Below are 57,215 nucleotides of genomic sequence, written 5' to 3'. Positions count from 1 at the left end.
CGCCTTGCGCAAGGCCGGTTCGCCACGCAGGTCGCTATAGTGCACCAGTCCATCGCGCAATGCCTTGACGGTCGCGTCCTTGATGTGGGCCGGCGTGTCATGGAAGGGCCGACCAAGCTCAAGATGAATGAGATCGACGCCATTGGCAGCCATCGCAGCCGCTTTTTCGAACATGCCGAAGCTTTTGGCCGAGGTTTGCGATATCCGCCGTGCAAAGCGTGTCATGAAAGTCCCATCCTTTTATCAATTCCGCTGCGCTACCGATCCGCGCTGTCACCGTCCTAGCTCAATTTGAGCATTTGATCAAATATTTTTCTTTGAGTGTCAGAAACGCGAGCGAACGCCAGAGTGCCAGCACTTTGGCAGGCCGTTCCCATAGGTTCACTACAGACATTTCGACCATTTTCTCTGCCGAGAAATACGTGCACGCCGACCTCTCAAGCAAAATCCGTTCTTGCCAAGCCCAAACAGACCTGATCATTTGATATCTTCAAAGGGCTCAAGCAAGTTCGGCCGGCCACCGTACCGAACAAGGAGATGATGCATTGGCGCTGGATGAAGGATTTGGACCGGTTGCGGGTCGGGTAACGATTCAGGACGGCGTCTATCTCCAGTTGCGCGAGGCACTGCTGACCGGCAGGTTTGATCCCGGCCAGGTATTGACGATCGCCTCGCTGTCACAATCCTTTGACACCAGTCACATGCCGGTGCGCGAAGCACTTCGCCGGCTCGCCGCGGAGAATGCGCTGGAAGTCGCGCGCAATGGCTCCGCCCGCGTGCCACCCGTCAGCGTCTCGCGATTGGACGATCTTTGCCGTGCCCGCGCTGCCATCGAGGGCCTTGCGACCGAGATATCAGCGCAATTGATCAGCCCCGACGATATCGATGTGCTGGAAACGATCGTCGCCGAGCACGAGGCCTGCGCCCAGGCGGGCCAGGTCTTCGCGATGCTCGACAAGAACCGCGAGTTTCATTACTTTGTCTACAAAGCCTCGAGATCAGAGGTCCTGACCCAGTTGATCGACACGCTTTGGTTGCGATACGGCCCCTATATGCGCATGCTGTCGGCCTATGTCGAACCGCGAATGACCAGCGAGGACTTCATGTCCTACACCATGCGTCATCGCAGAATCATCGCCGCAATGCGCCAGCGCGATGCCGGGCGGGCGCGGGAGGAAATGGTTTCCGACATCCGCGATACTCAGGACCTGCTACGCAAGTTGATTGCGCAATAGAAGCAAACCGCCCCTGAATGATTGCTGAGCAACAAGCAGAAGCGCGCTTGAACGCCTGAAAACCCAGCCATCCCGCCCTTGAAGGGGCGAAAAATACAATTATGCGAATCTCTCCATGGGGCTAATTGACGGCACCGCGATATTGTGATCTTTTGATCAAAATACTTGAGGTTTGAAATGTCCGGCTATTTTCTCTACCACTCCATCGGGACGTTCCCCGGCAAGGCCGAGCGGATGTGCGATGCGCTCGCCCGCTTTTCCACGGTATGGTCGGCGGAAGATGACGGACAGTGGCCGGCAGCGCTCGGCTTACGCCAGAACTTCATCGATGCGTGGCGAGGCATCATCGATGCGCCGGTGGGATCGCTGACTACCTCGGAAAATGTCACGCAGGCGCTGTATAGCCTGATCGGCGCCCTGCCGGAGGATCGCCTGCGCGGCAAGCGGCTGCTCGTTGCCGCCGATTGCTTCCCCAGCCTGCACTTCCTGCTCGCCGGCATTGCAGATCGCTTCGGCTTCACGCTCGACACCGTCCCGCTGCGTCCCGGCGAAAGCTGGGTCCGTGACGACGATTTCATCGCCCATTGGAAGGAAGATGTCGGCCTCGCACTGCTGACCTTCGTCTCCTCGACCACCTCGCACCGCGTCAACGTCGATCGTCTTGCAGCGCATGGCCGCGCGATGGGATCGATCGTCGGCGTGGATATCACCCAGGGCGTCGGCGTCCTGCCCTTCTCCATCAATACGAACCATGCCGATTTCGTCGTCTCGACTTCGTTGAAGTGGCTGTGCGGCACATCAGGCGCCGGCATCCTCTATGTCCGCCCCGATTTGCTGGCGACATGCCGCCCCGAATTGCGCGGCTGGTTCAGCCAGGAAAATCCGTTCTCTTGGGATCTCGACAAGTTCTCCTATGCCGGCGATATCAGACGTTTCGATCATGGCACGCCGGCCGTTCTGGCATCGGTCGCCTCGCTGCCCGGCATCGAGTGGGTGATGGAGCGTGGCATCGAAGCCGTTCGTGCCAACAATCTCGCGTCCGCTCATGCCATTATCGGCCGCGCCCAGAGCAACGGTTGGGCTATCGTCTCGCCGGTGAATGATGCCGAGCGCGGCGGCAGTGTGATGCTGACGCTGCCCGACACGGTCAGTCCCCCGGCCGTGGTGGCGGAACTCAGGACCCAGAAGCTTTACTGCGATGCGCGCGGCACCACGATGCGGCTCTCGCCCGGCGTCGTGACCTCGGCCGACGCCGTCGACACTCTGTTCAATGCGCTGGAGCGCATTGTGCCGGCAAGGAACGTGCGAACAGGTTGAAAGCAAAGGCTTCGGCACCGCACGCTTTGAATATTCAACACCAAGAAGGCTAGAAAAGAGAGGAACCATGTTTACAAAAATCGCAATTCTCGCAGCCGCAGCGTTGTCGCTGATGGTCTCGTCGGCAGGTGCCGAAGGCAAAATCGTGGTTGGCGCCTATGCCGCCAACCCGCCATGGGAATACAAGAACGAGGCCGGCACGTTCGAAGGCTTCGAAGTCGAAGTCGCCGCCGAAGTCGCCAAGCGTCTCGGCATGGATGTCGATTTTCAACCGCTCGGCTTCCAGGCTCTGTTCGCAGCCACGGCTTCCGGCCGCATCGATTTCGCCATCTCGTCGATCTCGATCAACAACGAACGCCTGAAGAGCCAGTCCTTCACGCAAGCCTATTATGACAGCGACGGCACGATCGTCGGCAAGGCCGATTCCACCGTCAAGACGCTCGAAGACCTCAAGGGCAAGGTGATCGGCGTTGTCGCCGCCACGACCGGCGAAGCCTGGGCCAAGGAAAATGCCGACAAATACGGCATTGCCGAAGTCAAGAGCTATGCCGCTCAGCAGGACCTGCTGCTCGACGTGCAGAACGGCCGTATCGAAGGTGGCGCCGGTGAACTCGCCGGCTTCCAGTACGCCATCACCAAGATCCCCGCCCTGAAGATCCTGGTCCGTATCCCGACCGGCGAGCGCTTCGCGATGATGGCCAAGAAGGATCTGCCGATCCTCGCCAAGGTCAACGATACGATCTCGGAAATGAAGAAGGATGGCACGATGGCTGCCATCCACAAGAAGTGGTTTGGCGTCGAGCCGGATGCCGGCACCAGCACCGTCACGCCGATGCCGATCCCCACCGCTCAGTAATAACTCAGGGCCGCGGCGCGCATGTGCCGCGGCCCTCTTCCTTTTGAACGACCCGGCCTTATCTGCCGAACAACCAGGCAACACCCATGGAACTGATCAATACATTCTTTAACTGGGACATCCTTGTTCGGTCATTTCCGATCCTGATGCGCGGGCTTGGCAACACCTTGCTCCTCGGCTGCGTCAGCATCGTGATCGGCAGCATTGCCGGCCTGTTTCTCTGTTTCGTCCGGCTCTATGCGCCGCGGCCGCTGCAACTGCTGGCGATCGCCTATATCGATGTTTTCCGCGCGCTACCGATCCTGGTGGTGCTGATCCTGATCTATTACGCCCTGCCCTTCGTCGGCATTTCGCTGTCCTCCTTCACATCAGCCACGCTCGCACTGTCGATGGTGCTCGCAGCGTTTACGGCCGAAGTCTGCCGCGCCGGCATCGAGAACGTGCCCAAGGGCCAGTTCGAAGCCGCAGCCAGCCTCGGCCTGCCCTTCTGGTCGGCCATGCGCAAGATCATCCTGCCGCAGGCCGTCAAGGTGATGATCCCGCCTTTGACGAGCAACAGCATCTCGACCTTCAAGGACACCGCGCTTGCATCGGTCGTGGCGATGCCCGACCTCCTGAAGCAGGCCAACGATACCCAGGCGCTGATGGGCAATCCGACTCCGCTGATTGGCGCGGCCATCATCTACTTCATCTTCCTTTGGCCGATGGTTCGCCTGGTCGGCTATCTCGAAAAGCGCAGTGCGACCGCCAAGACGGCGCGTTGAAGCTCCTATCCGAACTGGTTTGAACATGACAGATCTATCCATCGCCCAGGCTTCCGACCGCCCGGCAATCATGATGCGCGACATCAACAAATGGTACGGCCAGTATCATGCGTTGCGCGATGTCAACCTGACGGTAGCCGCCGGCGAACGCATCGTCATCTGCGGTCCATCGGGCTCGGGCAAATCCACCACCATCCGCTGCATCAACCAGCTCGAAAAGCATGAAAGCGGCTCGATCACCGTCAATGGCATTGAGCTCGAAGGCAAGGGCAAGCGGCTGGACGAAATCCGCCGCGAAGTCGGCATGGTGTTTCAGCACTTCAACCTGTTTCCGCATCTGACGATCCTGGAAAACTGCACCATCGCGCCGATGACCGTGAAGGGAACATCCCGCAGGCAAGCCGAGGAAATTGCCCGCCACTATCTCGAGCGCGTCCGCATCGGCAATCTCGGCGATCGCTATCCGTCGCAACTCTCCGGCGGCCAGCAGCAGCGCGCGGCGATTTCGCGTTCGCTCTGCATGCAGCCCAAGGTGATGCTGTTTGACGAGCCGACATCGGCGCTTGACCCGGAAACGGTTGGCGAAGTGCTCGACACGATGATCTCGCTGGCCGAAGATGGGATGACCATGCTGGTCGTCACCCATGAGATGGGCTTTGCCCGCAAGGTCGCCGATCGCGTCATCTTCATGGATCATGGCGTCATTTGCGAAGAAGCAAAGCCGGAGGCGTTCTTCACATCTCCGAGCAGCGAGCGGGCCGCAGCCTTCCTGAGCCAGATCATGCACTGACATCGGCGCCTTCGGGGGGTCTGTCCAACATTTCAATTTCGCCTGAGGCCTATCATGAACATCACGACATCGCCCTCCGCCGCACAGCTGGCCACATCCTTCCCGGTTGACGTCGTCCGTTCAAAGTTCCCGGCACTGTCGCTGCCCAACGCCCCGGTGTTCCTCGACAATGGTGCCGGCGCTCAGGTGCCGCAGGGCGTGCTCGATGCCGTCAGCCACCATATGCTTCATCGAATGGTACAGCGTGGCGCCCGTTATAGGGCCAGCCGCGAAGTCGACCAGGCAGTGGCCGACGCCCGCGCAAGCGTGGCACTGTTGGTGAACGCCTATGATCCCGCCGAGATCTCGTTCGGCATGAACGCCACTTCGTTCATTCGGTTGGTGAGCCTTGGCATTGCCAAGACCATGGGCGACAGGCCGGAAATCGTTATCACTGATATGGACCACGACGCCAACATCTCGACGTGGCTGGCGCTGGAAGCGCAAGGCGTCAAATGCGTCTGGTGGCGCATGCGTGACGATGGCAACCTGCATATCGATGACCTGCGTCCGCTACTGTCCAGCCGCACGCGGCTGGTCGCTTGCACGGTGGCATCCCATTCCATCGGTTCGCTCGTCGATGTCACTACGGTGGCAAAGCTTGCGCATGCAGTCGGCGCCGAGGTGTTTCTCGACAGTGTCCACTATGGCCCACATGGGCTGATCGACGTGCAGGCCTGGGATTGCGACTATCTGGTCTGCTCGGGCTACAAGAATTTCTCGCCGCATATGGGCTTTCTCTGGGGCCGTTTCGACCTGCTCAAGGCGCTGCCGACCTTCAAGGAAGACTTCATTCCCGACGAGCCGCCGCACAAGATCGAGGTCGGCACCTTCACCTATGAGAACGCTGTCGGCATGGGCGCCGCCGTGTCCTACCTGGAATCCCTCGGCCGCAACTTTGCAACTACCGGCGGAGCGTCGCGACGCGACGATCTCGTCGCCGGCATGACGGCGATCCGCGCCTATGAGACGACGCTGTCGCGCCAATTGCTTGATGTTCTCAAATCCTGCAACGCGACCATCTATGGCGTCTCCGACGAGGCCCGGCTCGCAGAACGCGTACCGACCTTCTGCTTCAACATTCCAAATCGCAGCCCGGCTCTCGTCGCCCAGACGATGGCAGATGCCGGCATCGCGATCCGCGACGGCCACATGTATGCGCCGCGCCTGATGGCCCGGCTTGGGCTGGCCATGAATAGCGGTGCCGTGCGTGCCTCGCTCGTCCATTACAACACATCGGACGAGATCAAGCACTTCGCCGAAATCCTCACCGGGATCGCAGAATAATCCGCAAAGCACGATCCTCGCAGCCGTCGCTTTGACCGGGCGACGGCGTTCGCAAATGCATATAGCGGTTTACACCTGCACTCGGTGGGGACTATAGTCGCCCTGCCCACCACCACACATATCCCATGACATTCCAGGAGTTTTCCATGTTTTCGTGCACCGGTTATGCGGCACAGGAAGCCACCGCGCCTCTTGCTCCTTTCAGCTTTTCCCGCCGGGACACCGGCCCCACCGACATCCGCATCGAGATCCTGTTCTGCGGTGTCTGCCATTCCGATCTGCACACCGCGCGCAACGAATGGCATCATACCGTCTATCCGAATGTGCCGGGCCATGAGATCGTTGGCATCGTCGCCGAGGTCGGCGGCTCGGTCACCAAGTACAAGGTCGGCGATCGCGTCGGCGTCGGCTGCATGGTCGATTCCTGCCGCCATTGCGACAGCTGCGCCGAAGGTCTCGAGCAATACTGCGAGAACGAAAACACCGGCACTTACAACAGCCCCGACAAGGATTTCGGCCACACCTTCGGCGGCTATTCCTCTCATATCGTCGTTGAGCAGGATTTCGTGCTGCGGATTCCCGACAACCTTGACCTGGCCGCTGCCGCGCCGCTGCTTTGCGCCGGTATCACCACGTTTTCGCCACTCCGCCATTGGAATGCCGGTCCCGGCAAGCGTGTCGGCATCGCCGGCATCGGTGGTCTCGGCCATATGGGCGTCAAGCTTGCCCATGCAATGGGCGCGCATGTCACGGTGATCACAACTTCAGAGTCCAAGGTCGCTGATGCCAAGGCACTCGGCGCCGACGAGGTCATCCTGTCGACCAATCCAGACGATATGGCCAAGCACGCCAACAGCCTCGACCTGATCATCGACTGCATTTCCGCCGACCACTCCGTCGACTATTATGCCAGCCTGATCAAGCGCGACGGTGCATTGGTTCTCGTCGGCGCGCCGGAAAAGCCGCTGTCGGTTGCAGCTTTCACCCTGCTTGCCAAGCGCCGCAGCTTTGCGGGCTCCGGCATCGGTGGCATTGCCGAAACCCAGGAGATGCTCGACTTCTGCGGCAAGCATAATGTGCTTTCGGATATCGAAATGATCCCGATGCAGAAGATCAACGACGCCTATGAGCGGATGCTCAAGGGCGATGTGAAGTACCGCTTCGTCATCGACATGGCGACGCTGAAAGCGGCCTGATACGCAGGTGACATCCATCGCATCGAAATAATGCTAACATGCGGCAGTCCGGTGGATTGCCGCATGTGACATGCGATCGATGGAGTGGGAAAAATGCAAGACGATCGAATGGAGCGGTTCAAGCAGGTCTTGAAGGACATCGCTAAACTGCGCACCCGGATCGACAAGATGAAGTCCGGACACCTTGCTGTCCATGCCGGCGCTGAAGATGTCACCCCGTCGGCTACCGCCGAAGACGAGGCCACAATCAGGCTGCTGATCGAAATCGTCGACGGGTTCTACGCCGACCTGAAAGTCTATGCCGGCGACCTCATCATCGATGAAGGAACGCGACCGGAAGACCTCAACGCCAGCAATGACGACTGAACGGCGATCGGGGTTATTTCTTTGCACCATCAACCGCTTGCAACGCCGCCCGCAACCCGGGCGGCTTTTTCTTTTCATGAAAATGTCTTTGTTCTTCGAATAAAGTTCAGCCTATAAACGTAGAACATTTTGCGGCAGTCGATTGCCTGAAGTCTCCGAGGAGAGATGGGCGACCGGCTGGAACAGTGTGCGGGGGGAATTGCACCAATGGTCCATATTCCTGAAACGTCGATGCGATCGGAGCCCGTTCCGAGGCTGCAACTTCTTGTCTTTCACCACAGATACGATCTTTCAAGCCGTCGCCGGCCCACGCCGACGTCGCTCTTTGCCTGACACGAATAATTAGCATTCATCGGCCCAGCCGCTATCGGGAGTTACCACGTCCATGCGCGCACTTATCCGATCCACTCTTCTTCTCGCCGGTCTCTTGCTCCCCGCCCTTGCGGCTCCCGCTTTGGCGCAGGAGTCACAGAAGACCGTGGTGACCGTCAAGGACGCCGACTATTTCGGCTTTGATCTTCGCACCGTCCAGAACGTCACGCTCGACCAATGCGGCCAGACCTGCAAGGACGACGATGCCTGCAAGGCCTTCACCTACAACACCAAGGCCAAGTGGTGCTTCCTGAAATCCGATTTCAACACCATGAACCCGTTCCCCAGTGCGGTGGCCGGCAAGATCGTCATGGAAGTGGCCGAGCGTGACATCGGCGCGCCCGACAGCCTCGATTTCCTGACCCAGCAGCAGGTGAACGACGCCAGAACCATGCGTGAGGGGCTCGCAGTGGACCCGGGCATGCAAGGTCTCGGCGTCGACGCCATTATCGCCCTGGCTGGACGCGATGCCCTGGCGGGCAATGTCGATCGGGCCATGGTAGACCTGAAGTCGGCGCTGGCGATCGATCCCGACAATATCGACCTGTGGATCCGGATGTCGGAGATGGGCGGCCGGGTCGCCAACAATTACGACATCAACAATCAGGGCCTGCAGGCCGCCGTCAACGCTTATCAGCTCACCCGCACAAAGTCCGTGCGCGCCCAGACTCTGGTGACGATGGCGAAAGCGCTGGAATATACTCAGAACTATCGCGCCGCCATCAATGCGTACAAGGCCGGCCTGAAGCTCGTCGAGAACCCGACCATCCAGGCAGCTTACGAGGATCTGCGCGTCCGCCAGGGTTTCCGGGTGATCGGCAACACAGTCAATTCCGATAGTGCTACCCCGAGCGCCTGCGTTCAGTTCTCCGAACCGCTGGTCAAGTCCGGCGTCGACTACACCTCCTTCGTCACGCTGGACGGCGCAGCACCCAAGGCACTCGAAGCCAAGGGCAGCGAAATCTGCGTCGAAGGCCTCGTCCACGGCAGCCGCTACAAGCTGGCTCTGCGCCAAAACCTGCCGTCGTCCGTCAATGAACCCCTGCTCGCCCAGGTCGATCTCGACCTTTACGTCAAGGATCGGGGCCCGACGGTGCGCTTCACCGGCGACAGCTTCGTGCTGCCGAGCACCGCTCGCCGCGGCATCCCGATCGTCTCGATCAACTCCGACAGCGCCCAGCTGAAACTCTACCGCATCGGCGACCGCGCCATCGCATCCTTCCTGACCAGCTCGCAGTTCCTCACCCAGCTCGATGGCTATCGCGCCAGCCAGATCGAGGAAGAACAGGGCGAGATGATCTGGCAGGGCTCGATCGACATCAAGAACGAGCTCAACAAGGACGTCGTCACCAGCTTCCCCGTCGACGAGGCCCTGCCGAAGCGCAAGCCCGGCGTCTATGTGCTGACGGCGGAATCGACCCAGGCCAACGGCAATTATTGGGATAGCAAGGCGACGCAATGGTTCGTCGTCTCCGATATCGGCATCTCCACCTATGCCGGCACCGATGGATTGAACGTGTTCGTCCGCTCGCTGGCCTCCGCCAAGCCGTTGCCGAACGTCACCCTGCAATTGCTCGCCAAGAACAATGAAATCCTCGGCACCGCGACCACGGATGCCAACGGCCGCGCCGTGATACCCGCCGGCCTGATGCGCGGCACGGCAGCGCTGACGCCGGCCGTTCTCACCGCACAGAACGGCGCCAGCGACTACGTCTTCCTCGACATGACCCGCGCCGGCTTCGACCTCTCCGATCGCGGCGTCACCGGACGTGCAGCACCGGGCGCGATCGACGTTCTCACCTGGACCGAACGCGGTATCTACCGTGCTGGCGAAACCGTGCACATTGCGGCACTCGCCCGCGATATCGCAGGACAGGCAATCGAGAAACTGCCGCTGACCTTCGTCTTTACTCGTCCCGATGGCGTCGAGGACCGCCGTGTCGTCACCAATGGCGGCGATCTCGGTGGCTCGACGTTGGATCTGCCGCTGATGGCCAATGCCATGCACGGCTCCTGGACGATGAATGTCTATACCGATCCAAAACAACCGACGCTTGCGACGAAAACCTTCCTGGTCGAGGACTTCGTGCCCGACCGGATCGAATTCGACATGGTGGCCAAGGACAAGGACATCAAGCCAGGCATTCCAGCCAGCATCGAGATCGACGGTCGCTTCCTTTATGGAGCACCCGCTGCCGGCCTCGAGCTCGAAGGCGACGTTGCCCTGAAGCCGACCCGCACCCGCGCCGAATTCAAAGGCTACCAGTTCGGCCTCGCCGACGAGGAAGCGCAGGAAGAAACCCGCGTGCCGCTCGACAACCTCGACGCACTGGATGATCAGGGCAAATCGACGATTGCTGTCAACCTGCCCGAACTGCCGTCCACAACGCAGTTCCTCGAGGCCAAGGTCGTCGTCCGCCTCAAGGAGGCTGGCGGCCGGGCCGTCGAGCGCGATCTCGTGCTGCCGGTCAATTCCGGCAACGAGATGATCGGCATCAAGCCGGAATTCGAAGGCGACCTGCAGGAAAATTCGATTGCCAAGTTCCACCTCATCGCGCTTGATGCCGAGGGCAAGAAGGAAGCCATGACCGGCCTGCGCTGGAAGCTGGTCAGCGTCGAGCGTAATTACCAATGGTATCGCGACGGCTCCTCCTGGCGCTATGAGCCGATCGTCACCACCAAGGATGTCGACAGTGGCGTCGTTGATGTGACCACAGGTGGCGCGACCGTTCAGGCCGCCGTCTCATGGGGTCGCTACCGCCTCGAAGTCGAATCCACCGCCAATGACGGCCCGACCTCCAGCGTCGAATTCGATGCCGGCTGGTATGTCGCTGCTGCCTCGACCGAAACGCCGGATGGGCTGGAAATCGCCCTCGACAAGGAAAACTACAAGGTCGGCGAAACGGCCAAACTCAAGATCTCGCCGCGCTTTGCTGGTGAGGCCCTGATCAATGTCGGCACCGAAAGCGTCATCACCACGCTCAATGCCAGCGTTGCCAAGGAAGGCGCGGTCATCGACATTCCGGTCACCAAGGAGTGGGGTGCGGGCGCTTATGTCACCGCAACGCTTTTCCGTCCGGGCGATGCACAGGAAAGCCGGCTGCCGATGCGCTCCATCGGCATCAAGTGGCTTGCCGTCGATCCCGGCGACAACAAGCTCGCCATGCAGTTGACCGTGCCGGAAAAGACCCTGCCCCGCCAGCCGCTCGACATCGAGCTTGCCGTACAGGGCGCGGGCGCCAATGAGGAAGCCTATATCACGGTCGCGGCCGTCGATGTCGGCATCCTCAATCTGACCCGCTATGAACCCGCCGATCCCGATGGCTGGTATTTCGGCCAGCGTCAGCTGGGTCTCGAAATCCGCGACCTCTATGGCCGCCTGATCGACGGCTCGCTGGGCGCAACCGGACGCCTGCGCAATGGTGGTGACGGTGCTGAGCAACCGCTACAGGGCAACCCGCCGACGGAAAAGCTTGTGGCCTTCTTCTCGGGTCCCGTGAAACTCGATGCACAGGGTAAGGCGAAGGTCAGCTTCGATATCCCGCAGTTCAACGGCACGGCTCGCGTCATGGCGGTCGGCTGGACGAAGACGGGCGTCGGCCATGCGGTCAAGGATGTGGTGGTCCGCGACCCCATCGTCGTCACCACCAGCTTGCCGAAATTCCTCGCGCCGAATGACACTGCCGAGCTCCGGCTGGACATTACCAATACCGATGCGCCAGCGGGCGACTATACGCTCACGCTGACGTCCAGCGACAATGTCGTCATCGACGCCAGCGCCGCCAGCAAACCGCTGCATCTCGACGCCGGCGGCAAGACCTCGCTGACGGTGCCGATCAAGGGCGGCTTGCCGGGCGACGGCATGATCAACATCACGCTCAACGGCGCTAACGCCTTTGCCATCACCCAGGTCGCCAATATCAACGTGCGGCCATCCACCCTGCCGATGACCGAGCGGCGGCTGGTGCGGCTTGATCCGGGTCGCAGCCTGCTTGTCGACAGCCAGCTGATGGCCAATTCGATTATGCAGGGTGCCTCGATCAGCGTGAACCTGACGCGCAACGCCGCCTTCGATATCCCGGCATTGCTGATGACGCTCGATCGCTACCCCTATGGCTGCGCCGAGCAGACAACCAGTCGCGCGCTGCCGCTGCTCTATCTCTCCGAGCTGAACGCGCTGTCCGGCTTGCCGGATGACGGTGAAGTCAAGAAGCGGGTGCAGGAAGCGATCTACCGCGTCCTCTCCTACCAGTCCTCGTCCGGCAGCTTCGGCCTGTGGGCACCGGGTTCGGGTGATTTCTGGCTCGACGCCTACGTCACCGACTTCCTGACCCGCGCCCGCGAGCAGAAATACGACGTGCCGGAACCGGCCATGGTGGCGGCGCTGACCAATCTCGAAAACCAGCTCGGTTATGACAACAATGTCTCCGAGCGCGGCAACGAGATGGGTTATGCGCTCTATGTGCTGGCGCGCAATCGCCGGGCCGCGATCAGCGACCTCCGCTACTACGCCGACACCATGCTCGATCAGTTCCCCACCGAACTGTCGCGCGCCCATATCGCTGCATCGCTTGCGCTCTATGGCGACCACGAGCGTTCGGAACGGATATTCGCCAATGCGGCACGCCAGTCCGGCCTGCTCGTCAATGTCAGCTGGGCACGTTCCGACTATGGTTCGGCGCTTCGCGACGATGCGGCGATCCTGGCACTGGCTGCCGAAAGCAATCCGAAATCGGCGATCATTCCCGAACTCTCCAACCTTGTTGCCAAGGAATGGGAACGCACGACATGGCTCTCGACCCAGGAACAAACCTGGATGATCCTGGCCGCCCGTGCGCTGAAATCGAGCGACCAGGACATCAAGGTCTCGGTCAACGACGAACTGAAGACCGGTGGCTACCAGACGCGGATGACCGGCGAGGAACTGCTTGCCAGGCCGATCAATCTCATCAACCAGGCCAACGACCCGGTGACCGCCGTGATCACCACGGTCGCCTCTCCCAAGGATCCGTTGACCGCTGGCGGTGACGGCTTCGACATCTCCCGCGCCTACTACACGCTGGATGGCGAAGAGGCCAATGTCAGCGAGGTCAAGCAGAACGAGCGTTATGTCGTGGTTCTGAAGGTCACGCAGAAAAACGAGTGGGCCAGCCGCCTGATGATCACCGATCTTCTGCCGGCCGGCTTCGAGATCGACAATCCCGGACTGGTCAACAGCGCCGATATGTCGAATTTCGATTGGCTGCCGGAACAGGAAGCCGCCCATCTCGAATTCCGCTACGACCGCTTCATGGCGGCGCTCGACCAGACCGGCAGCGGCGAGATGACCCTTGCTTACGTCGTTCGCGCCGTAAACCCCGGCGTCTATGACCATCCGGCAGCAAGCGTCGAGGATATGTACCGGCCGCAATTCTCGGCCCGTACCGCGACTGGCAAGATGACGGTCGAGAAGTAAAATGAGACTTGGTCGCGCACTCGCAGGTTTCACAGTGGTTCAGGCAGCACTTGCTGCCGGGATCACCTGGGGCTTGCATGCGCTCGACCAGGCCTATCCGCCGCCGCTCGACAAGGCGGCGGTCGCTTCCCGCGAAGTGCTCGACGCGGATGGCGAGTTGTTGCGCGCCTTCACCACCCCGGACGGCAAATGGAGGCTCAAGATCAAGGCCGCCGACGTCGACCCGCAATTTCTCAAGATGCTGGTCGCCTATGAGGACCAGCGCTTCAACGAACATCACGGTATCGACCTGATCGCGCTCGGCCGCGCCAGCCTGCAACTCGTCACCCACGGCCGCATCGTCTCAGGCGCCTCGACGCTGTCGATGCAGGTGGCGCGCCTCATCGAGCCGCGCCAGGACCGTTCTATGACGGCCAAGCTGCTGCAGATGGCGCGCGCAGTGCAGATCGAGCGTCGGCTTTCAAAGGCTGAGATTCTCGACCTCTACCTCAACCTTGCGCCCTATGGCGGCAATCTCGAGGGCATCCGCTCGGCCAGCCTCGCCTATTTCGGCAAGGAGCCGCGCCGGCTGTCGGTCGGCCAGGCAGCACTCCTGGTCGCCTTGCCGCAATTGCCGGAAAAGCGTCGGCCGGACCGCTATCATAAGGCAGCCGAAGCGGCGCGCAGCCGGGTGCTTGCCCGTCTGGCCGTATCGACCGTCATCGGTGAGGGCGAAGCAGGGCGCGCCGAACTGACACCGATCCCCGACAAACGCCGGGCGCTGCCGTCGCTTGCCGCCCACCTCGCCGAAGCAGCTCTTCGCAAGGCGCCCAAGGAAGTCACCCACCACACGACGTTGAAACGCGACATCCAGCGCGGGCTCGAAGAGGTCGCCTCCGAGGCCGCCGCCAAGCTCGGACCGAAGCTGTCGATCGCCATGGTCATGGCCGATGCCAGGACCGGCGAGATCGTCGCCGAGGTCGGCTCGGCCAACTATTTCGATACCTCGCGCCGCGGCTGGATCGACATGACGCGCATATTGCGGTCCCCCGGCTCGACGTTGAAACCGTTCATCTACGGCCTCGCTTTCGAGGAAGGCATGATCGCCCAGCAGACGTTGATCGAGGACCGGCCGGCCGACTTCTTCGGCTATCGCCCGCGCAATTTCGACATGACCTACCAGGGCGACGTCACCATCCGGCAAGCATTGCAGATGAGCCTCAACGTGCCAGCCGTGCGACTGCTGGATACCGTCGGGCCGTCGCGGCTGCTGGTGCGCTTCCGCCGCGCCGACGTCCGGCCGACCCTGCCGCCCAACGAAACGCCGGGCCTGGCGATCGGCCTTGGCGGCGTCGGCATCACCCTGCACGATCTCGTCCAGCTCTATGCCGGGCTTGCCAATCGCGGCAAGCCGGTAAAGCTCGGCGACGGCATCTACGACCAACCATCGGTCATCGACGGCGAGCCGATCCTTGAGTCCGGTGCGGCCTGGCAGGTCTCCGACATTCTCTCCGGCATGCGCCCGCCGCTCGGCGCCGTCGATCGCGGCATCGCCTACAAGACCGGCACCAGCTACGGCTACCGCGATGCGTGGACGGTGGGTTTTGACGGCCGCTATGTCCTCGGCGTCTGGGTCGGCCGCGCCGACAATGGTGCGATCCCCGGCCTCAGCGGCTTCATCTCGGCAGCCCCCATCCTGTTCGAGGCCTTTGCGCGATCCGGCGTCGCCTTTACCGCATTGCCCTCTGCACCAGCCGGCGCGCTGCGGCTGGACGAGGCGCAACTGCCAGCCAGCCTCAAGCGCTTTGCATTGACCCGATCGGGCCTGATCTCGATGAGCGCCCGCGAGCCTGCGCCGCAGATCGTCTATCCGCCGGAAGGCGCACAGGTCGAACTCGGGCTTCAGACAGCCGACGTCATGCCCCTGTCGCTGAAGCTGCAGGGCGGCCGACCACCTTTCCGCTGGCTCGCCAATGGCAAGCCGATGCTGGAGACCACCCGCAAGCGAAACTACCAGTGGCAGCCGGACGGCAGCGGCTATTCGACCCTGACGGTGATCGACGCCGCGGGCCGCGCGGCCAGCGTGCGAGTTTTTCTGAAATAGTCCTCAACGGATTTGCAGAACGGCTCCCTTGCAAGAAGTCAGCTGGAATTCTGATATAAAAACTTTCAACCCGCAAGCTACAGGTTTTCCTGCACATACATCTCGAAGGGAATGAATGTCTGACCCGGCACGCTGGCGGCGCCGTGCTCGACCGCGCCGATCATCAGGGTGACAAGCTCGCGACTGAGATTCTTGAGTGGGGTGGAAATCGCCATCAGGATAGCGCCATCGGCCAATGCTGCGCGTGACTCGGGCGTCAGCTCGGTTACCACCACATGCAGGTCCCGATCACGCTTGGCATCGCGGATCGCGCCGATCGCACCTTCCATGCCACCGCCAGTGATATAGAGGCCAGTGAGGTCCGGATGGCGGCTGAGCAACTCGGCCACCGCGTCATAGGTCGACTGACGCGCTTCGAGATCGACCAGCGTATTCAGCACTTCGAATTCGGGTGCGTTCTCGCGAAAATAGGAGCGAAAGCCGATCTCGCGAAGCTCGTGCCCCTGCAAGCGATAACTGCCAACGAAAACAGCAACTTTGCCCGGCCGCCGCGCGATTTTGGCGATCATCCATGCCGCAGTGCGCCCCGCCTTGCGATTATTGACGCCGATATAGCCCTCGCGGATGCCTGGTGCGAAATCGCTGAGCATCGAGAAGACCGGAATATTGCGGGCCTTGAGCTCCGCCACCGCAATTGCCAGCATCGGATAGTCCGGTGCGGCGATCGCCACGGCATGATTGCGGTTGCTGACCGTGCGCAGCGTTTCAAGGATTTGTGCCGGATTATCGTCCTGGACGAACTCGATCTGCGCCGTCGCCTGGACGCCGGGCGCGGCATTCACCGCATGCTCGAGCTCGGTCGCCAGCGACTGGAAAAAATGGTTCTTCGGCTTCGGCAGGATAAAGCCCAGCCGATATTGCTGGACGCCCTCCGCGGGATGGCTGAGTTGGGCAAGACCGTGAAAGCCGATGCGGGAGGCTGCCTCGTAGACCCGGCGGCTGGTTTCCTCGCGCACCTTATAGCGGCCGTTGATCACGCGATCGACGGTTGCAACACTGACGCCGGCGGCTTTCGCGAGATCTGCAATGGTTGGTCTTGATGCCATTTTTTCCTCCGCGTGATAAAAATAATATCATGACGAAAGAGAAAATTGCAAGGAAATGAGAGTTTGCTTCACGATCTCGCAGCAGGCCGGAAGTCACTTTTGTCGTCGCCATGCATGTACTCTGTGAAGAGCCTCCCTGATACTGCGAAAAATCACCCGGCGATCTGGAGTGCTCCGTCAAACGACTTGAATTCGTGCACCGTCGATGAGCTTCAGTACGAAATCAATCTTGTGGATGACCGTTTCCGATAGCACGAACGGATAGAAATCCGGCTGGCCGAGGCTGCGGTTGACACTGTTGATCGCCACCGTCAGCGGCACCCAGCCCGCGATGACCTGAGCGATATCGGCGGACTTGTAATAGTCAAATCCGTGAGCCTCGACAGGCTCCGAAATATTGTCGTCTGGCCGCAGATCGGGCCGGATGCCGAACTCGCGCGCCGTCTCCAATCCATCGATCATGTGGAAGCAGTGGGCCCATGTCTCGGCAAAATCCTCCCAAGGGTGTGACGAGGCATAGGGGCTGATGAAATTGAACTGCCAGTCCAGTGGCGCACCATTCTGATAGTGCCGTTGCAATGCGGCGGCGTAGTCCTCATCCGGATCACCGAAGACGGCTTTGAAGTCCTCGATCCTGCCCTGCTCGCGGATCAGCAGATCCCAATAGAAGTGGCCGATCTCGTGGCGGAAATGGCCGATCAGTGTTCGATAGGGCTCGCCCATCGCCTTACGGCGAATTTCGCGCTCAGCATCATCGGCCTCCGCTGTGTTGATCGATATCAGCCCGTCGGCATGACCGGTCAAAACGTTATCGATCGTGCCGTCCGGTTCTTCGCGATCGGCGAGGAACTCGAAGGCCAGCCCGGTGTCGGGATGATCGCGACGCGATGGTATCGGCAGGCCGAACCGGGTGAGCGAATAGAATAGATGCTTCTTCGCCTGCTCGATCTTCTGCCAGCGTTGGCGATTGTCGGGGACCGAGAGATCCGGGATCGTAAGATTGTAGCGACATGCAAGGCAGAAAGTCTCACCGAGCCCAGTCAACACCAGCCAGTTGCAGGCAGCTTCGGCGGCATTCTGGCAGAAGAAATAGGACTTTCCGGGGTCGACGAGCGCCTGCATCTGGTCTCCCTCAATCGCCAGCGCCGACATCGTAAAGAGATCACTGATGTAGCCGACGCGAAAACCGCAGCTCAGGCAGACATCGTTACGGAAATGGATGGTGTTGCCGCAATTCTGGCACTGGAACAATTTCATCAATGAGCCCTGGGTTTTCGGCCACAAAGCTGACCGCATCGACAATGCATTGTGCATGAATACAGAGAGGAGGAGCCATGTCGACCAGGCCGGATACCGATAGCCTGCACGAAAGGCCCCAATTTCATGTGTTCAACGCGAAAAGCCGATGCGAGGTTCCGGCCGGCGATCGGCGAAATCTATTCGGTCTCGGTGGCGGGCAGCTCATGGAGCCAATCGAGCCACGGCAGCGCCGACCGATGCCAGATCTGCCGCTTCGGCGAAAGCTGCCGCCGCTGGCTGATGCTGCCGAGCCGGATGCCCCAAGTCTTGGCATCCTCTCCGTCACCGGTGGTGAATAGCGGCGAGCCGCACTCCGGACAGAAATATTGCAGCCTCGGCCGGCCGTTGTCGCCGAACTTGCGGTAGAGCTTCGGCTGATGGCCTGTCAGATGCACATTCTCGGCAGGCGTGATCACCGTGACCCGAAACGCCGAGCCCGTCAGTTGCTGGCAATCGGTGCAATGGCATATCGACACATCTTTGGGATCGATCTCGGCCTCGTACGTGACATGGCCGCAATGACAATGACCGTCGATATGCATCGCATCGTCTCCTATCCGTAATGCGCCTCATGAATGGGTGCCACGGCGGGCCGTCCGCGAACGGCAGCAGCAAGCGAGGCAATCTTCGGGCAATGAGCGGAGAGCCAGCCTGGTTCCATCCAGGAGGCCAGCATCCATAGATAAATGTCGGCCATCGTCATCGCGCTGCCGAACAGATACGGGCCTGCGCCGATCGCGTCTTCGAGGATCTCATATTGCCGCTTCACATAAGCGTCGGCACAGGTCTGCACAGCCTCGGCACCGGCTTCGTCGCCCGAGTAGCGAAGAGAATACGCCTTGCGCAACTCGCCTTCATAGATGTTGACGGCCATGAAGATCAGCCAGCGATCGTGCTGTGCACGCGCCGAGCTTCCGGGCGCCGGAGCCAATCCGGTATCCGGAAACGCATCGGCCAGATGCAGCAGCATCGCCGAACCTTCGGTCATCACTGAGCCGTCGGGCAGCTCCATCGCCGGAACCTGCTGGCGCGGATTGATCGCGCGGTATTCGTCCGTCAGATGCTTGCCGTCGCCGGTGTTGATGACCGCGACAGAGTATTTGGCGCCCACTTCCGCCAGCGCCGCTTCCACCGAAGCGCTGCCGGAGCCCGGCGATCCATACAGTTTGTACATGCGCTTATCCCCTGGGCGATCGCCCCTTACTTAGAACCTTCGGAACATCCGGACGCGCCTTATGCAGCATCCAGATCGCATAGCTTTGCAGGCAGCCCAGGACCAGCGGCCCGATGGCCTTGCCGATATCGAGCTGATAGATGGCGATCCACATATCGGCGAACTGGATGATCGCGGCCAGGATACCGAGCACGATCAGCATGCGCGCATAGCGCTTCCAGATGACGAAAAACACGAACAGCGCCAGAGCGAATGTCCGCGCGGCGGCATAAAGCGCAAACAGGAACGAGGCATCATTCGGCACCGCTCCTGCCGGAAGAATGGAGGCCGGGCTGACGAGCCCCGCAATTGCAAAACCCGATTGCACCAGGACATTCAGTCCTGTCACCGCGGATGCAAACATCAACGCGTGCTTAAATTTCATTCTCGTCCCTCCCCGATGAACGTGCTCAAGAGATCGGAAAAACGAACTGAATTCAAGAGGCTGGGATTGCGAATGGGGGAAACAAGATGCGGAAAATATCGAGTTGTCATCTTTGCCTCACCAAAAGTCTCGCAAATACTTAAGTGCACACTTGACTATTTGCTGGCGACAGATTACTAAAGTCCATGCTTAAGCATCAAAACATCGATGCCGTTCTCAAGGCGCTGGCGGAACCCACCCGGCGGCAAATCCTGGAGCGGCTCGCAGATGGTCCGTCAGGCGTCAGCGCGCTTGCCGAACCTTTCGATATGTCGCTCGCGGCTATTGTCCAGCACCTGCAGGTCCTGGAGGAATGCGGGCTGATCAAGACGGAAAAGATCGGCCGGGTGCGCACCTGCCGGATCGAACCCGGCGGCCTCGCCGGCCTGTCGCAATGGATTGCCGATCGCAAGACACCGGCGGAACGACGCCTCGACCGGCTCGGCGATCTGCTGAACGAAATGGACCCGGAAAACTAGCGCCGCCTCAATGCGGCATGAAAGGAAACGATATGACCGAGACAATTCTCTATCATTCAAGCTTCACCATCGAGCGCCACTATCCCGCCTCGCCGGCCAAGGTCTTCGCCTGCTTCGCACAGGAAGAGAAGCTGCGCCGATGGCTGGTGGAAGGCGAAGGCTGGACGGTCGACGCCTTCCGGCATGATTTCACCGTCGGCGGCAAGGATCACTCGGCCTTCCGCTGGCAGAACGGCCCGCAGATCACCAATGACGGCGTCTATCACGAAATCGTCGAGAACGAGCGGATCATCACCTCCTACAGCATGGCCATGGAAGGCAAGACCTTCTCCGTATCGCTCCTGACCCAGACTTTCGAGGCCAGGGACGGCGGCACGCTGCTGACCCAGACCGAACAGGGCACCTATTTCAACGATCCCAATGCCGCCAAGGGCCGCGAGGAAGGTTTCCGCGGGCTGTTGGACAGTCTGGGGCAGGAAGTGGCGCGGGGCTAAAAGCAAGTCCCCTCCCTTTTGGGGAGGGGCTAAGACGCGGCACCGCATTGTCAACCACGCAGCCGCGTAACCCGCCGGATCAGCAGGAAGCAGATCGGCAAGCTAAGCCCTCCCCCTTGTGGGGGTCCGAAGGACGGGTAGAGACGAGTGGCTCTACCCCGCAAGTTGGGGAGGGGAATTTTGCTTAATGCTCGGCCTTGATGAACGTGCCGTTCTGCAGTTCCCGCATCGGTGCCCATCCGAGGATAATCCATCAGTCGTGCACTCTTTTCGTCGATCCGATCATAATACCTCTCGGCAGCACTCGGGTTGACCAAGCCCAGTTCCACGTAAATTTCCAGAAGATCGGCGCGTGCCTGTGGCGACCAAAGCAGCCTAGCGGCCATTCGGCTTTGCCTCGGTCAGCCTCTGGCGTGCCTCACGTCGCAGCTCTTCGAAATCGAGTTCAGTGGCCTCTCCACTGACTTTGCCTTCGTTCCACAGTTCTCGAAGCCTCAGAACATCGCTACGTCGAAGTTCACGCTTCTCCTGCCAGCCACGCACTGCTTCCCGCACGATTTCACTGGTCGTTGCATACTCGCCTGCATCGACCGCCTCGCGTAGCAATGCGACCTGCTGACTGGTGAGGGCAACACTAATTTTCTCGACATTCGACACGGCTGCGATCCCTTTATATTGGTAGCAATATTTACCACCAATTCACGAGAGCATCAAGATCGCCCCTCCAGGCACCCCTTCAGCCTTTGTTAACCATGTCGGGGGATGATCACCTATTCGACAATCACGTCGCTGCGTTCGCTAGGACTGATCATGTGCCGTTGGGCCGCCTATCGCGGAAATGCATTGTTTATCGAGGATATCGTTTCTTCGCCAACCCACTCGCTGATCGAGCAGTCGCACTCCGCCATCGAGGCCCGCACGCCCACCAACGGCGACGGCTTCGGCCTGGCCTGGTATGGCGAACGCGAAATTCCCGGCCTCTATCGTGACATCCTGCCGGCCTGGTCGGACTGCAATCTCAAAAGCCTTGCGAGCCAGATCCGGTCGCCATTGTTTCTGGCCCATGTCCGCGCCGCCACCTCGGGTGGCACGCGTCGCGACAATTGCCACCCCTTCGTCCACGGCCGCTGGTCGTTCATGCACAATGGCCAGATCGATCATTTTAACCGCCTGCGCCGGCCGCTCGAAACCATGCTACCGGACGATCTCTACGCGGCGCGCACCGGCACGACGGATTCCGAACTGATCTTCCTGCTGGCGCTGCATTTCGGGCTGGAGCACGCACCGCTGATCGCCTTCCGCGAGGCAATCTCCTTCATCGAACGGCTGGCGATGCACCTTGGCGTCGAGGCACGCGTGCGATTTACGTCAGCCTTCTCGGATGGCGACAAGCTTTATGCGGTCCGCTACGCGACCGACGAGAACGCGCCGACGCTCTATGCCTCGACGATGGGGCTCGAGGGCGGCTATTGCCTGGTGTCGGAGCCGCTCGATGGCAACCGCCAGAGCTGGATGAGCATCCCCGACGGCAGCGCCGTCGTCATCGGCGCCGACGGGTTGGAGGTCTCGGTGTTCGAGACTGGAACGCCGGCAATGGTACCACGCTCGAGAATGGCGGCTGCGGAGTAGCAGTCCCACATACTCCCCTCATGCCCGTGCCTTGTGTCGGGCATCCAACGGCGTCGCGTCTGCGACGCGAAGGACTCTTTTCGCGCGAAAGACTTCGTGCGGCTGGATCATCGGGACAAGCCCGACAATGACGGAGGTTACTGGAACTTCCCCACAATCAACCCCACCAACCTCTCCGCCACCTCGTCCTTGGCCATATCAGGCCAGTGCTCCACGCCGTCGCGACTGATGATCGCAACGCGGTTGCGGGCGCCTCCCATGATGCCGGTCTCCGGCGACACGTCGTTAGCGACGATGAAATCCGCGCCCTTGCGCTCCAGCTTGGCGCGTCCATTGGCTTCGACATCATTGGTTTCGGCGGCGAAGCCGACCACCAGGGTCGGGCGCTTTTCATGATGTCCCACTGTTCTCAGGATATCCGGGTTTTCGGTCAGCGCCAGCGAAGGCGTCGAGCCATCCGCCTGCTTCTTGATCTTCTCGCCGGATGTGGACGCCACCCGCCAGTCGGCAACCGCCGCGACCATCACTGCAATATCGGCCGGAAGCGCTGCAAGCACCGCGTCGCGCATCTCTTCCGCCCGCTCGACATGGATGGTCTTCACGCCCCTGGGATCGGTAAGTGCAACCGGCCCGGAGACCAGGATCACATCAGCGCCTGCCTTGGCCAGCGCCGCGGCGATCGCGTGCCCCTGCGTGCCCGATGAGCGGTTGGCGATATAGCGCACCGGGTCGATGGGCTCGTGCGTCGGGCCCGACGTGACGATCGCCTTTTTGCCGGCCAGCGGCTTCGGCGAGGTGTCCAGCAAGGCTTCGACCTCGGCGACGATGTCCAAAGGCTCGGCCATCCGGCCGGTGCCCGCTTCACCGCCCTCGGCCATTTCGCCGCTCATCGGCCCGATGAAATGCGCCCCGTCGATCAGCAATTGCGAGGCATTGCGGCTGACAGCCGGGTTCGACCACATCTTCGGGTTCATCGCCGGCGCCAGCAGCACGGGCCGTTCGGTGGCGAGCAGGATGGTCGAGGCGAGATCATTGGCGAGGCCATTGGCCATCTTGCCCATCAGGTCGGCGGTGGCCGGTGCGACGAGCACGAGATCGCAATCGCGCGCCATTCTGATATGGCCAACATCGACTTCGTCGTCGCGCGAAAACAGGTCGACATGCACCTTGTGGGCTGCAAGTGCACCGACGGCGAGTTGGGTGACAAACTCTTCGGCCGCCTTGGTCATCACCGGAATGACCACTGCGCCCCGCTCCCGCAAACGGCGGATCAGGTCGAGGCTCTTATAGGCTGCAATTCCGCCCGCAACGATCAGCAGAATGCGTTTGTCTTTCAAGGTCATGAGGCAGCCCGCGATAATTCATCTCGCCTCAAAATAGTGGAGCGGAGGCCCGACGGCAATGCACCATAAGCCACCAATCGTCCTGCCTTCGAAATGCGTTAATTTGCCGCCAAGTCTTCACAAACCGCACCAAATACTCCAAATGTTTGCCAACCGAACAAACCGCATAGAGGTCCGCATGACTGCCGAAATCGACTCCGCCATCGACATGGGTAAGCTCGAGAAACTCGCCGAGGTCGCCGTCAAGGTCGGTCTCGACCTGCAGAAGGGCCAGGACCTGGTGATTACCGCGCCGCTGGCTGCCGCCCCCCTCGCCCGCTTCATCACCAAGCACGCCTATCTCGCCGGCGGTGGCCTGGTGACGACCTTCTACAGTGACGAAGTCGCGACGCTGATGCGCTATGCCCATGCCAGCGACGACAATTTCGACAAGGCATCCGGCTGGCTCTATGACGGCATGGCCAAGGCCTATGCCAATGGTTCGGCACGGCTGGCCATCGCCGGCGACAATCCGATGCTGCTTGCCAACGAGGACCCGACCAAGGTGGCGCGCGCCAACCGGGCGCTGTCGACGGCCTACAAGCCGGCGCTCGAGCATATCTCCAATTTCAACGTCAACTGGAACATCGTCGCCTACCCCAATCCGTCCTGGGCCAGGCAGGTGTTTCCGGAGGATTCCGAAGCGGTCGCGGTCAAGAAGCTCGCAGACGCAATCTTCGCCGCCTCTCGCGTCGACCTCGCCGATCCGGTCGCCGCCTGGAAGAACCACAATGCGGAACTATCGCGTCGGGCCAAATGGCTGAACGAGCAGAATTTCGATTCCCTGCATTTCCGCGGCCCCGGCACCGATCTCGCGGTGGGTCTCGCCGACGACCACGAATGGCATGGCGGCGCGACGCGCTCGAAGAACGGCGTGCTCTGCAATCCCAATATCCCGACCGAAGAAGTCTTCACCACGCCGCATGCGCATAAGGTCAGCGGCTTCGTGTCCTCGACCAAGCCGCTCAGCCACCAGGGCACGTTGATCGACAACATCCAGGTTCGCTTCGAAGGTGGCCGGATTGTCGAAGCCAAGGCGTCGAAGGGCGAAGCCGTGCTGAAGAAGGTGCTGGAAACTGACGAAGGCGCCAGCCGTCTCGGCGAAGTGGCGATCGTTCCGCATTCCTCGCCGATCTCCGCTTCCGGCCTGCTGTTCTACAACACGCTGTTTGACGAGAATGCCGCCTGCCACATCGCGCTCGGCCAGTGCTATTCCAAGTGCTTCGTCAACGGCGCCAATCTCACCCAGGACGAGATCGCCGCCAAGGGTGGCAATACCAGCCTCATCCATATCGACTGGATGATCGGTTCCGGCGAAGTCGATATCGACGGCATCACCCACGACGGCAGCCGCGTACCGGTGCTGCGCAAGGGCGAATGGGCCTGATATAGGCCTTTTGCCCTGACCTCAGATATCGAGGTCCACCCATAGGGCGGCGTGATCGGACGCCGCCTGCACGGGTTTTACCAGCGTCGGATAGACGTCCCACTTCTTTGGCCGAACGCCGGGCCACATACCGGTGCGGATCACCCCGCCCGCCTGCACCTTGCCGTAGAGGTCCGGTGACAGGAACAGGTAGTCGATCTTGTTGGCGGCCGTACAGCCTCCGTAGGTGCCGGGAAAACCTCCGTTGTCGAAATTCGGATGGTCGTAGGCGTCCTGCAGCAGGCCGCTGGTGACAAGCGGCTGCAGCGGCGGACTCGTCGGCGTATCGTTGAGGTCGCCGATAACGGCGACGTATTTTATGCCACGATCCAGAAGCGCCTTGACGATGGCAGCGACCCGCGTCGCCTGCGCCAGGCGCTTGGCATTGGAAGTCGCCGGTGAACCGAATCCCTTGCTCTTGAAGTGATTGACCAGCACATAGAGGTCGTTGCCATTCTTGGTGCGGATTTCATATTCCGGACAATCGCGGGAAAAGACGAATTCGCCGTTGGCCTGCTTGTCGTCGACGTGGCTCGCCATGCGGATGATGGGGAAATCCGACTTGGTGAGGATACCAACATCGATGCCGCGCGTGTCGTTGCCGTCGATGACCATGACGTGATCGTGAGGTGCGCCGCCAACCGCGCTGATGATGTCCTTGTTGAACTGCGACAGGACAGGCCGGCTTTCTGCTTCCACGACCCCCAGCACATCGGCCTTGAGGTCGGATATGACCCGCGCGGTATTCAGCATGGATTCGTGATTGACCGGCGCTTCCTTGAGCTCGAGCGAGCCGACCCAGTCCGCGCGCCCGTCGGCAAGAATCTCGATGCCGCCAGCCGTCGGCCGCTTGAGCAACTCACCGCGATTGCGCCGCAGGATGACGAACGGACTCTCATCGCTTCTTTGGAGGCCCAGATCGATCAGCAATTGTGCGAGCGCGGCCTTGTCGGTGGCGCTGTAGACCTGTTGCCCAAGGATCTTGTTGGCCGCTGCGAAGTTTTCGAGCGTGGTGCGACCATCCTGCCAATCATCAAGCATCATCACCTTGGCACGGTCGAACAGGTTCTCAACATTATAGGATGCAAGTCTCATCTGCCCCTCCAACGATCGATTGCCGCAGGGACAAAATAGCACGCATTTATTGCAGTTTTAAGTCCTCTCAACCGCCCAGATCTGGGACGGCGGCGAACGTCGTGCCTGCACCCGCTGGCTGAGCCAGGTGCTGCCGAGCACGACGACGATGCCGGCGACCTGCAAGACTCCGAGATCCTGCCCCAGCAGCGCCCAGCCGAGAATGACGGCGACCATCGGGCTCAGGAAGCCCAGAGTCGAGACCGCGGATGGCTCGATGCGCGCCAGTCCGCGGAACCAGAGAATGTAGGTCAGCGCGCCACCGACAAGTCCAAGCCACAGGAAGCCCACAACATTTGCTGAGGTCAGCGACGGCAGCGACGGTTCCAGCATCAGCGCCACCGGCAGCAGCAGGATACCACCCGCCGTCAACTGCCATGCGGTAAAGGTCAACGGCGAGACCGGCGGTTGCCATTTGCGGCTCAGCACCGTGCCGAAGGCCATCGAAACCGCGCCCGCTAGACCTGCTGCAATACCGATCGGGTCGAGCGCCGCCTTTGGCGTCAGCACCAGAAGCGCCACGCCGATGAGTCCCGCAATTCCGGCTACGATCGACAATGTCTTGATTGGCGACGCCAGCAGCACCCGCGACAGGCCAATGACGATCAACGGCTGCACGGCACCGACGGTTGCCGCCACCCCGCCCGGCAGGCGATAGGCCGAGACGAACAACATCGCCCAGAAGAAGGAGAAGTTCAAAGCACCCAGCAGGAACGACCGCCACCACCATTGCCCGGACGGCAATTGCCGCACGACCAGCAACAGCAGCAGGCCCGCCGGCAAAGCCCGCAACATCGCGACCGTCAGCGGATAGCCCTGCGGCAGCAATTGCGTGGTGACGATGTAGGTGCTGCCCCACACGGCAGGGGCAATGGCGGTGAGCAATATGTCAGACAGGCGGGCCATCGGATGCATCCTCAAATTATCTTGACATCAAGATATTCCATTTTATCTTGACGTCAAGATAATTTTTGCCATAGTGAGGATATGGATCACGTCGACAAAATTCTCACCCAGTGGAACCGCGAACGACCCGACCTTGATGTCGGCCCGATGGGCCTGTTCGGGCGTATCACCAGGCTGCGTGGCCATCTCGGCCGTGAGGTCGAGGCAGAGCTCGCCAGGCATGGCCTCTCAAGCTCGAGCTTCGATGTGCTGGCGACCTTGCGCCGCTCCGGCCCGCCCTATCGGCTATCACCCGGCGAGCTGATCGCAACGACCATGGTGACCTCGGGCACCATGACCAACCGCATCGACCAGCTGGAAAAGGCTGGTCTCGTCGAGCGCACCACCAATCCCGACGACCGCCGCGGCATGATCATCGCCCTGACGGACAAGGGCTTTGCCGTCGTCGATGCGGCCGTGACCGCCCATGTCGCTAATCAGCACCGGCTGGTCGAAGCGTTGAGTGAGGAGGAGCGGAAGGTGCTGGATGGACTGCTGGCGAAGTTCCTTAGTAGTTTTGAGTGACTATAGACGTCCCACCGCCCGCCGAACCTTTTCCAGAAATTTCAGCCGTTTCTCTTGCGTCGTCTCGTCCATGCTGTGCAGCGACATCATGCGGAAATTGACACGGCGGCAACAGAATTTCGCCACCCCTCGCTTGAGGATTCGCTTCACGGGATTGTTCATGTAGAACTGCACAACCCACCACGGAGAACCGGTCGACGTTATCGCCCAGAAATACCTGATGTTGTCGAGAGTGGGAAACAGCTTTCCACTATCCGGTTCGACACCATAAGCGAAGCCGGGAACGAATATGCGGTCGAAAAAGCCCTTCAGGATAGCGGGCAAATTAAACCACCATTGCGGAAACACAAGAATGAGTCCGTCTGCAGCCTTGAGGCGCGCGATCACCGGGTCGACCGCCGAGGAGTCGTATGTTTCCTCCACAAGGCTCGCCCGTTCCGCCGCCGTCAGGCGAGGATCGAAGTTCTCCGCATAAAGATCGAGCAGGTCGGCGCTGTGGCCCTTGGCCTCTAACGCAGCCACCACTGTCCTCGCAACCGAAGCCGCAAAGCTTTCGTTGATTGGGTGTGCGAGAACGACGAGAAACTTCAAAACAGGGTTCCTTGCCCGGATGTGCCTGAAGAAGCAGGCGCCTTGGAGAGATTTTTCTTCCTCACCGGCTGCGGCGCATCGCTTTCGCCAGCGACAGCCCCGACGCGGCCATCGGCAAACTCGATGGCGATCGGCTTGCCCTCTTGGATCGCCGATGCCGAGGACAGCACCTTGTCTTCCTCGTCTCGGATGACCGCATAGCCGCGCTTCAGCACATTCTTGTAGGACAGCGATTGCAGGATGCGGTCATGCGCCACGAGCGCCTGCCGTTCCCTCCGCATGAATGTGTCGAGCGCCGCATCGCCGCGCCGGGAAATGCTGCTGAGCCGCTCCTTGCTTCGTGCAACCTCTCCCGCAAGCCGCAGCGGCAGTCCCGCAAACACCGCATCGGCGCGGTTGATCCGCGAGCGCAGCAGATCAAGTTTCCGCTCGACGATCCGCTCGGCCTTCAGCATCTGCTCCGAAATCCGCTGCCGGCGTTCGGCAATCCGCGCCGATAGGATATCCGGTCGCAGCTGCGACGCCGCCTTTTCGAACGACCGCCGCTTGTTAAGCGCCGTCAATTCCAGCCCGCGTTCCAGCCGTGCGGCCGCCTCGTCGAAACGACGGCGCGGCAAAGCCAGCAATTGATCGATGGAGGGCAGTGCCCGCACCAGTCCGCGCACGCCTTGGCGGCGATTGTCCATCTGCCGGCTGATCGCGCCTGAAAGCCGGGCGCCGAGGCTGGCAATCTGGGCTTCAAGATCGGCCTTGACCGGCACGGCCATTTCCGCTGCCCCCGTCGGCGTCGGCGCGCGCTGGTCGGCGGCGTAATCGATCAAGGTCCAGTCGGTTTCGTGGCCAACGGCCGAGATCAGTGGGATTTCGGATGACGCCGCCGCCCGCACCACGATCTCGTCGTTGAAACTCCAGAGGTCTTCGAGACTACCACCACCGCGCGCCACGATCAGCACATCGGGCCGGGCAATCGGCCCGCCCGGCTCCAACGCATTGAAGCCATTGATGGCGTTGGCGACTTCTGCACCCGAGCCCTCGCCCTGCACCTTGACCGGCCAGACGATCACATGCAGCGGAAAGCGGTCTGAAATACGATGCAGGATATCGCGGATGACCGCGCCGGTCGGCGAGGTGACGACGCCGATGACGGCAGGCATGAATGGCAAGAGTTGCTTGCGACCGGCATCGAACAGCCCCTCGGCGGTGAATTTCCGCTTGCGCTCCTCCAAGAGCGCCATCAACGCACCGACACCGGCCGGCTCCAGGCTCTCAATGACGATCTGGTATTTCGACGAGCCGGGGAAGGTGGTGATCTTGCCGGTGGCGATCACCTCCATGCCCTCTTCCGGCCGCACCTTGAGCTTGGAAAACGAGCCCTTCCAGATCACCGCTTCCAGCCGCGAACGATCGTCCTTCAGCGCGAAATAGGCATGACCTGATGAATGCGGGCCGCGATAGCCGGAGATTTCGCCGCGCACCCGCACCTGGTCGAAGGCAGCCTCCATCGTCCGCTTGATCGAGCCGGAAAGCTCGGTCACGGTGTATTCGGTGAGGTTGGACGGCGAATCATTTTCGAAGAAAGTCATGGTTCGACATCATGCCGACAAAGCGGCTGGGACTCCAGTGGCGGAATTTGATCTGCATCATGGACCGCCAAGACTTTATGGGCTAATCACCAGCAATGAGTGAAAACCCAACCGGATAGTTGATGGCTGACGATTCTTCCCGCCCTTTTCGCAGACAAGTGTTCTTTATCAGTGGCTTCGACCCGCGCGGCGTGTTGTTCCTGCATAAGAACTGCGTAACGGAAACGGAGAAGTGGAGCACGACGACAGGCCATCCGGTCAAGACCGGCGCCCGCAAGAACATCTCCAAGCTCGTCCGCCGCTGGCCAATCACATCGGACCTGCCCACCGGCAAGAGCGAGACCGAATTCGACTTTCTCCAGTGGGATGATATCATTCGCGCGCACTGGGACAAGCGCAACTGGCTGGTCTACATCCAGTCTATCGTCGGCCTCTGGCGACTATTCCTCGACGGCGTCTACACGCGGACGATCCGCGACAGCTGGCCGATCTCGATCGTCATGTCGGCGCCTGCTATGACCGCCATCCTGCATGGCCTCGGCGTGCTCCTACCGCTGATCGGCCTTCTCGGGCTCTGGCTGTTTCCGGGCATCATCGGCAAGATCGTGGCACTCGGCCTTATCGGCCTTGGCGCCTATGCGCTGTGGTGGATTCGCAAGAACATGGATCGCTACAAACCGGAATGGAACGGCCGCATCGGCCTGTTTGCCAACAAGATGGTCAAGTCCCGCGACTTCGTCCCCGGCCTCGACGAGCGCCTGAACCAGATGGCCGACCACGTCATCGCCTCGATCGAAGCGGGCAATCCCGACGAAGCGCTGATCATCGGCCACAGTTTCGGCACCAGCCTCGCCTCGATCCTCACGTCCCGCGTGCTGGAGCGCCGACCTCAATGGGGCGGCAAGGACGGGCCTTTAGCGCTGATCACGCTCGGCGAGACCCAGTGCCTGCTCGCCTTCCGTAACAAGCCGAACTGGTATCACGAGGAACTATCGCGCTTTGCGCAATTTCCCGATTTTACCTGGCTGGACTTTTCCTCGCCACCGGATGGCGCCTGCTTTGCGATGATCAACGTGCTGGATTTCCTGCCAAATCCCCCCGAAGCGATGCCGCGGATACTCAATGCCCAGTTCCACCGGATCTTCTCCGAAGCGCATATGAACGAGGCCCGATATTACCGCATGCTGATGCACTTCTTCTACATGCAGGCCTCGGACGATCCGCAACTCGACGGCGATCTCTACGATTTCGTGCTGCTAATCGGCGGCACCCAGAAGGCGCGCGACCGCTACGGCGAGCGGCCCTCCGGCAAGCCCTTCTTCAAGAAGGAGCGCTGACATGCCCCCACGCATCATCGGCCCCATGCCGGAAATCCGCAAGACGCGACCCTCGCCGCTGACACGCATCTTCAAGGGCCGCCATTCCTCGCTCGATGTGCTGTTTGAGCGCAGCTACTCGATGAAAATGGGCGAGTTTCGCGGCGCCCGGCGGAAATTCTACTTCCTCACCCAGCCCGATATCGTCGATCGCGTACTGGCATCCGATGTCGATCTCTATCCGAAAAGCGACCTGATGGGGACCATCCTCTACCAGATCCTCGGCAACGGCATCTTCGTCTCCAATGGCGACACCTGGAAAAAACAGCGCCGGATGATGAACCCGGCCTTCGATTTCGCCCGTATCTCCGAAGTCTTCCCCCTGATGATGCAATCGGCCAACGACATGAAGGCACGGCTGGACGAGGTCGCCGACGGTCGAGAAGTCCAGATCGACTTCGAGATGACCCATGTCACCGCCGACATCATCTTCCGGACGATCTTTTCCGAACCGATCCCGCGCGAGGAAGCGGCGCAAATCTTCAACGCGTTCAACCATTACCAGGAACTCGCCTATATCCACGGCGTCTGGAACATGGCCGGCCTGCCGCAAGCACTGTCGATCCCGCGGCTGCGGGCTGTCCGCCATGCGCGCAACATCCGCGGACCGCTGGCCCGCATGGTGCGCAAGCGTTTCGAACTGCTCGAAACCAATCCGGAAAACCCGCCGCAGGATATTTTGTCGTCGCTGATCGCGGCGCGCGACACCGATGGATCGAAATTCTCCGAAAAGGAACTTGTCGACCAGATCGCGGTGATGTTCTTGGCCGGTCACGAAACCTCGGCCAGCGCGCTGTCCTGGGCGCTCTATCTGGTGTCCCGCGACAAGGATATCCAGGATCGCATGTATGCCGAAACCGAACTCGCCTTCGGCCAGGAAGGCGGCTTTGCCCCGCGCCACTTCAAGTTCCTGAAGCTGACGCGCGATGTTTTTCGCGAAACGCTCAGGCTCTATCCACCGGTCTCGTTCGTACCGCGCGACGTCACCATTCCCGAGGTGATGCGCGACAAGAAACTTAAGAAGGGTTCGGCGATCTTCATCTCGCTCTGGCTTCTCCATCGCCATCGCGAGATCTGGAAAAACCCCGACACGTTCGATCCCGATCGCTTTTCGCGCGAGGACGAAAAAGACGCAATCCGCTCCGCCTATATGCCGTTCAGCCAGGGTCCGCGCGTCTGCCTCGGCGCATCGTTCGCGCTGCAGGAATCGGCGATCATCCTGTCGATGATCCTGAGGCACTACGAGATCCTGCCGGTCGAGGGCCATGTGCCGAAGCCGGTCGCAAGGCTGACGCTCCGCTCGGAAAACGGCATTCGTCTAAGACTGAAAAAACGCTGACTTCTGAATGGCTTATCACGCCATATCCCCGCCTCGCAGAGGCATGGGATAATGGCCCGTTGTCCATTTCAAGGAGCCATTTGATGACAGACAGATTTCAGACATCCTCGCCTTCGCTTTCCGGTCCCGCAAGCCACGCCTTCGCGGTCAGCCCGAGCGACTCCAGCCTGCTTTCCGAAACAACGCGCGGACTTTATGTCGGCACGTCAGGCGATGTTGCCGGCCTGATGCTTTCGGGTGCGAGCATTACTTTCTCGGCCGTGCAAGCCGGCACGCTGCTGCCGGTGCGTCTGACCAAGGTCATGGCCTCGGGCACGACGGCGAGCAATATCGTGGCGCTGGTTTGACGTCTCTTCTCCCCGGCGGGGAGAAGGTGGCCCGTTAGGGCCGGATGAGGGGGTATCGCGATTGCCGAAGCACCCCCTCATCGCCTCGCTTTGCTCGGCACTTCTCCCCGCTGGGGAGAAGAGAAAAATCAAAGCACCTTGAAGATCAGCAACTCATTGTCGCCGCCATGATCGATCGGCTCGAGAAATTCGGGGACATCGCCCTTGGCAAGTCGCGCGAACAACCCCGCGGGATAATCCTTCGTCATCATGCCGACCTGCGGATCGCCCTTGCAGAGCAGGACATAGCCGACCTTCAGGTCCTTCATCATCGTCAAGGCATCTGCTGGCTTGGCCATGCCGATCTTCAGCGCATCGACCATGCCGGTCTGGTTGCGATGATAGTTCGCCGTCAGCACCGCATGCGGCGTGTAGCGCAGCAGCATCGAGCCCGGATTGGCCGTCGACAGGATGCGGCCGAGCGGCAAGGTGTCCAGGACTTTCAGCCGCGCCTCGGTGATGCAGGCCTTGTCTTCCTCATCGGGCTTCTTTGCAACACCTGCCACCGCTTGGCCCGCCTCGAGCACCATGACGCCGGAGAAAGTCCAGACCGAGGGAATGCTCGCGAGCGCCGACAGCACGAAGGCCACCGCCGCCCGCGCATTGTTCTGCTGGGCACGATAGATATCCCTGAGGTCAGCGATCAGAGCGGCCAATGGTATGAATGCAAGGAAGTTGGCAAAGATCATGCCGCGCACCTGCAAAAGCGTGACCGCCCAACTGACGCCGACCAGCACGAACAGGATGGCATGTGCGATCACCTGCTGCCCGCGCATGATCCGGAAAACCGCCACCGCCATGCCGAGCAGCCCCACGGCATAGAAGCCGCCGGCTGTTTCAGGATTGATCGCCATCTCGGCGACGATCGATTGCGCTTCCGTCACCGAGCCCAGCCACATTGTCTTCAACAACGGATCGAGGTCGTTCAGCGGATTGTGCAGGCATTGCGGCGCAATGGTGAGCGCCACCACGCCGACCAGTGCTCCCACGCCCGCAAGAGCGAGGAAACGTATGCCGATGGCTTGACGGCTGCACAGGGTTGCCGCAACGGCAAGCCCGGCGCCACCAGCAGCAGCAAGCGCGAAAAAACCGAGCGACAGCGTATCACAGGCAACCGACCCCCAGAGCGAGGACGGCGTCGTGCCGAAGAAGATCGCTGCGGTACCCACGCCCAGCGACTGGCCAAAACCGATCGCGGCGCGATGATATCTTTCGCCATTGATTGCCCAGAGCACGCCGACAGTTATAGCGGCCACCGCGACAAGCGGGGTCGTCTCCACGCCGATCGCCAGCGCCAACCCGCAGGCGGCCGCGGCCAGCCCGAAATTCGATGCGCGCGCCAACGGATCGAGCAGCATGGCAGTGATGAATGTTGCCAGAACCAGTTGCACATTGTGGTGGTCGATGGCGCCGGGCCGAAAGCGAATGATCGCGCACAGAAACAGCGTCGCGAGGATCAGCGCCATGACCATCGCCTGCTTGCCGCCCGTGCGATAAGCCGCCAGCGCAATCGCGGCCATCAACGGCACGACCAGCAGCAGCGGCCAGACAAACACCGCCCCGACTTCAGCCATGTGTGGCGTGAGAAACAGCGAGAAGACGGTGATCAGCGCGGCCATTGGCGCATCGATCAGCCGCGACCAATGCATCAACGTGCCGCCGGCAGGTCCCAGGCGATATTGATGCAGGTCGAACCAGCCCTGGCCACCGAGGAAATCGCGGATCTCGACCATCCGCATGGAATCGTCCGGATCGGGGCCAAGGTAATCGCTGTAGTTGGAAAAGTGCGCACCGATTTGGAAGACGATCGCAATGAGGCTGAACAACAGCACGGATCGCCAGAATTGCAGCGGCTCATCGCTGGATGGCAGCCGCCAGCTTCCCATAAACAGCCCGCCGGATGCGTCTTCTTTACCATTTTTGATCATCAGGGAGCTCTTGGCGACGATTATAAGGCTTCCTGAAACCTAGCCTTAACCTTCTCAAGAAATAGTAAAGGCTCGATATTCCTGCCGGAGGAGTGACAGGCAGCCATGAGCGACATCTACGACATCGCAGTGCTCATTCCGTGCTACAACGAATCGCTGACAATCGGCGAAGTCGTGACCGGCTTTCGCCGCGCTTTGCCGACGGCGCGCATCTATGTCTACGACAACAATTCCCGCGACGACACCGCCATGCGCGCAGCGCTTGCCGGCGCCACCGTGTTTCGCGAACGCCGCCAGGGCAAGGGCAACGTCGTCCGCCGAATGTTTTCCGATATCGAGGCCGACATCTATCTTATGGCCGATGGTGACGGCACCTATGCGCCCGAGGATGCCGAGGACCTGATCAATACGCTGATCACCGAACGCGCCGACATGGTCGTCGGCACCCGCCGCGACGTCAAGGTCGATGCCGGGCGCCAGGGCCACGCCTTTGGCAACCTGATCTTCAACCGTCTCTACCAGTCGATCTTCGGCCGCGATTTCACCGACATCTTTTCCGGCTACCGCGCCTTTTCCCGCCGTTTCGTCAAGAGCTTCCCGGCCGTGTCCAACGGCTTCGAGATCGAGACCGAGATGTCGGTGCACGCCTCGCGGCTGCGCATGCCGGTCAATGAAATCGAACTCGAATACGGCCGCCGGCCGGAAGGCTCGGAGTCCAAACTCTCGACTTTCGGCGACGGCGGCAAGATCCTCTGGATGTTCGCCATGCTGATGAAGGAAACCCGGCCTTTCGCCTTTTTCGGCATGTTCGCGTCGGCGTTGCTGGCGGCCGGCCTCACCCTTTCCGTGCCCGTCCTCATCGAATTCTTCATGACCGGCCTCGTCAATCGCATGCCCACCTGGGTGCTGTCGGTCACCTTGATCGGCATGTCCTTCGGCATGTTCATGGCGGGCATCATCCTCGATTCGCTGGCCCGCTCCCGCATCGAGACACTTCGCATTGGCTACCTCGCCATCCCCTCGGCCTTCGGCTTTGCCCGTCCATCCTTCAGCTTCCCGTCGAAGGAAGAAGAGGCCGTCGTCGAGCAGATCGCGGCCTGACCGCGCCAACAGACATTTTGCAGGATACCGCCATGAACAGGGAAATGACCAACCGCATCCGCTTCGTGATCGAGGACGTCCTGCCGCCCGTCGTCCGGGATTCACAACTGTTCCGCCGCGCCGCCAAGCTCGCGTGGGGCGACCACATCGATCACCTCGCGAGCTTCCGTGAACGTGCACCGTTCCTCACCGCCAAGGAATATGCCGATCTCTATCGCAAGCATCCACGCGTGCACGAAGGCACCGACAATTCCGAGGCCTGCATCCAGAAGATCGTCGGCTCGGTGCAGGGCGAAAGCGTCTGCGATGTCGGCTGCGGTACCGGCGCCCTGCTTCGCCGCATCCAGACCGGCGTACCCGGCCTGAAGCGCCTGACAGGCGTCGACTTCGTTATCGACGACGCATCGAAGCTGGAAGGCATCGAATATGTCGCGGCGATGATCGAGAAGCTGCCCTTCGAGGACGGCGAGTTTGACACCGTCATCTGCACCCATGTCATCGAGCATGTGCTCGAATATCGCGAAGCGATTGCCGAGCTGCGTCGCATCGCCAAAAAGCGGCTGATCATCGTCGTTCCCCGCGAGCGGGAATCCCGTTACACGTTCAACCCGCATTTCAACTTCTTCCCCTACACGCATTCCTTCCTGCGCGCCGTCCATCCGGTGCCGGCAAAATATATCTGCATCGATATCGGCCGCGACATCTTCTATTCGGAAGAGCGCGGCTGATGTTCGGGTCTTTGACCTCCGGCGCCTGGATCGGACTGGTCGGCACACCCTTGCTGATCGCCGCCGGTCAGGTGCTGTTCAAGCTGACCAGTTCCACCACCGGCGGGCTGGATGCGAAGGGACTGATCGGGCTGTTCCTCAACCCGATCTTCCTTGCGGCGCTCGCACTTTATGGCTTCGGCACCGTGGTCTGGATTTTCGTCCTCAAGCAGGTGCCGCTGACGGTCGCCTATTCTTTCATGGGCCTGACATTCCTGTTCGTGCCGCTGCTGGCGCTCGCCTTTCTCGGCGAGACGCTGACGCTCAGATATCTGCTCGGCGCAGTGCTGATCATCGGCGGCCTGATCGCCATTAATGGCTGATCAGACCGCCGGATCATTTCATTGTCCAGCGATCAGACCGTCTGATTTGTCAAATCAGACGGTCTGCCAGCCATCCTTCTCAGACGCCTTGTAGATGGCGTCGATGACTTTCTGGTTGAGCTTTGAGCTTTCGAGCGTGACGATCTCCTCGTCGCCACCGGCCGCGGCGCGCGCAAAGGCTTCGGCTTCGAGCTTGTACTGCCGGCTGTCCGGAAAGCGGAAAAGCTGCGATTGCGAATGGTTCTGGTTGGTCAACTCAACCTCTTCGGCACCATAGCGATCGGCATTGAAGGGCGACTTGACCTCGATGAAGCCCTTGTCGCCGTGGAACACCATCACCTGGCGCGCAGCCATCTGCGTGGAGATGTAGAACGTCTGCTCGAAAGTGCCGAAATCCGCCTTCACCGACGAATAGATATCCGTTCCGAATTCCGGATCGCGATCGGTCCGCGCCTGGATGCGCAACGGCTCCTTGCCGGTGACGAAACGTGTGGAAATCGTCGGATAGACACCGATATCCGGCAGGCCGCCACCGCCGAGCGCCGGAATGTTGCGCATGTTGCCGGCATCTCTGTTGTAGTAGGTGAATGCACCCTGCACATGCCGAAGCGTGCCGATCGCGCCTTCCTGAAGTAGCGAACGCACTTTGCGCCAGACGGGCGCATAGGTGACCATGTAGGCCTCGGTGATCACAACCTTGTTGCGTTCGCGGGCGGCGATGAGTTGGTCGATCTCGCCGGCATTCAACGCGATCGGCTTTTCACAGAGCACATGCTTGCCCGCATCGGCCGCCTTGATCGACCACTCCACATGCTGCGAGGTCGGCAGCGGAATATAGACCGCATCGATCTTGTCGGACGCCAGCATCTCGTCATAGGAACCGAAGGCATGCGGCACCGAGAACCGGTCGGCCATGGCGCGGGCGTTAGTGAGATCGCGGCTGGCGACGGCGGTCACCACGCAGTTTTCCGCATCCTGGATGGCCGGAACCACCAGGTCGCGGCCGATTTTTGCAGTCGAAATGATTCCGAAGCGCAACATGTTTCTCTCCCTATTTCTGGATTTGGCCGAACCTTATTGGCAACACGCCCGATAGGCAATCGGCGAAATGATGGACGTATATCGTGAACTTTCATGATTCCGGACCCGGCAGGCGCGCATGCCTCCGGGCGATACTGCATTTCCATAATAGACTCCAACGGAGTCGGCCGGGGCACGTTCCATGCCTCAGGGTAATTAGTTTAGGTGACACGAAGCGTGCCCCGTTTCGGTGGTTTTTGCCTGCGAACCTGGAGATCTGCTTCCCCATCGCGGCAGTGTGCCCGATGGGGAGATGTGTGCCTCTGAGGCACGTCCGCGGCCAGTCGCGTCCTTTCGAACGCCGCCGAAGAGGTCTCCGTTTCTCACAGGCCCCCGATAAGAGAATTTACGTCGTCCTCTCCAACCAGGCACCGGCCCCACCTCGCCATGACGCCTCATGGTGTATCCGTGATGGGACGGGAATCAGTATAAGCGAGATTGAGAAGGCGGGGATATTGGCGGATAAGCCATTGAGTATGTTGGTGTATCTTGATTCACACGGTTGCTGGCTTGGTTTGTCTCCGCCTCATGAGCCCCTCATCTGCAATTTCTATCGTTTAGCGATTGCGCGCACCGTCCCATTTGTAGGCACCCTTTTCGGGCGCAATCGCTAAGCCGATGAAATTGCTTCTTCTCCCACAAGGGGAGAAGTAGAGGTGCGGCGCAGCCTCGATTTGCCTCTCCCCTTGTGGGAGAGGATAGCAAGCCCGCGAGAGGCACAGCCGATCGCTTGGGCGCGCTTGGTGAGGGGTAATGTTTCGTCGACTACCATGCGAAAGCCAAGTGCCAGAAATTGCAACAGCCTGAGCCATCTATTAAGACATTCCTCAAACCGCAAATCCGAGGACCACCCCCCATGACCACCGATATCCGCGACGCCCTACCCACCGACGAAAAAGCCTGGCGGAAACTGTGGGCGGGCTATCTGTCGTTCTACAAGGTCAATCTCGACCCTGCCGTCACCGACGCCACATGGAAGCGGATACTCGATCCTGCATCGCCGGTCGCCATGCGGGTGGCGGAGAAGGATGGCGCGCTTGCGGGTTTTGCCATCCATCTCATCCATCCATCGACCTGGGTGATCGGCAATGACTGCTATCTCGAAGACCTCTATCTCGACGCCAAGTTCCGCGGCCAGGGCATCGGCCGGGCACTGCTGGACGACTTGGTCGAGCTCTCCCGGAAAAATGGCTGGGCGCGGCTTTACTGGCATACCGACGAGGGCAATGCGACGGCTCGCAAGCTTTACGACACCTATGTGAAGACCGACGGCCACGTCCGCTACCGCATGCGGATCACTTACTGACCGCGTCTCACGCCCCCCAGACGATGGCCTCCTCGTGGCGCTTGATCAGGTGGCGCAGATGTCCAAAACTCTCCGATATGTGGGCGGCGAAATTCTCCACCGCCGGCACTTTGGGCGCCGCCGCCGACCTGAGAATCGACAGAGCCCGGTCTGGATGCGGGATCTTCACCGGCAGGGCTGTGACCGCCCGCTGCTTGCGGAAGGCAAAAACGACGCTGTGTGGCAGCACCGCCAGCGCATCGGTCGCCACCATGTAATTGAGCACGCTGGCGAGCGAGCCGCCAGAATAGCGGATCTTGATTTCGGTGGCGCCGAGCGACAGCAGGATCGAGCGCAGATCATCATAAAGCGGACTGCCCGGCGGCGGCGCGATCCACGGATAGTCCAAGAGTTCCGTCGTCCTGAGCTTGCGTTTCATCAACAGTGGATGCGTGGTGCGGCAGGCGACGACGTTGCGACCCGGCAGGATTTCCTGGAACTGGATGCCCGAACCCTCGTCGAGGATATCGACCGGGCAGATCGCTAGGTCGATCCTGTCGGCCTCGAGCGCCGCGCGCAAATCGGGGAGATAGCCGTAGGATTGCTCGACCCGCACATCCGGGTAGCTGTCCTGAAACGTGGCGATCATGCCGGAAATCAGCGCATCCATGAAGAACTGGGTACCGGCCACCCGCACCGTGCCCGATTTGCCGAGGCGAAAACTGTCGACGGTTTGCGAGGCACGACGGGACGCAGCCAGAATGACCTGGCCATGATCTGCCAGCGCCTGCCCAAGCGTGGTGGGCTGCAACGGCCGCCTTCCCTTGACGAACAGCGACTGACCCAGCCGCTTTTCGAGCAGGGCCAGCGTTCGCGATACGGCGGGCTGCGACATGTTGAGAAAACTCGCACCCTCGGTGACACCACCGCATTGCACCACGGCAGCGAGCTGGACGAGATGGCTTTCATCGATCTTCATAACAAAATGCTATACTAAATCCGAAAGAAATCATCAACCGGCACATTCTCCGGCGTTATGATCCTCAAGATGGCGAAAGCCGTGGGGAGAAACACGTGAAGATGACATCGCAGTCATTCCTGACCGAGCGCAATTCGACTGACGTCGTTGTCGGGCGGCTGAAGAATGGTGCCGAGCAGCCTCTCGTCCGTGCGTTGATGTCAGTGGTCGATCATCTGCATCAGGTGATCCGCGAGGTCCGCCCGAGCCAGGTCGAGCTGCGTGCGGCGATTGGCTTCCTCACCGACATGGGCCATGCCTGCGACGAGAAGCGCCAGGAGTGGGTGCTGCTGTTCGACATGCTGGGTGCCTCGGCACTGGTGGAGGAAATCAACTCGCAGCGCCCGAAGGGCGCAACGCAGAACACTATTCGCGGCCCCTTCTATCGGCCGGATGCGCCGCGCAAGGCCAACGGCGTCAATATCAGCCTTGATGGCAAGGGCGCTCCCGTCGAGGTGCATGGCAAGGTGATCGACCTCGACGGATTGCCGGTAGCGAACGCGCAGGTCGAGACGTGGCAGGCCAATTCCGACGGCCTCTATGAAAATCAGCAGCCGGACCTGCAGCCGGAGTTCAATCTGCGCGGTATTTTCGCAACCGGCACGGACGGCCGCTTCAACTACAAGACCATCCGCCCGGCGGGCTACGAGGTTCCCTCCGATGGTCCGGCCGGCGAATTGCTTGGTGGCATCGGCTATCCCCTGCGGCGGCCCGCACACCTGCATTTCCAGATTTCAGCGCCGGGTTTCGAGACGCTGACAACACATATTTTCGATGCCGACGACCCACATCTCGGCGAAGATGCGATCTTCGGCGTCAAGCCCGAACTGGTGCGGACATTCCAGCCGGTGAAGGGCAAGATGCCGGCATGGCGCCTTGAGGTCGAATTCGTCATGGCACGGGCGCGCAAGAATGGAAGGCAGGCGGGATGAGCGAGAACTTTGTCTATCAGGGCAGCCCGGCAACGATCATTTTCGGCAGCGGCGCGAGCCGCAAGGTCGGAGAATGGGTGGAAAAACTCGGCCATTCGCGCGCCGTCGTCTTGTCGACTCCACACCAGGAGAGTGACGCCAGGACGCTGGCCGGCAAGCTGGGCACACTGGCCGTCGGCGTTTATCCTGGCGCTGTGATGCATACCCCGACCGATGCGACCGACAAGGCGATAGACTATGTCAAAAGCGTCGGTGCCGATTGCGTCATTGCCCTCGGCGGCGGCTCGACGACCGGGCTCGGCAAGGCGATTTCCTGGCGCACCGGCCTGACGCAGATCGTCATTCCCACCACCTATGCCGGCTCCGAGGTCACGCCCATTCTCGGCGAGACCAAGGATGGGCTGAAGACCACCTTCAAGGACAGGAAGATCCTGCCCGGCGTGGTGATCTACGACCCCGACCTGACGCTGGGCCTGCCCGTGGCCATGAGCGTAACATCCGGGCTGAACGCCATCGCGCATGCGGCAGAGGCGTTCTATGCAGCCGACCGCAATCCGGTCTCTTCGCTGATGGCCGCCGAAGGTATGCGGGCACTGGCCAAGGCCCTGCCGGTCATCGTGCGCGATCCGCGCGACGCCGATGCGCGTTCGGATGCACTCTATGGCGCCTGGCTCTGCGGCACAGTGCTCGGCACCGTCGGCATGGCGCTGCACCACAAGATCTGTCACACGCTGGGCGGCAGTTTCAACATGCCGCATGCCGAAACGCATGCGGTAATGCTGCCGCACACGATCGGTTTCAACGCCCAAGCGGTGCCGGATCTGACCCATCCGATTGCCCGGATCTTCGACGATTCACCCGGCCGGGCGCTCTATGATTTCGCCCAATCGATCGGCGCGCCGATGTCGCTGAAAGAGCTCGGTTTTGCCGAGACGGATCTCGACCGCGCCACCGAGATTGCCGCCGGCAGCCCCTATCCCAATCCGCGGCCATTCGACCGCGCCAGCATCGCCGCCCTGCTCCGGCAGGCCTGGAACGGAGATCGACCAGACTACTGATGCCCAGACTGCCGCAGCATTGGAGAATTCGCACCATACTCTTGGGAGGAGAGATGATGATCACAAGACGCAGACTGCTCAGGAATGCCGCCGCCACCGGGGTGCTCGCCAGCACGTCGGGCCTGTCAATGCCAGCGCTTGCGCAAGGTGCGGCGCTGAAGATTGGCTATGTCAGCCCGCAGACCGGGCCACTCGCCGCGTTTGCCGAAGCCGACAAGTTCATCATCGACGGCTTTCTCGCCGCCGCCAAGGCCAAGGGGCTGACTGTCGAGGTCATCGTCAAGGACAGCCAGTCCAATCCCAACCGCGCCGCCGAGGTGGCCAAGGAACTGATCGTCAACGACGAAATCAATCTTATGCTGGTGGCCTCGACGCCTGAGACCACCAATCCGGTTTCGACCACCTGCGAATCCGAGGAAGTGCCCTGCATTTCCACCATGGCGCCCTGGCAACCTTGGTTCATCGGCCAGCAGGGCAATCCGGGTGACCCCGCCAGCTGGAAGCAGTTCAACCATTCCTACCATTTCTTCTGGGGCCTCGAGGATGTGATCGCGGTCTTCACCTCGATGTGGGGCCAGATCGATACCAACAAGAAGGTCGCCGGCCTGTTTCCCAACGATGGCGACGGCAATGCCTGGGGCGACAAGGTTGTCGGCTTCCCGCCGGTGCTCGACAAGCTCGGCTACGGCCTGACCGATCCGGGCCGCTACCAGAACATGACCGATGACTTCTCCGCCCAGATCGGCGCCTTCAAGGCGGCGCAATGCGAGATCGTCACCGGCGTGATGATACCGCCCGATTGCACCACCTTCCTGACCCAGGCCAAGCAGCAGGGCTTCAATCCCAAGATCGCCTCGATCGGCAAGGCACTGCTGTTTCCGCAGGCGGTCGCGGCACTCGGTGATCACGGCCACAATCTGTCGACCGAGGTCTGGTGGACGCCCAGCCATCCGTTCACGTCGTCGCTGACAGGCCAGACCGCCAAGGCACTGGCCGACGATTACACCAAGGCGACGGGCAAGCCCTGGACGCAGCCGATCGGCTTCGTGCATGCGCTGTTCGAAGTTGCCACCGACGTGCTGACCCGCGCCAAGGACGCCACCGACGGCGCTTCGATCGTCGAGGCCATTGCCGCCACCAAGCTCGATACGGTGGTTGGTCCGATCGCCTGGAACAATGACAAGCTGCCGCCTTTCGCCCAGAAGAATGTCACCAAGACGCCTCTGGTCGGCGGCCAGTGGCGCAAAAAGGATGGCGGCTATGATCTGGTGATCGTCGACAATTCGACGACGCCGTCGATCCCGCTCGGCGGCAAGATGGAGCCGATCGCCTGACCTGAGGCACGTCGAGAATTACCGGTCCGCCGCCATCGATACGGCGGATCGAGACATTGAATGAACTGGGAGGATGCCTAATGGCTGATATCGAAACCGATGTGCTGGTGATCGGCACGGGACCCGCAGGCTCGGCGGCGGCGGCGCTGCTGTCTACCTACGGCGTCAACAATATGGTGATCAACCGCTATCGCTGGCTGTCGAACACCCCGCGCGCCCACATCACCAACCAGCGCACCATGGAGGTGCTGCGCGACCTCGGCCGGGATGTTGAAGCCGAAGCCTATATGCATGCCAGCGAACAGGAGATCATGGGCGAAAACATCTTCTGCACGTCGCTGGCCGGCGAAGAACTCGGGCGGCTGAAGACCTGGGGCACGCATCCCAATTCCAAGGCCGAGCATCTGCTGTCATCCCCCTCGCTGATGAACGACCTGCCGCAGACCTTCATGGAGCCGCTGCTGTTCAAGACAGCCTGTTCGCGCGGCAGCCAGGCGCGCATGTCGACGGAATATGTCAGCCACGAGCAGGATGGCGAGGGTGTCACCACCACCTGCCTCGACCGCCTGACCGGCAAGCAGCTCACAGTTCGCTCCAAATACCTGATCGGTGCAGACGGCGGCAACTCGAAGGTCGCCGAACATGCCGGCCTGCCCTTCGAGGGCAAGATGGGCGTCGGCGGCTCGATGAACATCCTGTTCAAGGCCGACCTGTCCAAGTATGTCGCCCATCGCCCGTCGGTGCTCTACTGGGTGCTGCAGCCCGGCTCGAATGTCGGCGGTATCGGCATGGGGCTGGTGCGCATGGTCAGGCCCTGGAACGAATGGTTGATCGTCTGGGGCTATGACATCAACGAACCCACCCCCGAAGTCGATGCGGCGTTGGCCACCAAGGTTGCCCGCGACCTGATCGGCGATCCCAAGCTCGAGATCGAACTGACCAGCGTCTCGACCTGGACCGTCAACAACCGCTATGCCACCCGTATCCAGAACGGCCGTGTCTTCTGCATGGGCGATGCAATCCACCGCCACCCGCCCTCCAACGGCCTGGGCTCCAACACTTCGATCCAGGATGCGTTCAATCTCGCCTGGAAGCTTTCACTGGTGCTCAAGGGCAAGGCAGGCCCTGGCCTGCTCGACACTTATGACACCGAGCGCGCACCGATCGCCAGGCAGATCGTCACCCGCGCCAACCAGTCGATCGAGGAATTCGGCCCGATCTTCGGCGCACTCGGCCTGCTCGAATCCATCGACCCGGTGAAGATGCAAGAAAACATGGACCGCCGCTGTGAGGATTCGCCGGGCGCCGAGCAGCAGCGCCAGAAATTGCGCGAGGCGATCGCCTTCAAGGTCTACGAATTCGACGCCCATGGCGTCGAGATGAACCATCGCTACGTCTCGACCGCCGCCGTTACCGATGGCGAGGCCGAGCCGACGTTCGAGCGGGACAAGGAGCTGTATTTCCAGCAAACCACCTGGGCCGGCGCCCGCATGCCGCATGCGTGGATTTTCAGCGACAAGAAGGGCAAGGCCTCGACGCTCGATCTCTGCGGCCATGGCAGGTTCACGCTGCTGACCGGCATATCGGGCAGCGCATGGGTTGGCGCTGCCAAATCCGCAGCGGAAAAGTTCGGCATCGCGCTCGATTGCCACGTCATCGGCCCGCGCCAGGAGTGGCAGGACCACTATGGCGATTGGGCACGCGCAAGTGAGATCGGCGATTCCGGCGCAGTGCTCGTCCGCCCTGATCATCACGTTGCATGGCGCGCGCAGGCGATGGCAGACGATCCCGCGGCGGAGCTCGATCGCGTATTGAAGCAAGTTCTATCGAAATGAGGCACGACCATGAGCGCTGAAGACAAGGGCTATTTCACCGAGGAGAACTCCGTCGCTGTTGTCGTCGACCGCAACAGGAACACCCAGGATCCCCGGCTGAAGGAGATCATGGAGGTGGTGGTCCGCAAACTGCATGAGGCGGTCAAGGAAATCGAGCCGACCCAGGACGAATGGATGGCCGCGCTGCAGTTCCTCACCCGGACCGGCCATATGTGCACGGAGTGGCGGCAGGAATTCATCCTGCTGTCGGATACGCTCGGCGTCTCGATGCTGGTCGATGCGATCAATCACCGCAAGCCCTCGGGCGCCTCGGAATCCACCGTGCTCGGCCCCTTCCACATCGACAATGCCCCGCATATGCAGATGGGCGCCAATATCTGCAGGGATGGCAAGGGCGAACCGATGTTCGTGCACGGCCGGATTCTCGATACGACAGGCAAGCCGGTCGAGGGTGCGGTGATCGATGTCTGGCAGGCCAACGACGAAGGCTTTTATGACGTGCAGCAGAAAGGCATCCAGCCGGATTTCAACCTGCGCGGCGTCTTCAAGACCGACGCCGACGGTCGCTACTGGTTTCGCGGGGTGAAGCCGAAATACTATCCGATCCCGGACGATGGACCGGTCGGCAAGATGCTCGGCGCACTCGGCCGTCACCCCTATCGGCCGGCGCACCTGCACTACATGATCTCGTCAGAAGGCTTCGAGACATTGGTCACCCATATCTTCGATCCCGACGACCCCTACATCCATTCCGATGCCGTGTTCGGGGTGAAGGAAAGCCTACTGGCCGAGTTTAAAAAGCGGACCGACACTGAAAGGATGCGGGAATACGAATTCGAGGGCGATCATTACTACGATGTCGAGCACGATTTCGTGCTGTCGCGGGCAAAATGATTGCTTGGAGGGTGGCTTCCCCCTCATCCGGCGCTGAGCGCCACCTTCTCCCCGCTGGGGAGAAGACGGAACCCGCCGCACTCTCTGCGCATTGAATTGCTCGCCTAGGACACGGGGGCAATTTGCGCAGGCCGGTTCAGCGGTTTACCTCTTCTCCCCAGCGGGGAGAAGGTGGCGCGCAGCGCCGGATGAGGGGGTCTTTCGATAGGACGCGCCGTCCTACCCTCTCACCACGTCCTCAGCCGCCAGCGCCACCTCAAGCAGATGCTCATCCGTGCCCGGCAACCCCGACAGGAGCAACCCGACCGGCATGCCCGCATCGCCCGTGCCGCAGGGTATCGACACCCCACACCAGTCCAGGAAATTGCCGATGGTGGTGTTGCGCAGCGTCTTGCCATTCATGGCGAAGAAGGCGTCGTCGCTTTCCAGAAGCGGTGCGACTTTTGGAGCCACGTGCGCCACGGTGGGAAAGGCGATGATCTCACCCGGCAGAAGAAGATCCGCCATCTCGGCGATCATGCACTCGCGCGTGTTGAGCGTCTCGACATAATCGATCAGCGAAATCTTTGCCCCGAGCATGGTTCGCGCGACGACACGCCTATCCATGTCGGCGGCTTCCGGCCCATGCAGTCTTTTGTTGTGCAGCACATAGGCTTCCGCGGCAATCAGCGGGCCGCGCTGGGCCATCATCTCGAAAATCTCCGAGAAGATCGGAACTTCCAAGCGCCGCACCACGGCGCCCGCCATGATCAGCCGTTCGACTGCCGCCTCGAAAGCGGCAATCACCCCGGATTCGGCGCCGTCGAAGACCACCGTCTGCGGCACCAGCAGTTTGAGGCCGGCAACCGTGCCTCGGCCAACAGACGGCGCCGCCAGCCCTCGCATCGCGGCATCGATCCAGACGGCATCCTGCACCGTGCGGCAAAGAGGACCGAGCGAATCCAGGCTCCTGGCAAGCGGGTAGACACCCGCCATCGAATATCGCCCGCGCGTTGCCTTGTAGCCGACAATGCCGTTGAACGCCGCTGGGATGCGCACCGAACCACCGGTATCCGTGCCCATCGCCACCGGCACCAGCCCGGCCGCAACCGCCACGGCTGAACCCGCCGACGACCCGCCTGGTAGTCGATGGCCGTCAATGGAGTTGGGATTGGCTGGCGTGCCGTAGTGTGGATTAATGCCGAGGCCGGAAAACGCAAATTCGCTGAGATTGGTGCGGCCGACACTCACCATGCCAGCGCCAGCCAGCGCGGCAACGACTGCGGCGTCCTCCTGCGCGGGCACCTCGGCAAGCACGACCGAGCCGGCTTTGGTCACATGACCGCGCATGTCGAACAGGTCCTTCCAGGCGATCGGAATACCATCGAGAAGCCCGAGGGACCGGCCGGACTTGATCCGGGCCGACGACGCCTGTGCCTCAGCCATCGCCCGATCCGGCGAGATGTCGATGAACACTGCCTTGTCCGCATAGTCGCCGATCACGCCCAGCGTCTCTTCGGCCAGATCAACCGGATCGAGCGCGCCGGACTGGATGAGGGTGGAAAGCTGGGCGATCGATTTTCCGCAGGGCATGAATGTCTCCGTTTTCGGCTGGATCACGAGGAAATAGCGGATAGCCTGACTCTTGCAAGTGGTTAATGCGCGGCTCGTCTTGCCATCGCCGCCCGGCGCAACTATTGCCAGAACAACCCACCTCGCTTGCGGAATCACGCGTGACAAAACCTAACAGACTGCTCTTCGTCGATGTCGAAACCACCGGCCTGACCTATGACGACCGTGTGATCACACTCGGCTATGTCGAACTCGATCTCGAAGCGCTAAGGGATGGCGCTGAAGCGGCGAGCACCGGCCACATGATCTTCAATCCCGGCCGACCGAGCAATCCGTTCGCCGCCGCCGTACACGGCTACGACGACTGGACGCTGCGATACCAGCCGGATTTCTCCACCCACGCCGAAGAGGTGCTGCAGCCCTTCGAGCGCTCGCAAATGGTCATCGCCCATAACGCCGCCTTCGACGAACGCTTTATGCGCACCGAATTTTCGCTGTGCGGCCACACCCTGTCGCCTGCCCGCTTCGACTGCACGATGCGCGCCTACAAGAAGAAACACGCCCGTCCCGGCGGGCTCGACAAGGTGCTCGACCATATGGGCCACAAGGCTCGCGGCAAACAGCACGGCGCGCTTGAGGATGCCTGGCTGTGTATGCGCGTCTGGTTGTGGATGAACGACCTGCCGATGCCGGAGACGCCGCACGACCTGCTGGCGCCGCCGAGCAACTGGGTGGAACCGGAGATGAAGCCGGTCAGGGGCGCGCGGAAGGCGTATAGTTTTTAAGGTTGCTGTAGTCTCTGCGGCTCGCAGACGCGAGCCGACTGGATTCCTGTGACAAGCACAGGAATGACGGAAAACTTTGATGCTCTCGAATGGGGGAAGTCAGGGTTAGCGCAGGCGTTGTCCCTCAGGATTTGGTTATCTCGCGCAGACGGCCTATACCAACTCCGTCATTCCTGTGCTTGTCACAGGAATCCAGCGCGCCGCGTCGGCGGCGCAGAAGATGCCTCTTCAGAGGCCGTGCAGATAGTGGGAAATATCCTGCCAATCGGGATTCATCTGCTCAATGAGATTTAGCTTCCACTGCCGCGGCCATTTCTTCATTGTTTTTTCGCGTGTTATTGCGGCGGTTACGAGAACATGCTCTTCGAACCACACAAGCATTTTCACATCATATTTTGTTGTGAAACCTGGTTTCAAATTGTTCTGATGCTCGTAAAGACGAGTGGGAAGATCGCTGGTCACACCAATGTACAGCGTGCCGTTCCGCTTTGAGGCGAGAATATAGACGTATCCCTTCATGCGCGAAGTCTGTCAGAAATTAGTGCAATTCGCAATTTCCTCTAAGAAGTCTTTCCGGCTCGCAGACGCGAGCCGACTGGATTCCTGTGACGAGCACAGGAATGACGGAAAATTTGATGCTCGCGGATAAAGGAGCTTGGAGGAGGCTTAAGGCGCGGTCGCTCAGGATATGGTTGCTATGCACAAACCCAAACAAACTCCCTCATTCCTGTGCTCGTCACAGGAATCCAGTCACGCCGCGTCGGCGGCGTGCGAGACTCTTTGCGTTCGAAGAAGGCCGGCCGCCTTGCGCGGCCGACTTCAATCAGCTCCGCAACACCCCGCCCGTAGACTTCTCCACGTTTGCGATAATCCGGCCGGTCAAAGCCTCGAAATCCTCGTCGGTCAATGTCCGGTCGGACGGCTGGATCGACACTTCGATGGCGATCGACTTCTTGTCTTCGCCCAGCGATGCACCCTCGAACACGTCGAACACGGTGACGCCAGCGATCAGCTTGCGGTCGGCACTGCCCGCTGCACGCACGAGCGCACCCGCCTCGACCTTGCGGTCGACGATGAAGGCGAAATCGCGCTTGACCGCCTGGAAGGGCGAGAGCTCCAGCACCGGCTTGGTGCGGGTGGCCTTCTTCTTCGGCTCAGGCAGCTTGTCGATGACGATCTCGAAGCCGCAGAGTGCGCCTGAGACATCGAGCGCTTCCAGCACCTTCGGATGGAACTCACCGAAGTGGCCGATCACCAGTTTCGGGCCCATCTTGATCGTGCCGGAGCGGCCGGGATGATACCAGGCGGGACCGCCCTGTTCGATCTGCAGGTTGGCAGAAGGAAAGCCGCAGGCTTCGAGAACGGCGAGCGCATCGGCCTTGGCCTCGTAGACATCGACCGGCTTGCCGCCGCCCTTGGCGGCATTCGACCACAAGCGGCCGGCGCCATTCAGCGTCGCGGTGCCGCGACGAATGCCGCCGGCGATGCGGCGCTGGCCTTCGGCCGTGTCGTCTTCGTAAATGCCCGAGACTTCGAACAGAGCCACGTCGCCATAGCCCTTGTCGGCATTGCGCTGCGCAGCCGTCAGCAGGCCCGGCAGCAGCGATGGCCGCATGTCGGACATATCAGCCGCGATCGGGTTTTCAAGCTTCAGCGCCGGGCTGCCGCCGCCGAACAGCGTGGCATGTTCAGCCGGGATGAACGACCAGGTGACGGCTTCCAGCATGCCGCGCGAGGCCAGCGCCCGCTTGGCCAGCCGCGAGCGGATCTGCAGCGTGGTCAGGATCTTGGTGTTGACATCGCCGAGCCGCGGCATGGCCTGCGGCTTGATCTCGTTGATGCCATGGATGCGCATGACTTCCTCGACCAGATCGGCCTTGCCATCGACATCCGGGCGCCACGACGGCACATGGGCCGTGACCGTGTCGCCGGTGCCTTCAGTGGCAAAACCCAGACGATTGAGGATCGCAAGGCTTTCATCGCGCGCCACATCAAGGCCCGTCAGCCGCTTGACCTCGGCGAGCGGGAAGCCCACTGCCTTCGGGGTATAGCCGGCATAGCCGACGACATCGGTCTTGGCCGGCGTACCGCCGCACAATTCCAGCACCAGTTCTGTGGCGCGTTCGAGGCCCGGCACCATATATTCCGGATCGACGCCGCGCTCGAAACGATAGCGTGCATCGGTGATGATGCCATGGCTGCGGCCGCTGCGGGCGATGTTGAGCGGATCCCAGAGTGCGGATTCGATCAGCACATCAACGGTGTTTTCATCGCAGCCGGAATGCTCGCCGCCCATGATGCCGCCGATCGACTCGACACCATTGTCGTCGGAGATCACCACGTTGGACGGGTTGAGCTTGTATTCCTTGGTGTCCAGCGCCAGCACGGTTTCGCCGTCCCTGGCTCGGCGAACCACAAGATTACCCTTGACCTTGGCGGCGTCGAAGACATGCAGCGGCCGGCCCTGGTCGAAGGTCATGAAATTGGTGATATCGACCAGCGCATTGATCGGCCGCTGACCGATGGCGCGCAGCTGCCTCTGCATCCAGGCCGGGCTCGGCCCATTCTTGACACCGCGCACGAGACGCAGCGCAAAGCCGGGGCAAAGGTGCTTGTCCTCTTCGGAGAAGTCGAGAACCACCTTGATGGGCGTCTCGCCGGACACCTCAAACGATGGCGCCGGGCGCGTCTTCAGCGTGCCCATGCCGGAGGCCGCCAGATCCCGCGCGATACCGTAGACAGAGGTGCAATCCGGCCGGTTCGGCGTCAGGTTGATCTCGATGACCGGATCGTCGATGCCATAATAGGTCGCGAAAGACGTGCCGACCGGCGCATCTTCCGGCAGATCGATGATCCCATCGTGGCTGTCGGAGATTTCCAGCTCCTTCTCCGAGCACATCATGCCGTGGCTTTCGACGCCACGAATGTTGCCAACCGCAAGCGTCACGTCGATGCCGGGAACATAGACGCCCGGAGCCGCAAACGCACCGATCAGGCCGGCGCGCGCATTCGGCGCGCCGCAGACCACCTGCACGGCCTTGCCGTTGCCGGTATCGACCGACAGCACCTTAAGCTTGTCGGCCTGCGGATGCTTTTCGGCAGTCAGGACCTTGGCGATGACAAAGGGCTTGAAGCTCGCCTTGTCGTCGACATCCTCGACTTCGAGACCGATCAATGTCAGCCGTTCGCAGATTTGCTCGAGCGTGGCGTCCGTATCGAGGTGGCTCTTCAGCCAGGACAGCGTGAATTTCATTGTATTATCCCCTCCCTTACGCGCTCAAACCGCCGAACAGCGTCGGCAAATCAAGCGGGCGGAAGCCGTAGTGGTTCATCCATCTGATATCGGCATTGAAGAAATCGCGAAGGTCGGGCATGCCGTATTTCAGCATGGCGATGCGATCGAGGCCCATGCCCCATGCAAAACCCTGATAGACATCGGGGTCGAGCCCGCCGGCACGCAGCACATTGGGATGCACCATGCCGCAACCGAGGATTTCCATCCAGTCGTTGCCCTCGCCGAACTTCACCACGTCGCCGGAGCGATCACACTGGATATCGACTTCAACCGAGGGCTCGGTGAACGGGAAGAACGACGGGCGGAAGCGCATGTTGACCGAAGGCACCTCGAAGAAGGCCTTGCAGAACTCTTCCAGCACCCAGCGCATGTTGGCGACATTGGCTGATTTGTCGATCACCAGGCCTTCGACCTGATGGAACATCGGCGAGTGGGTGGCGTCGGAATCCTGACGGTAGGTCTTGCCGGGAATGACGATGCGGATAGGCGGCTGCTGGCTCTCCATCGTGCGCACCTGAACCGGCGAGGTATGCGTGCGCAGCACCTTGCGCTCGCCCTTTTCATTCGGCGGCAGGAAGAAGGTATCGTGCATCTCGCGGGCCGGATGTCCTTCGGGGAAATTCAGCGCGGTGAAATTGTAATAGTCTGTCTCGATATCCGGACCTTCCGCAATCGAAAAACCCATATCGCCGAAGATCGCGGTGATCTCGTCGATGATCTGGGTGATCGGGTGGATACGGCCGCGCTCTGCGGGCGAGGAGCGCACCGGCAGCGTCACGTCGACAGTCTCGCGCGCCAGCCGCTCGTTGATCGCCTGATCCTTGAGATCCGCCTTGCGGGTGGTGATCTGCTCCGTCACCTCTGATTTCAGGAGGTTGATGGCGGCGCCACGTGTCTGCCGCTCTTCCGGGCTCATGGTGCCGAGCGTCTTGAGGAGCTCAGAAATCGAACCCTTCTTGCCGAGCGCATTGACGCGGACGTTTTCGATCGCCGCTTCGTCGGCGGAAGCCGCGACATCAGCGAGAATGGATTGTTTCAACTGGTCGAGATCGGACATGGATCGCTCGTGACGTTTCAATGGAATAAACAGAAAAAACCCGCGCTAGCCTGCCAGCGCGGGTTTCCCAATAAGAACATAGAGTGGGAAGCGCTGGTCTTAACCGACTGCGCGTTCAAACTCGTTGGTGGTGCCCTTTTCCTTGAGGTAGGAAAGGTTCTTCTTGGCGGCTGCGACGAGCACGCCGAATGCTTCCGGCTGGCTGATTGCCATTTCCGACATCACCTTGCGGTCGACTTCGATGCCAGCCTTCGAGAGGCCGTCGATGAAGCGGCCATAGGTCAGGCCATGTTCGCGGACAGCAGCATTGATACGCTGGATCCACAGAGCGCGGAAATTCCGCTTCTTGACCTTGCGGTCACGCGTTGCGTACTGCATCGAGCGATCGACGGCAGCCTTCGCGGTGCGGATCGTATTCTTGCGGCGGCCGTAGAAACCCTTGGCTGCCTTCAAAACCTTCTTGTGCTTAGCGTGAGACGTTACGCCTCTTTTTACACGTGCCATTTCATGATCTCCTTATAACAACAAAAAACCGGTAGTCTTAGAGACCGTTCGGGAGGTAGTTCTTGATCACCTTGCGGCCATCGGGCTCAGAGAGCACCATGGTGCCGCGGGCGTCGCGAATGAACTTGTTGCTACGCTTGATCATGCCGTGGCGCTTGCCGGCAGCTGCCGACAGAACCTTGCCGGTTGCGGTGATCTTGAACCGCTTCTTGGCAGACGACTTCGTCTTCATCTTGGGCATTTTGCTACTCCATTGTTTTCGGTTTTTGAGAAACGAACTGATGAGGTCCATTTCAAGCATGAAGAACGGCCACGGCATGCCCTGCCGGACCGTTCGGAACGCGCCCATATAACCGCAGGGATCAAAAAGCGCAACGGGCCAGGGAATTTTCTTTTTTCGAACCTTCCTGCATTTAAATGAGAATGATTTGCAATTGCATTAAGGATATGCGCATTATTGTCGGGCGCTCGCACCATGTGACGCAGTGAACCGACAGCAATTCGGCGAAATGCGCTCCACGACAATGACGCGCCCCGGTTCGTGAAAGAGGCAATAGTGGAAATCAACGACAAACGACGCGAACTGCTGAGCCGCAGAGGTCTGCTCGCCGGAGGGCTTGCAGCAGCCGGTGGAACGGCGATCTGCGCAAGCGGTGCACTCGGCCAGACATCCCATGCAGGACACGAAATGAAGCCGGCCGCCGGCGTCGCGAAGGCGGCAGTCCCGGCGCATATGAATGCGCATGGCGCGATGATCACCGTCGGCGACGTAGACAATGCGGCAAACGGTTTCGATCCGATCGCGATGCTGACAGATTGGGAGACAGGAACGGTCGAGACGCTGCCGGACGGCCGCACGTTGAGAACGTTCGAGGTGGTCGCCGAGGACAAGGAGATCGAGATCGCTCCGGGCGTGACCTATCCGGCATGGACCTTCAACGGCCGCGTGCCAGGCCCGGCCCTCCGCGCCAAAGAAGGGGACCGCATCCGCGTCAATTTCAAGAACTACGGCTCACATCCCCACTCGATGCATTTCCACGGCATTCATTCGGCGCGCATGGACGGTGTTCCGGGCACAGCCGGCATGATCGATCCCGGCGGCGAATTCACGTATGAATTCGATGCAAAACCCTTCGGCTGCCATCTCTACCATTGCCATGCCCTGCCGCTGCGCCGGCACATGGTCAAGGGCATGTACGGCGCCTTCATCATCGATCCCGATCCCGCCAGGCACCCCGAACACGCCGATGTCGCACGCTCGCGCCTCCTCGGCACACCGGAGAATGCCGGCTGGCAGGAAATGGTGATGGTCATGAACGCCTTCGACACCAATTTTGACGAGGAGAACGAGTTCTACGCGGCCAACACCATTGCGCACGCCTATGCGAAAACCCCGATCAGGATCGAGCGCGGCAAACCCGTGCGCATCTATCTCGTCAACGTGATCGAGTTCGACCCGATCAACTCGTTCCATCTGCATGCAAACTTCTTCGATTATTATAATCAGGGCACGACGCTGACACCGACGCTCAAGACGGTGGACCTGATCACGCAATGCCAGGCAGAGCGCGGTATCCTGGAGTTCACCTTCGCTGAGCACGAGCCTGGTCTCTACATGTTCCACGCACACCAGACGGAGTTCACGGAACTCGGCTGGATGGGCATGTTCGATGTCGTGGAGACGCTGTCGTGAGCAATATCGTCGGAACGAAAACGCCTGCGCGTTCTCCTCTCAGGCTCGCCTGGCTTATTCTGCCCTTCGTGGCACTGCTGCTGGCGATCGCCTGGGTCGTTGCCACGGATCCACTGCAAGGGTTCAGGAACGGCGCACCACCCGTCGAGAACCTGACCTTCGAGCGCACCATCCTCGATGACAAGGGGGTGCATCTGCTTGTTAGGGCGGGCGGCGCAGAGCCCATGAAGATCGCCCAGATCCAGATCGATGCCGCCTACTGGCAGTTCACACAGGACCCGCCCGGCGAAATCGCCCGAGGCTCGACTGCCTGGCTGAACGTGCCGTTCCCCTGGGGGCTGGGCGACACCCATGCCGTCACCGCCGTGACCAGTTCCGGCACGACGTTCGATCACGAAATCGCCGTTGCGGTGCCGACGCCCCGCGCCACGGCTGGCCAACTCTGGTCGCAGGCACTGGTCGGCATCATCGTCGGCGTCGTTCCCATCGCCATAGGCCTGATGTTCTATCCGGCATTGCGTGGCGTCGGACAAAACGGCATGAACTTCCTGCTGGCGCTGACCATCGGGCTGCTGGTCTTTCTGCTGGTCGACATGGGCGGCGAATCGTTTGAACTGGCCGACGCGACCGCTGCCATCTTCCAGGGACCAGTCATGGTGGTGCTGGCAGGGCTTGCGAGCTTCCTGATCCTGATGGCGGTCGGACGGCGCAAGGGCGTCCCGACAGGGCTGGCGCTGGCGACGTACATCGCGCTCGGTATCGGCCTGCACAATCTCGGCGAAGGTCTTGCGATCGGTGCTGCCTTTGCCGCGGGTTCGGCCAGCCTCGGCACCTTCCTTATTCTTGGCTTCACGCTGCACAACATCACCGAGGGCATCGGCATCGCGGCACCCATCCTCAAGAACAGGCCGCCGCTGTGGGTCTTTGTCGGTCTTACCCTGCTGGCCGGCGTGCCAGCGGTGTTCGGCATGTGGCTCGGCAGCCTCGCCTATTCGCCACAATGGGCGGCACTCGCACTTGCCATCGGCGCCGGCGCGATCCTTCAGGTCGTCATCGAAGTCGGCGCTTATCTGATGCGCACCAACAAAAAAGGCATGGAGGCCTTCCTTACACCTTCAGTGATGGGTGGCCTCGCCGCGGGCGTCCTCTTCATGTATGCAACGGCGGCGCTGGTGAAGGTCTGACGCTTGATTTCAACGGTGGCCCAAACACATGTTTGGGCTGCATTGAAGCGGGTGCACGCAGATACGAGCGTTCCAACCGAAAACGGCGTCAACGGCGATAGTGGCTGCGCAAATCAGCCATAAAAGCAAAACGTCCGGATGCGGCATCCGGACGTTTCAAACATTCAGAACCTCGGATGAGGCTTACTTTGGTGCGAGCACCATCATCATCTGGCGGCCTTCGAGCTTCGGCTCGGCTTCCACCTTGGCGATGACCTGGGTGTCGTCCTTGACCTGAAGCAGAAGCTTCATGCCGAGTTCCATATGGGCCATTTCGCGGCCACGGAACTTCAGGGTCACCTTGACCTTGTCGCCTTCGTCAAAGAAGCGTTGCATAGCCTTCATCTTCACCTGATAATCATGGGTGTCGATGTTCGGGCGCATCTTGATCTCCTTGATCTCGATGACCTTCTGCTTCTTGCGGGCTTCTGCTGCTTTTTTCTGGGTCGCGTATTTCAGCT

The 57,215-nt window shown here is 60.8% G+C and carries 53 protein-coding genes (2 of these 53 cut by a window edge); 30 read left to right on the top strand and 23 right to left on the bottom strand.

Annotated elements, in window-relative coordinates; translation table 11 throughout:
* Positions 1-225, bottom strand: the 5' end (the start) of a protein-coding gene (locus ACXHRN_RS01410; protein ID WP_488639576.1) for a pyridoxal phosphate-dependent aminotransferase. Its footprint begins 945 nt before the window's first position; only the first 225 of its 1,170 coding nucleotides appear in the window; its start codon is at positions 223-225; the stop codon falls past the left edge of the window.
* A 320-nt stretch (positions 226-545) separates the two neighbouring features.
* Between ACXHRN_RS01410 and ACXHRN_RS01405 the strand changes: the two genes are divergently transcribed.
* The 10 genes from ACXHRN_RS01405 (at position 546) to pbpC (ending at position 15,760) form a co-directional block, all read left to right on the top strand.
* The gene (locus ACXHRN_RS01405; protein ID WP_488639575.1) at positions 546-1,235 is read left to right on the top strand and encodes a GntR family transcriptional regulator; all 690 of its coding nucleotides are present in this window, start codon (positions 546-548) and stop codon (positions 1,233-1,235) included.
* Between the two features lie 177 nt (positions 1,236-1,412).
* Complete coding sequence (locus ACXHRN_RS01400; protein ID WP_488639574.1) at positions 1,413-2,552, top strand: aminotransferase class V-fold PLP-dependent enzyme; 1,140 nt, start codon at positions 1,413-1,415, stop codon at positions 2,550-2,552.
* 112 nt (positions 2,553-2,664) lie between these two features.
* Complete coding sequence (locus tag ACXHRN_RS01395; RefSeq protein WP_488641789.1) at positions 2,665-3,408, top strand: ABC transporter substrate-binding protein; 744 nt, start codon at positions 2,665-2,667, stop codon at positions 3,406-3,408.
* A gap of 86 nt (positions 3,409-3,494) precedes the next feature.
* Entirely contained in the window at positions 3,495-4,172 is a 678-nt protein-coding gene (locus tag ACXHRN_RS01390; protein ID WP_488639573.1) for an amino acid ABC transporter permease, read from the top strand.
* Between the two features lie 25 nt (positions 4,173-4,197).
* Positions 4,198-4,962 carry an amino acid ABC transporter ATP-binding protein gene (locus tag ACXHRN_RS01385; protein ID WP_488639572.1) on the top strand — a complete coding sequence of 255 codons (765 nt, stop codon included), beginning with the start codon at positions 4,198-4,200 and terminating at the stop codon, positions 4,960-4,962.
* A gap of 54 nt (positions 4,963-5,016) precedes the next feature.
* On the top strand, positions 5,017-6,288 hold the full coding sequence (locus ACXHRN_RS01380; RefSeq protein WP_488639571.1) for a cysteine desulfurase-like protein: 1,272 nt from the start codon (positions 5,017-5,019) through the stop codon (positions 6,286-6,288).
* Between the two features lie 146 nt (positions 6,289-6,434).
* Entirely contained in the window at positions 6,435-7,484 is a 1,050-nt protein-coding gene (locus tag ACXHRN_RS01375) for an NAD(P)-dependent alcohol dehydrogenase (protein WP_488639570.1), read from the top strand.
* 93 nt (positions 7,485-7,577) lie between these two features.
* Positions 7,578-7,850: a hypothetical protein gene (locus tag ACXHRN_RS01370; protein ID WP_488639569.1), complete on the top strand. Its 273-nt coding sequence runs from the start codon at positions 7,578-7,580 to the stop codon at positions 7,848-7,850.
* Positions 7,851-8,235: 385 nt separating this feature from the next.
* Positions 8,236-13,677, top strand: coding sequence for an alpha-2-macroglobulin family protein (locus ACXHRN_RS01365; RefSeq protein ID WP_488639568.1), 5,442 nt, complete (start codon positions 8,236-8,238; stop codon positions 13,675-13,677).
* A gap of 1 nt (position 13,678) precedes the next feature.
* On the top strand, positions 13,679-15,760 hold the full coding sequence (gene pbpC, locus ACXHRN_RS01360; protein WP_488639567.1) for a penicillin-binding protein 1C: 2,082 nt from the start codon (positions 13,679-13,681) through the stop codon (positions 15,758-15,760).
* Between the two features lie 77 nt (positions 15,761-15,837).
* Here the strand turns inward: pbpC and ACXHRN_RS01355 are convergent, their stop codons facing one another.
* From ACXHRN_RS01355 to ACXHRN_RS01335, 5 genes are all read right to left on the bottom strand, one after another.
* Positions 15,838-16,866 carry a LacI family DNA-binding transcriptional regulator gene (locus ACXHRN_RS01355; protein WP_488639566.1) on the bottom strand — a complete coding sequence of 343 codons (1,029 nt, stop codon included), beginning with the start codon at positions 16,864-16,866 and terminating at the stop codon, positions 15,838-15,840.
* 177 nt (positions 16,867-17,043) lie between these two features.
* On the bottom strand, positions 17,044-18,123 hold the full coding sequence (locus tag ACXHRN_RS01350) for a zinc-binding metallopeptidase family protein (RefSeq protein WP_488639565.1): 1,080 nt from the start codon (positions 18,121-18,123) through the stop codon (positions 17,044-17,046).
* Between the two features lie 179 nt (positions 18,124-18,302).
* On the bottom strand, positions 18,303-18,707 hold the full coding sequence (locus ACXHRN_RS01345) for a GFA family protein (protein ID WP_488639564.1): 405 nt from the start codon (positions 18,705-18,707) through the stop codon (positions 18,303-18,305).
* An 11-nt stretch (positions 18,708-18,718) separates the two neighbouring features.
* Positions 18,719-19,339 carry a glutathione S-transferase family protein gene (locus ACXHRN_RS01340; protein WP_488639563.1) on the bottom strand — a complete coding sequence of 207 codons (621 nt, stop codon included), beginning with the start codon at positions 19,337-19,339 and terminating at the stop codon, positions 18,719-18,721.
* A gap of 4 nt (positions 19,340-19,343) precedes the next feature.
* Complete coding sequence (locus tag ACXHRN_RS01335; RefSeq protein ID WP_488639562.1) at positions 19,344-19,763, bottom strand: hypothetical protein; 420 nt, start codon at positions 19,761-19,763, stop codon at positions 19,344-19,346.
* A 185-nt stretch (positions 19,764-19,948) separates the two neighbouring features.
* On the opposite strand from ACXHRN_RS01335, the gene ACXHRN_RS01330 reads away from it, so the two are divergent.
* Both ACXHRN_RS01330 and ACXHRN_RS01325 read left to right on the top strand, forming a co-directional pair.
* Positions 19,949-20,281, top strand: a complete 333-nt coding sequence (locus ACXHRN_RS01330) for an ArsR/SmtB family transcription factor (RefSeq protein ID WP_488639561.1) — start codon at positions 19,949-19,951, stop codon at positions 20,279-20,281.
* Positions 20,282-20,313: 32 nt separating this feature from the next.
* Positions 20,314-20,775: an SRPBCC family protein gene (locus ACXHRN_RS01325; RefSeq protein ID WP_488639560.1), complete on the top strand. Its 462-nt coding sequence runs from the start codon at positions 20,314-20,316 to the stop codon at positions 20,773-20,775.
* A 50-nt stretch (positions 20,776-20,825) separates the two neighbouring features.
* On the opposite strand, the gene ACXHRN_RS01320 is transcribed toward ACXHRN_RS01325, so the two are convergent.
* Both ACXHRN_RS01320 and ACXHRN_RS01315 read right to left on the bottom strand, forming a co-directional pair.
* Positions 20,826-21,161 (bottom strand): type II toxin-antitoxin system RelE/ParE family toxin, encoded by a 336-nt coding sequence (locus ACXHRN_RS01320; protein ID WP_488639559.1) that lies wholly within the window; start codon positions 21,159-21,161, stop codon positions 20,826-20,828.
* Entirely contained in the window at positions 21,151-21,432 is a 282-nt protein-coding gene (locus ACXHRN_RS01315) for a ribbon-helix-helix domain-containing protein (protein WP_488639558.1), read from the bottom strand. Before ACXHRN_RS01315 ends, ACXHRN_RS01320 begins: the two co-directional genes overlap by 11 nt.
* Before the next feature lie 153 nt (positions 21,433-21,585).
* Here ACXHRN_RS01315 and ACXHRN_RS01310 point away from each other — a divergent pair, with 153 nt between their 5' ends.
* Positions 21,586-22,404, top strand: coding sequence for a class II glutamine amidotransferase (locus ACXHRN_RS01310; protein ID WP_488641788.1), 819 nt, complete (start codon positions 21,586-21,588; stop codon positions 22,402-22,404).
* Positions 22,405-22,541: 137 nt separating this feature from the next.
* Here ACXHRN_RS01310 and coaBC read toward each other — a convergent pair whose 3' ends face one another.
* The gene (coaBC, locus tag ACXHRN_RS01305) at positions 22,542-23,747 is read right to left on the bottom strand and encodes a bifunctional phosphopantothenoylcysteine decarboxylase/phosphopantothenate--cysteine ligase CoaBC (RefSeq protein ID WP_488639557.1); all 1,206 of its coding nucleotides are present in this window, start codon (positions 23,745-23,747) and stop codon (positions 22,542-22,544) included.
* 178 nt (positions 23,748-23,925) lie between these two features.
* Here coaBC and ACXHRN_RS01300 point away from each other — a divergent pair, with 178 nt between their 5' ends.
* A complete protein-coding gene (locus ACXHRN_RS01300; protein WP_488639556.1) occupies positions 23,926-25,173 on the top strand; it encodes an aminopeptidase in 1,248 nt (415 codons plus the stop codon).
* A gap of 21 nt (positions 25,174-25,194) precedes the next feature.
* On the opposite strand, the gene ACXHRN_RS01295 is transcribed toward ACXHRN_RS01300, so the two are convergent.
* Both ACXHRN_RS01295 and ACXHRN_RS01290 read right to left on the bottom strand, forming a co-directional pair.
* On the bottom strand, positions 25,195-26,307 hold the full coding sequence (locus ACXHRN_RS01295; protein ID WP_488639555.1) for an endonuclease/exonuclease/phosphatase family protein: 1,113 nt from the start codon (positions 26,305-26,307) through the stop codon (positions 25,195-25,197).
* Positions 26,308-26,364: 57 nt separating this feature from the next.
* Positions 26,365-27,252 carry an EamA family transporter gene (locus ACXHRN_RS01290; protein ID WP_488639554.1) on the bottom strand — a complete coding sequence of 296 codons (888 nt, stop codon included), beginning with the start codon at positions 27,250-27,252 and terminating at the stop codon, positions 26,365-26,367.
* 81 nt (positions 27,253-27,333) lie between these two features.
* Here ACXHRN_RS01290 and ACXHRN_RS01285 point away from each other — a divergent pair, with 81 nt between their 5' ends.
* Entirely contained in the window at positions 27,334-27,816 is a 483-nt protein-coding gene (locus ACXHRN_RS01285; RefSeq protein ID WP_488639553.1) for a MarR family winged helix-turn-helix transcriptional regulator, read from the top strand.
* On the opposite strand, the gene ACXHRN_RS01280 is transcribed toward ACXHRN_RS01285, so the two are convergent.
* Both ACXHRN_RS01280 and xseA read right to left on the bottom strand, forming a co-directional pair.
* Positions 27,817-28,407 (bottom strand): NAD(P)H-dependent oxidoreductase, encoded by a 591-nt coding sequence (locus tag ACXHRN_RS01280; protein WP_488639552.1) that lies wholly within the window; start codon positions 28,405-28,407, stop codon positions 27,817-27,819. It lies immediately after the preceding gene.
* Positions 28,404-29,990: an exodeoxyribonuclease VII large subunit gene (gene xseA, locus ACXHRN_RS01275; RefSeq protein ID WP_488639551.1), complete on the bottom strand. Its 1,587-nt coding sequence runs from the start codon at positions 29,988-29,990 to the stop codon at positions 28,404-28,406. The genes ACXHRN_RS01280 and xseA overlap by 4 nt, the downstream gene beginning before the upstream one ends.
* A gap of 122 nt (positions 29,991-30,112) precedes the next feature.
* Between xseA and ACXHRN_RS01270 the strand changes: the two genes are divergently transcribed.
* The 3 genes from ACXHRN_RS01270 (at position 30,113) to ACXHRN_RS01260 (ending at position 33,052) form a co-directional block, all read left to right on the top strand.
* Positions 30,113-31,327, top strand: coding sequence for a hypothetical protein (locus ACXHRN_RS01270; protein WP_488639550.1), 1,215 nt, complete (start codon positions 30,113-30,115; stop codon positions 31,325-31,327).
* Between the two features lies 1 nt (position 31,328).
* On the top strand, positions 31,329-32,705 hold the full coding sequence (locus ACXHRN_RS01265; protein ID WP_488639549.1) for a cytochrome P450: 1,377 nt from the start codon (positions 31,329-31,331) through the stop codon (positions 32,703-32,705).
* Between the two features lie 83 nt (positions 32,706-32,788).
* Positions 32,789-33,052 carry a spike base protein, RCAP_Rcc01079 family gene (locus ACXHRN_RS01260; protein ID WP_488639548.1) on the top strand — a complete coding sequence of 88 codons (264 nt, stop codon included), beginning with the start codon at positions 32,789-32,791 and terminating at the stop codon, positions 33,050-33,052.
* Positions 33,053-33,180: 128 nt separating this feature from the next.
* Here ACXHRN_RS01260 and ACXHRN_RS01255 read toward each other — a convergent pair whose 3' ends face one another.
* Positions 33,181-35,019 (bottom strand): hypothetical protein, encoded by a 1,839-nt coding sequence (locus ACXHRN_RS01255; protein ID WP_488639547.1) that lies wholly within the window; start codon positions 35,017-35,019, stop codon positions 33,181-33,183.
* Positions 35,020-35,124: 105 nt separating this feature from the next.
* Between ACXHRN_RS01255 and ACXHRN_RS01250 the strand changes: the two genes are divergently transcribed.
* From ACXHRN_RS01250 to ACXHRN_RS01240, 3 genes are read left to right on the top strand one after another with little or no spacing between them, the layout of a single operon-like run.
* Positions 35,125-36,120: a glycosyltransferase gene (locus tag ACXHRN_RS01250; RefSeq protein WP_488639546.1), complete on the top strand. Its 996-nt coding sequence runs from the start codon at positions 35,125-35,127 to the stop codon at positions 36,118-36,120.
* Between the two features lie 32 nt (positions 36,121-36,152).
* The gene (locus tag ACXHRN_RS01245; RefSeq protein ID WP_488639545.1) at positions 36,153-36,848 is read left to right on the top strand and encodes a class I SAM-dependent methyltransferase; all 696 of its coding nucleotides are present in this window, start codon (positions 36,153-36,155) and stop codon (positions 36,846-36,848) included.
* Positions 36,848-37,210: an EamA family transporter gene (locus tag ACXHRN_RS01240; RefSeq protein WP_488639544.1), complete on the top strand. Its 363-nt coding sequence runs from the start codon at positions 36,848-36,850 to the stop codon at positions 37,208-37,210. The genes ACXHRN_RS01245 and ACXHRN_RS01240 overlap by 1 nt, the downstream gene beginning before the upstream one ends.
* A gap of 54 nt (positions 37,211-37,264) precedes the next feature.
* Here the strand turns inward: ACXHRN_RS01240 and ACXHRN_RS01235 are convergent, their stop codons facing one another.
* Positions 37,265-38,251 carry a Gfo/Idh/MocA family protein gene (locus ACXHRN_RS01235; RefSeq protein ID WP_488639543.1) on the bottom strand — a complete coding sequence of 329 codons (987 nt, stop codon included), beginning with the start codon at positions 38,249-38,251 and terminating at the stop codon, positions 37,265-37,267.
* Between the two features lie 895 nt (positions 38,252-39,146).
* Between ACXHRN_RS01235 and ACXHRN_RS01230 the strand changes: the two genes are divergently transcribed.
* Positions 39,147-39,596 carry a GNAT family N-acetyltransferase gene (locus ACXHRN_RS01230; protein WP_488639542.1) on the top strand — a complete coding sequence of 150 codons (450 nt, stop codon included), beginning with the start codon at positions 39,147-39,149 and terminating at the stop codon, positions 39,594-39,596.
* 7 nt (positions 39,597-39,603) lie between these two features.
* Here ACXHRN_RS01230 and ACXHRN_RS01225 read toward each other — a convergent pair whose 3' ends face one another.
* Positions 39,604-40,554: a LysR family transcriptional regulator gene (locus tag ACXHRN_RS01225; RefSeq protein WP_488639541.1), complete on the bottom strand. Its 951-nt coding sequence runs from the start codon at positions 40,552-40,554 to the stop codon at positions 39,604-39,606.
* A 101-nt stretch (positions 40,555-40,655) separates the two neighbouring features.
* On the opposite strand from ACXHRN_RS01225, the gene ACXHRN_RS01220 reads away from it, so the two are divergent.
* The 5 genes from ACXHRN_RS01220 to ACXHRN_RS01200 all read left to right on the top strand — a co-directional run bounded on the left by ACXHRN_RS01220 (position 40,656) and on the right by ACXHRN_RS01200 (position 46,646).
* Positions 40,656-41,525, top strand: coding sequence for a dioxygenase family protein (locus ACXHRN_RS01220; protein ID WP_488641787.1), 870 nt, complete (start codon positions 40,656-40,658; stop codon positions 41,523-41,525).
* Positions 41,522-42,583 (top strand): maleylacetate reductase, encoded by a 1,062-nt coding sequence (locus ACXHRN_RS01215; protein WP_488639540.1) that lies wholly within the window; start codon positions 41,522-41,524, stop codon positions 42,581-42,583. The genes ACXHRN_RS01220 and ACXHRN_RS01215 overlap by 4 nt, the downstream gene beginning before the upstream one ends.
* A 56-nt stretch (positions 42,584-42,639) precedes the next feature.
* Positions 42,640-43,917, top strand: coding sequence for an ABC transporter substrate-binding protein (locus ACXHRN_RS01210; protein WP_488641786.1), 1,278 nt, complete (start codon positions 42,640-42,642; stop codon positions 43,915-43,917).
* 80 nt (positions 43,918-43,997) lie between these two features.
* Positions 43,998-45,752, top strand: coding sequence for an FAD-dependent oxidoreductase (locus ACXHRN_RS01205; protein ID WP_488639539.1), 1,755 nt, complete (start codon positions 43,998-44,000; stop codon positions 45,750-45,752).
* 9 nt (positions 45,753-45,761) lie between these two features.
* Positions 45,762-46,646 (top strand): intradiol ring-cleavage dioxygenase, encoded by an 885-nt coding sequence (locus tag ACXHRN_RS01200; RefSeq protein ID WP_488639538.1) that lies wholly within the window; start codon positions 45,762-45,764, stop codon positions 46,644-46,646.
* Between the two features lie 219 nt (positions 46,647-46,865).
* On the opposite strand, the gene ACXHRN_RS01195 is transcribed toward ACXHRN_RS01200, so the two are convergent.
* Entirely contained in the window at positions 46,866-48,218 is a 1,353-nt protein-coding gene (locus ACXHRN_RS01195) for an amidase (protein ID WP_488639537.1), read from the bottom strand.
* A 140-nt stretch (positions 48,219-48,358) separates the two neighbouring features.
* Between ACXHRN_RS01195 and ACXHRN_RS01190 the strand changes: the two genes are divergently transcribed.
* On the top strand, positions 48,359-48,982 hold the full coding sequence (locus ACXHRN_RS01190; RefSeq protein WP_488639536.1) for a 3'-5' exonuclease: 624 nt from the start codon (positions 48,359-48,361) through the stop codon (positions 48,980-48,982).
* A 228-nt stretch (positions 48,983-49,210) separates the two neighbouring features.
* Here ACXHRN_RS01190 and ACXHRN_RS01185 read toward each other — a convergent pair whose 3' ends face one another.
* From ACXHRN_RS01185 to rpmI, 5 genes are all read right to left on the bottom strand, one after another.
* Positions 49,211-49,501, bottom strand: coding sequence for a GIY-YIG nuclease family protein (locus tag ACXHRN_RS01185; protein ID WP_488639535.1), 291 nt, complete (start codon positions 49,499-49,501; stop codon positions 49,211-49,213).
* 304 nt (positions 49,502-49,805) lie between these two features.
* Complete coding sequence (gene pheT / locus ACXHRN_RS01180; RefSeq protein WP_488639534.1) at positions 49,806-52,235, bottom strand: phenylalanine--tRNA ligase subunit beta; 2,430 nt, start codon at positions 52,233-52,235, stop codon at positions 49,806-49,808.
* A 16-nt stretch (positions 52,236-52,251) separates the two neighbouring features.
* Positions 52,252-53,334: a phenylalanine--tRNA ligase subunit alpha gene (pheS, locus tag ACXHRN_RS01175; RefSeq protein WP_488639533.1), complete on the bottom strand. Its 1,083-nt coding sequence runs from the start codon at positions 53,332-53,334 to the stop codon at positions 52,252-52,254.
* Between the two features lie 99 nt (positions 53,335-53,433).
* Positions 53,434-53,838: a 50S ribosomal protein L20 gene (gene rplT, locus ACXHRN_RS01170; RefSeq protein ID WP_488639532.1), complete on the bottom strand. Its 405-nt coding sequence runs from the start codon at positions 53,836-53,838 to the stop codon at positions 53,434-53,436.
* Positions 53,839-53,875: 37 nt separating this feature from the next.
* The gene (gene rpmI / locus ACXHRN_RS01165; RefSeq protein ID WP_488639531.1) at positions 53,876-54,079 is read right to left on the bottom strand and encodes a 50S ribosomal protein L35; all 204 of its coding nucleotides are present in this window, start codon (positions 54,077-54,079) and stop codon (positions 53,876-53,878) included.
* A 315-nt stretch (positions 54,080-54,394) separates the two neighbouring features.
* On the opposite strand from rpmI, the gene ACXHRN_RS01160 reads away from it, so the two are divergent.
* Together ACXHRN_RS01160 and ACXHRN_RS01155 are read left to right on the top strand one after the other, a co-directional pair.
* A complete protein-coding gene (locus ACXHRN_RS01160) occupies positions 54,395-55,531 on the top strand; it encodes a multicopper oxidase domain-containing protein (RefSeq protein ID WP_488639530.1) in 1,137 nt (378 codons plus the stop codon).
* Entirely contained in the window at positions 55,528-56,715 is a 1,188-nt protein-coding gene (locus ACXHRN_RS01155; RefSeq protein WP_488639529.1) for a ZIP family metal transporter, read from the top strand. Before ACXHRN_RS01160 ends, ACXHRN_RS01155 begins: the two co-directional genes overlap by 4 nt.
* Before the next feature lie 183 nt (positions 56,716-56,898).
* Here the strand turns inward: ACXHRN_RS01155 and infC are convergent, their stop codons facing one another.
* Positions 56,899-57,215, bottom strand: the 3' portion of a protein-coding gene (infC, locus tag ACXHRN_RS01150) for a translation initiation factor IF-3 (RefSeq protein WP_488641785.1). It continues 220 nt past the right edge of the window; 317 of the gene's 537 nt are visible here — the last part of the coding sequence; its start codon lies beyond the right edge, outside the window — the gene reads right to left on this strand; the stop codon is at positions 56,899-56,901.

The sequence above is a fragment of the Shinella sp. OV683 genome (assembly GCF_057787725.1).
Note: the sequence above shows the minus strand (reverse complement) of the source record. Positions and strands in the feature narration are given on the sequence as shown.

Excerpts from the sequence above, each read along its gene's own strand:
- ACXHRN_RS01400 (WP_488639574.1), top strand. The coding sequence starts at position 1,413 with ATGTCCGGCTATTTTCTCTACCACTCCATCGGGACGTTCCCCGGCAAG.
- ACXHRN_RS01395 (WP_488641789.1), top strand. The coding sequence starts at position 2,665 with ATGGTCTCGTCGGCAGGTGCCGAAGGCAAAATCGTGGTTGGCGCCTAT.
- ACXHRN_RS01390 (WP_488639573.1), top strand. The coding sequence starts at position 3,495 with ATGGAACTGATCAATACATTCTTTAACTGGGACATCCTTGTTCGGTCA.
- ACXHRN_RS01385 (WP_488639572.1), top strand. The coding sequence starts at position 4,198 with ATGACAGATCTATCCATCGCCCAGGCTTCCGACCGCCCGGCAATCATG.
- ACXHRN_RS01380 (WP_488639571.1), top strand. The coding sequence starts at position 5,017 with ATGAACATCACGACATCGCCCTCCGCCGCACAGCTGGCCACATCCTTC.
- ACXHRN_RS01375 (WP_488639570.1), top strand. The coding sequence starts at position 6,435 with ATGTTTTCGTGCACCGGTTATGCGGCACAGGAAGCCACCGCGCCTCTT.
- ACXHRN_RS01370 (WP_488639569.1), top strand. The coding sequence starts at position 7,578 with ATGCAAGACGATCGAATGGAGCGGTTCAAGCAGGTCTTGAAGGACATC.
- ACXHRN_RS01365 (WP_488639568.1), top strand. The coding sequence starts at position 8,236 with ATGCGCGCACTTATCCGATCCACTCTTCTTCTCGCCGGTCTCTTGCTC.
- pbpC (WP_488639567.1), top strand. The coding sequence starts at position 13,679 with ATGAGACTTGGTCGCGCACTCGCAGGTTTCACAGTGGTTCAGGCAGCA.
- ACXHRN_RS01355 (WP_488639566.1), bottom strand. The coding sequence starts at position 16,866 with ATGGCATCAAGACCAACCATTGCAGATCTCGCGAAAGCCGCCGGCGTC.
- ACXHRN_RS01350 (WP_488639565.1), bottom strand. The coding sequence starts at position 18,123 with ATGAAATTGTTCCAGTGCCAGAATTGCGGCAACACCATCCATTTCCGT.
- ACXHRN_RS01345 (WP_488639564.1), bottom strand. The coding sequence starts at position 18,707 with ATGCATATCGACGGTCATTGTCATTGCGGCCATGTCACGTACGAGGCC.
- ACXHRN_RS01340 (WP_488639563.1), bottom strand. The coding sequence starts at position 19,339 with ATGTACAAACTGTATGGATCGCCGGGCTCCGGCAGCGCTTCGGTGGAA.
- ACXHRN_RS01335 (WP_488639562.1), bottom strand. The coding sequence starts at position 19,763 with ATGAAATTTAAGCACGCGTTGATGTTTGCATCCGCGGTGACAGGACTG.
- ACXHRN_RS01330 (WP_488639561.1), top strand. The coding sequence starts at position 19,949 with ATGCTTAAGCATCAAAACATCGATGCCGTTCTCAAGGCGCTGGCGGAA.
- ACXHRN_RS01325 (WP_488639560.1), top strand. The coding sequence starts at position 20,314 with ATGACCGAGACAATTCTCTATCATTCAAGCTTCACCATCGAGCGCCAC.
- ACXHRN_RS01320 (WP_488639559.1), bottom strand. The coding sequence starts at position 21,161 with ATGGCCGCTAGGCTGCTTTGGTCGCCACAGGCACGCGCCGATCTTCTG.
- ACXHRN_RS01310 (WP_488641788.1), top strand. The coding sequence starts at position 21,586 with ATGTGCCGTTGGGCCGCCTATCGCGGAAATGCATTGTTTATCGAGGAT.
- coaBC (WP_488639557.1), bottom strand. The coding sequence starts at position 23,747 with ATGACCTTGAAAGACAAACGCATTCTGCTGATCGTTGCGGGCGGAATT.
- ACXHRN_RS01300 (WP_488639556.1), top strand. The coding sequence starts at position 23,926 with ATGACTGCCGAAATCGACTCCGCCATCGACATGGGTAAGCTCGAGAAA.
- ACXHRN_RS01295 (WP_488639555.1), bottom strand. The coding sequence starts at position 26,307 with ATGAGACTTGCATCCTATAATGTTGAGAACCTGTTCGACCGTGCCAAG.
- ACXHRN_RS01290 (WP_488639554.1), bottom strand. The coding sequence starts at position 27,252 with ATGGCCCGCCTGTCTGACATATTGCTCACCGCCATTGCCCCTGCCGTG.
- ACXHRN_RS01285 (WP_488639553.1), top strand. The coding sequence starts at position 27,334 with ATGGATCACGTCGACAAAATTCTCACCCAGTGGAACCGCGAACGACCC.
- xseA (WP_488639551.1), bottom strand. The coding sequence starts at position 29,990 with ATGACTTTCTTCGAAAATGATTCGCCGTCCAACCTCACCGAATACACC.
- ACXHRN_RS01270 (WP_488639550.1), top strand. The coding sequence starts at position 30,113 with ATGGCTGACGATTCTTCCCGCCCTTTTCGCAGACAAGTGTTCTTTATC.
- ACXHRN_RS01265 (WP_488639549.1), top strand. The coding sequence starts at position 31,329 with ATGCCCCCACGCATCATCGGCCCCATGCCGGAAATCCGCAAGACGCGA.
- ACXHRN_RS01260 (WP_488639548.1), top strand. The coding sequence starts at position 32,789 with ATGACAGACAGATTTCAGACATCCTCGCCTTCGCTTTCCGGTCCCGCA.
- ACXHRN_RS01255 (WP_488639547.1), bottom strand. The coding sequence starts at position 35,019 with ATGATCAAAAATGGTAAAGAAGACGCATCCGGCGGGCTGTTTATGGGA.
- ACXHRN_RS01250 (WP_488639546.1), top strand. The coding sequence starts at position 35,125 with ATGAGCGACATCTACGACATCGCAGTGCTCATTCCGTGCTACAACGAA.
- ACXHRN_RS01245 (WP_488639545.1), top strand. The coding sequence starts at position 36,153 with ATGAACAGGGAAATGACCAACCGCATCCGCTTCGTGATCGAGGACGTC.
- ACXHRN_RS01240 (WP_488639544.1), top strand. The coding sequence starts at position 36,848 with ATGTTCGGGTCTTTGACCTCCGGCGCCTGGATCGGACTGGTCGGCACA.
- ACXHRN_RS01235 (WP_488639543.1), bottom strand. The coding sequence starts at position 38,251 with ATGTTGCGCTTCGGAATCATTTCGACTGCAAAAATCGGCCGCGACCTG.
- ACXHRN_RS01230 (WP_488639542.1), top strand. The coding sequence starts at position 39,147 with ATGACCACCGATATCCGCGACGCCCTACCCACCGACGAAAAAGCCTGG.
- ACXHRN_RS01225 (WP_488639541.1), bottom strand. The coding sequence starts at position 40,554 with ATGAAGATCGATGAAAGCCATCTCGTCCAGCTCGCTGCCGTGGTGCAA.
- ACXHRN_RS01220 (WP_488641787.1), top strand. The coding sequence starts at position 40,656 with ATGACATCGCAGTCATTCCTGACCGAGCGCAATTCGACTGACGTCGTT.
- ACXHRN_RS01215 (WP_488639540.1), top strand. The coding sequence starts at position 41,522 with ATGAGCGAGAACTTTGTCTATCAGGGCAGCCCGGCAACGATCATTTTC.
- ACXHRN_RS01210 (WP_488641786.1), top strand. The coding sequence starts at position 42,640 with ATGATCACAAGACGCAGACTGCTCAGGAATGCCGCCGCCACCGGGGTG.
- ACXHRN_RS01205 (WP_488639539.1), top strand. The coding sequence starts at position 43,998 with ATGGCTGATATCGAAACCGATGTGCTGGTGATCGGCACGGGACCCGCA.
- ACXHRN_RS01200 (WP_488639538.1), top strand. The coding sequence starts at position 45,762 with ATGAGCGCTGAAGACAAGGGCTATTTCACCGAGGAGAACTCCGTCGCT.
- ACXHRN_RS01195 (WP_488639537.1), bottom strand. The coding sequence starts at position 48,218 with ATGCCCTGCGGAAAATCGATCGCCCAGCTTTCCACCCTCATCCAGTCC.
- ACXHRN_RS01185 (WP_488639535.1), bottom strand. The coding sequence starts at position 49,501 with ATGAAGGGATACGTCTATATTCTCGCCTCAAAGCGGAACGGCACGCTG.
- pheT (WP_488639534.1), bottom strand. The coding sequence starts at position 52,235 with ATGAAATTCACGCTGTCCTGGCTGAAGAGCCACCTCGATACGGACGCC.
- pheS (WP_488639533.1), bottom strand. The coding sequence starts at position 53,334 with ATGTCCGATCTCGACCAGTTGAAACAATCCATTCTCGCTGATGTCGCG.
- rplT (WP_488639532.1), bottom strand. The coding sequence starts at position 53,838 with ATGGCACGTGTAAAAAGAGGCGTAACGTCTCACGCTAAGCACAAGAAG.
- rpmI (WP_488639531.1), bottom strand. The coding sequence starts at position 54,079 with ATGCCCAAGATGAAGACGAAGTCGTCTGCCAAGAAGCGGTTCAAGATC.